At 59.2% G+C, this 44,398-nt stretch carries 42 protein-coding genes, 1 tRNA gene and 3 pseudogenes; 26 read left to right on the top strand and 20 right to left on the bottom strand.

The features are described 5' to 3' along the window. On the top strand, positions 1-154 hold a 154-nt coding region (locus ASE71_RS34910), incomplete at its 5' end, for an aldehyde dehydrogenase family protein (RefSeq protein ID WP_156411749.1). Positions 155-292: 138 nt separating this feature from the next. Here ASE71_RS34910 and iolE read toward each other — a convergent pair. Together iolE and ASE71_RS06265 are read right to left on the bottom strand one after the other, a co-directional pair. After that, positions 293-1,204 carry a myo-inosose-2 dehydratase gene (iolE, locus tag ASE71_RS06270; RefSeq protein ID WP_060520104.1) on the bottom strand — a complete coding sequence of 304 codons (912 nt, stop codon included), beginning with the start codon at positions 1,202-1,204 and terminating at the stop codon, positions 293-295. An 84-nt stretch (positions 1,205-1,288) separates the two neighbouring features. Beyond that, positions 1,289-2,284 (bottom strand): LacI family DNA-binding transcriptional regulator, encoded by a 996-nt coding sequence (locus tag ASE71_RS06265; RefSeq protein WP_060520165.1) that lies wholly within the window; start codon positions 2,282-2,284, stop codon positions 1,289-1,291. Between the two features lie 180 nt (positions 2,285-2,464). On the opposite strand from ASE71_RS06265, the gene ASE71_RS06260 reads away from it, so the two are divergent. From ASE71_RS06260 to ASE71_RS34905, 6 genes are all read left to right on the top strand, one after another. Further along, positions 2,465-3,415: a sugar ABC transporter substrate-binding protein gene (locus ASE71_RS06260; protein ID WP_060520105.1), complete on the top strand. Its 951-nt coding sequence runs from the start codon at positions 2,465-2,467 to the stop codon at positions 3,413-3,415. A gap of 119 nt (positions 3,416-3,534) precedes the next feature. Next, complete coding sequence (locus tag ASE71_RS06255; RefSeq protein ID WP_060520106.1) at positions 3,535-4,656, top strand: ABC transporter permease; 1,122 nt, start codon at positions 3,535-3,537, stop codon at positions 4,654-4,656. Continuing rightward, a complete protein-coding gene (locus ASE71_RS06250; protein WP_060520107.1) occupies positions 4,656-5,444 on the top strand; it encodes an ATP-binding cassette domain-containing protein in 789 nt (262 codons plus the stop codon). The genes ASE71_RS06255 and ASE71_RS06250 overlap by 1 nt, the downstream gene beginning before the upstream one ends. A gap of 83 nt (positions 5,445-5,527) precedes the next feature. Continuing rightward, positions 5,528-6,322, top strand: coding sequence for a TIM barrel protein (locus ASE71_RS06245; RefSeq protein ID WP_060520166.1), 795 nt, complete (start codon positions 5,528-5,530; stop codon positions 6,320-6,322). Between the two features lie 29 nt (positions 6,323-6,351). Then, positions 6,352-7,371 (top strand): Gfo/Idh/MocA family oxidoreductase, encoded by a 1,020-nt coding sequence (locus ASE71_RS06240; RefSeq protein WP_060520108.1) that lies wholly within the window; start codon positions 6,352-6,354, stop codon positions 7,369-7,371. A gap of 48 nt (positions 7,372-7,419) precedes the next feature. After that, positions 7,420-7,701 carry a MurR/RpiR family transcriptional regulator gene (locus ASE71_RS34905; protein WP_082566400.1) on the top strand — a complete coding sequence of 94 codons (282 nt, stop codon included), beginning with the start codon at positions 7,420-7,422 and terminating at the stop codon, positions 7,699-7,701. A gap of 329 nt (positions 7,702-8,030) precedes the next feature. On the opposite strand, the gene ASE71_RS06235 is transcribed toward ASE71_RS34905, so the two are convergent. From ASE71_RS06235 to ASE71_RS06215, 5 genes are all read right to left on the bottom strand, one after another. Further along, a complete protein-coding gene (locus ASE71_RS06235) occupies positions 8,031-8,645 on the bottom strand; it encodes a LysE family transporter (RefSeq protein ID WP_060520109.1) in 615 nt (204 codons plus the stop codon). A 96-nt stretch (positions 8,646-8,741) separates the two neighbouring features. Continuing rightward, entirely contained in the window at positions 8,742-9,689 is a 948-nt protein-coding gene (locus tag ASE71_RS06230; protein ID WP_244496889.1) for an NADP-dependent oxidoreductase, read from the bottom strand. A gap of 46 nt (positions 9,690-9,735) precedes the next feature. Further along, a complete protein-coding gene (locus ASE71_RS06225; RefSeq protein ID WP_060520110.1) occupies positions 9,736-10,899 on the bottom strand; it encodes an adenylate/guanylate cyclase domain-containing protein in 1,164 nt (387 codons plus the stop codon). A 47-nt stretch (positions 10,900-10,946) separates the two neighbouring features. Beyond that, the gene (locus ASE71_RS06220; RefSeq protein ID WP_210338345.1) at positions 10,947-12,551 is read right to left on the bottom strand and encodes a DHA2 family efflux MFS transporter permease subunit; all 1,605 of its coding nucleotides are present in this window, start codon (positions 12,549-12,551) and stop codon (positions 10,947-10,949) included. A 1-nt stretch (position 12,552) separates the two neighbouring features. Next, positions 12,553-13,653 carry an HlyD family secretion protein gene (locus ASE71_RS06215; RefSeq protein WP_244496890.1) on the bottom strand — a complete coding sequence of 367 codons (1,101 nt, stop codon included), beginning with the start codon at positions 13,651-13,653 and terminating at the stop codon, positions 12,553-12,555. Between the two features lie 163 nt (positions 13,654-13,816). Between ASE71_RS06215 and ASE71_RS06210 the strand changes: the two genes are divergently transcribed. Next, on the top strand, positions 13,817-14,461 hold the full coding sequence (locus ASE71_RS06210) for a TetR/AcrR family transcriptional regulator (protein WP_063891193.1): 645 nt from the start codon (positions 13,817-13,819) through the stop codon (positions 14,459-14,461). A gap of 427 nt (positions 14,462-14,888) precedes the next feature. Then, positions 14,889-15,530 (top strand): hypothetical protein, encoded by a 642-nt coding sequence (locus ASE71_RS06205; protein WP_060520113.1) that lies wholly within the window; start codon positions 14,889-14,891, stop codon positions 15,528-15,530. 329 nt (positions 15,531-15,859) lie between these two features. Here ASE71_RS06205 and ASE71_RS06200 read toward each other — a convergent pair whose 3' ends face one another. From ASE71_RS06200 to ASE71_RS06190, 3 genes are read right to left on the bottom strand one after another with little or no spacing between them, the layout of a single operon-like run. After that, positions 15,860-16,999 (bottom strand): mandelate racemase/muconate lactonizing enzyme family protein, encoded by a 1,140-nt coding sequence (locus tag ASE71_RS06200; RefSeq protein WP_060520114.1) that lies wholly within the window; start codon positions 16,997-16,999, stop codon positions 15,860-15,862. 11 nt (positions 17,000-17,010) lie between these two features. Then, entirely contained in the window at positions 17,011-17,931 is a 921-nt protein-coding gene (locus tag ASE71_RS06195) for a dihydrodipicolinate synthase family protein (RefSeq protein ID WP_244496891.1), read from the bottom strand. Position 17,932: 1 nt separating this feature from the next. Next, entirely contained in the window at positions 17,933-18,643 is a 711-nt protein-coding gene (locus ASE71_RS06190) for a GntR family transcriptional regulator (RefSeq protein WP_060520115.1), read from the bottom strand. Positions 18,644-18,717: 74 nt separating this feature from the next. Here ASE71_RS06190 and ASE71_RS06185 point away from each other — a divergent pair, with 74 nt between their 5' ends. The 5 genes from ASE71_RS06185 to ASE71_RS06165 are packed head-to-tail and all read left to right on the top strand — an operon-like array spanning position 18,718 to position 23,983. Beyond that, positions 18,718-20,367 carry an ABC transporter substrate-binding protein gene (locus ASE71_RS06185; RefSeq protein WP_244496892.1) on the top strand — a complete coding sequence of 550 codons (1,650 nt, stop codon included), beginning with the start codon at positions 18,718-18,720 and terminating at the stop codon, positions 20,365-20,367. A 25-nt stretch (positions 20,368-20,392) separates the two neighbouring features. After that, positions 20,393-21,454 (top strand): ABC transporter permease, encoded by a 1,062-nt coding sequence (locus tag ASE71_RS06180; protein WP_060520171.1) that lies wholly within the window; start codon positions 20,393-20,395, stop codon positions 21,452-21,454. Positions 21,455-21,458: 4 nt separating this feature from the next. Then, on the top strand, positions 21,459-22,370 hold the full coding sequence (locus tag ASE71_RS06175) for an ABC transporter permease (protein WP_060520117.1): 912 nt from the start codon (positions 21,459-21,461) through the stop codon (positions 22,368-22,370). Continuing rightward, positions 22,363-23,211, top strand: coding sequence for an ABC transporter ATP-binding protein (locus ASE71_RS06170; RefSeq protein WP_060520118.1), 849 nt, complete (start codon positions 22,363-22,365; stop codon positions 23,209-23,211). The genes ASE71_RS06175 and ASE71_RS06170 overlap by 8 nt, the downstream gene beginning before the upstream one ends. Position 23,212: 1 nt before the next feature. Then, entirely contained in the window at positions 23,213-23,983 is a 771-nt protein-coding gene (locus ASE71_RS06165; protein ID WP_060520119.1) for an ABC transporter ATP-binding protein, read from the top strand. A 62-nt stretch (positions 23,984-24,045) separates the two neighbouring features. On the opposite strand, the gene ASE71_RS36365 is transcribed toward ASE71_RS06165, so the two are convergent. From ASE71_RS36365 to ASE71_RS06150, 4 genes are all read right to left on the bottom strand, one after another. Further along, positions 24,046-24,198, bottom strand: coding sequence for a hypothetical protein (locus tag ASE71_RS36365; RefSeq protein WP_164475060.1), 153 nt, complete (start codon positions 24,196-24,198; stop codon positions 24,046-24,048). Positions 24,199-24,258: 60 nt separating this feature from the next. Next, positions 24,259-25,284, bottom strand: coding sequence for a cell division protein FtsZ (ftsZ, locus tag ASE71_RS06160; protein ID WP_060520172.1), 1,026 nt, complete (start codon positions 25,282-25,284; stop codon positions 24,259-24,261). 122 nt (positions 25,285-25,406) lie between these two features. Further along, entirely contained in the window at positions 25,407-26,675 is a 1,269-nt protein-coding gene (gene fabF, locus ASE71_RS06155; RefSeq protein ID WP_060520120.1) for a beta-ketoacyl-ACP synthase II, read from the bottom strand. Between the two features lie 76 nt (positions 26,676-26,751). Continuing rightward, on the bottom strand, positions 26,752-27,342 hold the full coding sequence (locus tag ASE71_RS06150) for a TetR/AcrR family transcriptional regulator (RefSeq protein WP_060520121.1): 591 nt from the start codon (positions 27,340-27,342) through the stop codon (positions 26,752-26,754). A 97-nt stretch (positions 27,343-27,439) separates the two neighbouring features. Here ASE71_RS06150 and ASE71_RS06145 point away from each other — a divergent pair, with 97 nt between their 5' ends. The 3 genes from ASE71_RS06145 to ASE71_RS06135 are packed head-to-tail and all read left to right on the top strand — an operon-like array spanning position 27,440 to position 32,411. Beyond that, entirely contained in the window at positions 27,440-28,552 is a 1,113-nt protein-coding gene (locus ASE71_RS06145; RefSeq protein ID WP_060520122.1) for an efflux RND transporter periplasmic adaptor subunit, read from the top strand. Continuing rightward, a complete protein-coding gene (locus ASE71_RS06140; RefSeq protein WP_060520123.1) occupies positions 28,552-31,665 on the top strand; it encodes an efflux RND transporter permease subunit in 3,114 nt (1,037 codons plus the stop codon). Before ASE71_RS06145 ends, ASE71_RS06140 begins: the two co-directional genes overlap by 1 nt. 5 nt (positions 31,666-31,670) lie before the next feature. Beyond that, complete coding sequence (locus ASE71_RS06135; protein ID WP_060520124.1) at positions 31,671-32,411, top strand: TetR/AcrR family transcriptional regulator; 741 nt, start codon at positions 31,671-31,673, stop codon at positions 32,409-32,411. 102 nt (positions 32,412-32,513) lie between these two features. Here ASE71_RS06135 and ASE71_RS36780 read toward each other — a convergent pair whose 3' ends face one another. Further along, positions 32,514-32,786, bottom strand: a complete 273-nt coding sequence (locus tag ASE71_RS36780; protein ID WP_244496895.1) for a PaaI family thioesterase — start codon at positions 32,784-32,786, stop codon at positions 32,514-32,516. 489 nt (positions 32,787-33,275) lie between these two features. Here ASE71_RS36780 and ASE71_RS06125 point away from each other — a divergent pair, with 489 nt between their 5' ends. Continuing rightward, positions 33,276-34,094, top strand: a complete 819-nt coding sequence (locus tag ASE71_RS06125; protein ID WP_060520125.1) for an oxidoreductase — start codon at positions 33,276-33,278, stop codon at positions 34,092-34,094. Between the two features lie 1,015 nt (positions 34,095-35,109). Here the strand turns inward: ASE71_RS06125 and ASE71_RS34895 are convergent. Then, on the bottom strand, positions 35,110-35,586 hold the full coding sequence (locus ASE71_RS34895) for a substrate-binding domain-containing protein (RefSeq protein WP_060539287.1): 477 nt from the start codon (positions 35,584-35,586) through the stop codon (positions 35,110-35,112). A gap of 122 nt (positions 35,587-35,708) precedes the next feature. After that, a pseudogene (locus ASE71_RS37330) lies at positions 35,709-35,843 on the bottom strand (LacI family transcriptional regulator); the annotation flags it as partial. A 65-nt stretch (positions 35,844-35,908) separates the two neighbouring features. On the opposite strand from ASE71_RS37330, the pseudogene ASE71_RS06110 reads away from it, so the two are divergent. Together ASE71_RS06110 and ASE71_RS37325 are read left to right on the top strand one after the other, a co-directional pair. Beyond that, positions 35,909-37,216, top strand: a pseudogene (locus tag ASE71_RS06110) (NAD-dependent succinate-semialdehyde dehydrogenase); the annotation flags it as partial. A gap of 21 nt (positions 37,217-37,237) precedes the next feature. Further along, positions 37,238-37,462 carry an FAD-dependent oxidoreductase gene (locus ASE71_RS37325; protein WP_274533441.1) on the top strand — a complete coding sequence of 75 codons (225 nt, stop codon included), beginning with the start codon at positions 37,238-37,240 and terminating at the stop codon, positions 37,460-37,462. 272 nt (positions 37,463-37,734) lie between these two features. Here ASE71_RS37325 and ASE71_RS06105 read toward each other — a convergent pair whose 3' ends face one another. Both ASE71_RS06105 and ASE71_RS06100 read right to left on the bottom strand, forming a co-directional pair. After that, positions 37,735-38,721 (bottom strand): NAD(P)H-quinone oxidoreductase, encoded by a 987-nt coding sequence (locus ASE71_RS06105; RefSeq protein WP_060520128.1) that lies wholly within the window; start codon positions 38,719-38,721, stop codon positions 37,735-37,737. Positions 38,722-38,732: 11 nt separating this feature from the next. Further along, positions 38,733-39,269, bottom strand: a complete 537-nt coding sequence (locus ASE71_RS06100) for a hypothetical protein (RefSeq protein ID WP_060520129.1) — start codon at positions 39,267-39,269, stop codon at positions 38,733-38,735. A gap of 118 nt (positions 39,270-39,387) precedes the next feature. Between ASE71_RS06100 and ASE71_RS36775 the strand changes: the two are divergent. Together ASE71_RS36775 and ASE71_RS06095 are read left to right on the top strand one after the other, a co-directional pair. After that, positions 39,388-39,573, top strand: a pseudogene (locus ASE71_RS36775) (helix-turn-helix domain-containing protein); the annotation flags it as partial. Positions 39,574-39,609: 36 nt separating this feature from the next. Continuing rightward, positions 39,610-40,302: a substrate binding domain-containing protein gene (locus ASE71_RS06095; protein ID WP_244496896.1), complete on the top strand. Its 693-nt coding sequence runs from the start codon at positions 39,610-39,612 to the stop codon at positions 40,300-40,302. 177 nt (positions 40,303-40,479) lie between these two features. Here ASE71_RS06095 and ASE71_RS06090 read toward each other — a convergent pair. Further along, positions 40,480-40,555, bottom strand: a tRNA-Ile gene (locus ASE71_RS06090). A gap of 359 nt (positions 40,556-40,914) precedes the next feature. On the opposite strand from ASE71_RS06090, the gene ASE71_RS06085 reads away from it, so the two are divergent. The 4 genes from ASE71_RS06085 to ASE71_RS36770 form a co-directional block, all read left to right on the top strand. Further along, positions 40,915-41,958 (top strand): substrate-binding domain-containing protein, encoded by a 1,044-nt coding sequence (locus ASE71_RS06085; RefSeq protein WP_060520131.1) that lies wholly within the window; start codon positions 40,915-40,917, stop codon positions 41,956-41,958. Positions 41,959-41,982: 24 nt separating this feature from the next. Next, positions 41,983-43,221 (top strand): sugar ABC transporter permease, encoded by a 1,239-nt coding sequence (locus ASE71_RS06080; protein WP_063891197.1) that lies wholly within the window; start codon positions 41,983-41,985, stop codon positions 43,219-43,221. Then, positions 43,218-43,979, top strand: a complete 762-nt coding sequence (locus ASE71_RS06075; protein ID WP_060520133.1) for an ATP-binding cassette domain-containing protein — start codon at positions 43,218-43,220, stop codon at positions 43,977-43,979. Before ASE71_RS06080 ends, ASE71_RS06075 begins: the two co-directional genes overlap by 4 nt. A gap of 32 nt (positions 43,980-44,011) precedes the next feature. After that, on the top strand, positions 44,012-44,398 hold a 387-nt coding region (locus tag ASE71_RS36770), incomplete at its 3' end, for an SDR family NAD(P)-dependent oxidoreductase (protein WP_244497355.1).

Genomic DNA, 44,398 nt, shown 5'->3' with positions numbered 1-44,398 from the left:
AGCCGGCATGGTGATGGTCAACCTGCCGACGGCGGGCGTCGATTTCCACGTGCCCTTCGGCGGCCGCAAGGGCTCGTCCCACGGCGCGCGCGAGCAGGGGCGCTACGCCGCCGAGTTCTACACCACCGTCAAGACGGCTTACGCGCTCGCCTAAGGGGTGATGTTTCGGGGAATTGAACCATTTGGACTTCCGCTTTCATTTTCCAGTCAAGGAAATGCGGGACCTACGGTTCGATTCCCTTCAAGGCGACAGAATTTATGGCGCTGTCTTGGCTGAAATCAGCCTCATGGGTTAGTCGGCAAATACTTTGCCGATGTGATCGAACGCGCGGGCGACGGTTGCACGTGGTGGTGCGTGTGCAGGATCCTGTTCGGCTTCGACGACCAGCCATCCTCGATAGCCACTGTTCCGAACGAAGCGAGCGATCGGAGTGAAGTCGACGATACCGTCGCCTGGCACCGTGAACATTCCGCTGCGCACGCCGGCATTGAAGCTCAGGTCGCCGGTCCGAACCTCCCGCATCACCGATTTGCGGACGTCCTTTAGGTGGACGTGCACGATGCGATCGGAGAAACGCTCGATGAGCTGCGTATAGTCGAAACCAGCTGCGACCGCGTGGCCCGTGTCGAGCAGCAAGCCAACTTCCGTGCCGGTCTTGTCGAAGATGTTGGAAATTTCATCGAAAGTCTCTGCGACCATCATCAGGTGGTGGTGATAGGCCAGCGCAAGCCCGTACTCGCCCGCAAGACGGCTGGAGAACTCCGTCAATCGCGCTGCATAGGCTGCCACGTCCGCCTTGGGCAATACTAACCGCTGCGCCATCGGTGCGTCCAGCGGGGATCCTGGTGTCATCATTGCAACCTCGCCGTAGACCATGACCTTGCAGTCCATGGCCCGGAGGAGGTCGGCGTGACGGGCAACAGCTCGCATCTCTTCGTCGACGCCGCGTTCGGCCAGTTCCCCTGAATGCCATCCGGACGCCAGGTCGAGACCGTGGCTTGCGAGAAGCGGGCGCAAGGCCGCTGCGTCCCTTGGGAATTTCCGGCCGAGCTCGACCCCCTGATAGCCAACCTCAGCCGCATCGGTGAGGCAAGTATCGAGTGGAATGTCTGCCCCAAGATCCTCAAGCACATCGTTCGCCCACGAAAGGGGACTTACCGCAAGGCGCACGCCGTCGGGCAAAGTAATGGCTTTCTGAGACATGATGAGTTCTCCACATTGGGATAGGTTCTCGGTTGCGAGTGTTCGACGTCCTTGAGAGGCGAAGACCTCGAGGATGAAGGTCCGTCAGGTGGAATTGCGGACCACAAGCTTGCCTGGCAGCGTCACCGTCTCCGGCTCCAGACGTCCTGCAATCATCCCAACGATGACCTGGATCATCTCCTGCCGCGGCTGCTCATATGTGGTCAGGCTGTAGGCGGGCGACCCGCAGAACTCGTAGTTGTCGAAACCGACAACGGCGATGTCTTCGGGGATCCGCAGACCGAACCGGCTGCGGATTTCATCCATCGCCCCAAGAGCCAGAATGTCATTTTCGCACATGAGAACGTCGACCCTGTCGGCGGGGGCGGTCTGTTCGAGATAGCTGCGCACCGCTTCGGCTCCCGCTCCGGCACTGTACTTTTCAGCCGAAAGCAAAGCGATCTCGTCCACACCCTTCTGCTTCCAGAAGTCGGTGAAATGATGCCGACGCCTCAGGGCGGTGGATAGCGCAGGGGCACCCGTCATGAAGCCAGGCCGGCGATATCCTCTTTCATGAAGATGATCGACGATCTCCCGTAATGCCAGTTCGGCATCACACACGACCGCCGGAACGCCTTCGATCTGGCTGTCTCTCGCAAGCACAAACATCGGTGGCGTTCCGCGACCAAGCTGCAGATCGCTCAGCGTCTCACTGCGAAACGCTGTACCGAAGAGGATAACGGCATCGACCTGGCGCTGATCTGCGTGAAGCAGCGCGTGCACGTGATCGAAGTGAGTGTTGATGTTGATCAGGACCGCGACGAGCCCCTCGGCCTGCAGTCTCTCGGTCAAGGTCTCAAGGAAGGGCAGTTTCTGAGGATTGGCGAAGTCATCGACAAACACAGCCACCTGATGGGTGGAATTCGTCGCAAGACTGCGTGCTAGCAAGTTCGGCGAGTAGTTGAGCGCTGCGGCCGCTTCCAGAACCTTGCGCTTGCTTTCCTCGGCGATCGACGCGCCCGGGGTGAACGCACGGATGACCGTCCACTTCGAAACACCTGCAGCATCCGCCACTTCTTTCGCCGTCGCTCGTTTGCGCATGAAGACTCCCTTGAAATGGAACGCATATTCCATTTTGAATTCAAGATGAAATGAATGCTTGCTTTTAATTCATTCCAGCGTAATATGCACCTGTTTGCACCCGGTAGCAACAAAATGCACCCGGTAGCAATCGTTTTTCTCGCCATCCTGTGGAGGGTGTGGCGATTGGAGGAGGAGCAGATGAAATCCATTCTGAAGAAGCTCGCATTCGGCGCGGTCGTGCTCGGCGTCGCCACCACGGCCGCCATCAGCGCGAAAGCTCAGGAGCCCACCATCATCGCGGTGACGCACGGGCAGGCGTCCGACCCGTTCTGGTCGATCGTGAAGAACGGCATCATGCAGGCCGGCCAGGACAGCAACGTCCAGGTCGATTACCGCGCGCCGGAAACCTTCGACATGGTGGCGATGGCGCAACTGATCGAAGCTGCCGTGAACCAGAATCCGGCGGGCATCGTTATTTCGAACCCTGACCCGGACGCGCTCGGCCCGGCGATCGAGAAAGCGGTTGCCGCGGGCATTCCGGTAATCTCGATGAACTCTGGCATCTCTGCAGCTGAAAAACTGGGTATCAAGCTGCATGTCGGACAAGACGAGCTTCCGGCCGGCGTCAAGGTGGGCGCTAAGCTCAAGTCGCTCGGCCTTAAGCACGTGCTCTGCGTCAATCAGGAAGTTGGCAACGCGGCTCTTGACCAGCGCTGCGCCGGCACGGAGCAGGGGTTTGAAGGCGGCAAGGTAACGATCCTGCCGACGACGGCAGACCCCGCCGAGATTGAGGCGAAAATCCAGGCGGCATTGACCTCCGACCCGTCGATCGATCTGGTGCTCGGGCTGTCCGCCCCGCTGGTCGGCGAGCGCGCCGTCGCCGTCGTTGAGAAGATGGGCGTTGGCGATAAGGTGAAGGTCGCTTCCTATGATCTCTCAGCCGGCTTCCTCCAGTCCGTCGCTGACGGCAAGGCGCTGTTTGCGGTTGATCAGCAGCCCTATCTGCAGGGTTATCTGCCGGTGACGTTCCTGGCACTCAATGCGCGCTACGGCACCATTCCTGCCGGCAACGTGGCATCCGGTCCGAGCTTCGTCGAGAAGGACGCGGCCGCATCCGTTATCGAAAAATCCTCCCAGGGCATCCGCTAGGCGGATCCGCGGCAGCTCCCGCGCCAGTGGGAGCTGCTCTCATCGCCCGACCGCTCCGCGCCACCGCGTGAACGGGACGGATGGCGCACGGATAACAATTACACTGCTGAGGTACGACCATGACCCTCGCCAACGAACAGAACGGGTCTGCTGCCAGATCCGACGAGCGGCTGAAGAAGGTATCGACGTTAACTGGCATACTACGCCGTCCTGAACTCGGCGCCGTCGCCGGTCTGGTGCTCGTGACCGTCTTCTTTCTTCTGACCGCGAACCCCGCGATGTTTACATTGGCGGGTGTCGTAAACTTCATGGCGCCGGCCGCCCAGCTCGGCATTCTCGCCGTCGGCGCGGCGCTCCTAATGATCGGCGGCGAGTTCGATCTGTCGATCGGATCGATGGTCGCTTTTGCCGGCCTCGTTTTCGGTGCGGCTCTTGTCGTCTGGCAGGTTCCGCTTAGCGTGGCGATCCTTGTCGCGATCGCATTCGCAGTCTTCATCGGAGTGACGAACGCGCAGCTCACCATGCGCACGGGTCTCCCGTCGTTCATCGTGACGCTCGCATTTCTCTTCATCCTGCGCGGTCTGACGCTCGTCGGTCTCAAATGGGCAAGCGGCGGCGCAACGCAGCTTCGCGGCATGAAGGAAGCCGTGGCCGGCAGCCCGCTCGCGCCGCTCTTCTCCGGCGATGCCTTTCCCGGACTGTTCACGTGGCTTGCGGAGGCTGGCATCATAGACACGTTCCCGAATGGCACACCGAAAGTCCCAGGCATTCCGATCGAGATCCTGTGGTTTGTCGGGATCGCACTTCTTGCTACATGGATTCTCCTGCGCACGCGCTTTGGCAACTGGATCTTTGCATCCGGTGGCGATCCGCGCGCCGCACGCAAGTCGGGCGTACCGGTCGCTCGGGTCAAGACGACGCTTTTCGTCGTCACCGCTCTTTGCGCCACGCTGGTCGCCATACTGACCGTGCTCGACGCCGGCTCGACCGACGCTCGCCGCGGTTTCCAGAAGGAGTTCGAGGCGATCATTGCGGCCGTCATCGGCGGCTGCCTGCTGACCGGTGGCTACGGCTCGGCTATAGGGGCATTCTTCGGATCGATCGTCTTCGGCATGGTGCTGATTGGCCTGACTTACACGTCGATCGACCAGGATTGGTATCTCGTCTTCCTCGGCGGCATGCTGCTGACCGCTGTCGTCTTCAACAACGTCATCCGCAAACGCGTCACGGGAGAACGCTGATGAGCACATCTCAGACGCCCCTCGTCGAGGTGAGGAACCTCGTCAAGCATTTCGGCTCGGTCATCGCGCTCAACGGCGTTTCCATGAACGTATATCCGAACGAGGTGCTCTGCCTGCTCGGCGACAATGGTGCCGGCAAATCTACCCTGATCAACACGCTTGCCGGTGTGCACAAGCCGACGTCGGGCGACTTCCTGGTCGACGGTCAGCCCCGGTTGTTTTCCGGGCCTCGCGACGCGCTCGATGCCGGCATCGCCACGGTCTACCAGGACCTTGCGATGATCCCGCTGATGTCGGTGACCCGGAACTTCTTTATGGGACGCGAACCCCTCGTCGGATTTGGTCCGTTCAAGCGCATGAACATGGACGAGGCCGACAACATCACACGCGACGAGATGCATAGGATCGGCATCGACGTTCGTGACCCGCAGCAGGCGGTGGGCACGCTTTCCGGAGGCGAGAGGCAATGCGTGGCGATCGCCCGTGCCGTGTACTTCGGCGCCAAGGTGCTGATCCTTGACGAACCGACGTCGGCACTCGGCGTGGCCCAGACCTCGATGGTGCTGAAGTACATCAACCAGGTTCGCGCCAAAGGCCTGGGCGTGATCTTCATCACCCACAACGTCCGCCACGCCTACGCGGTCGGCAACCGCTTCACCGTGCTCAATCGTGGCAAGACGCTTGGCACCTATACAAAGGACGCCATCGGCATTGATGAGCTTCAGAACCTGATGGCAGGCGGCAAGGAGTTGCAATCCCTGTCCGAAGAGCTCGGCGGAACGATCTGATCGAATTCACATCCCAGCCTGTCGGTGCGGCGCCCTTTGCGCCGCTCCACCCATCGTCATGTCCAAAAAATATGGAATCCACCATGAGTGCGTCCACGATTTCTTCTTTCCCACTTGCCGCCTGCGCAGAGATGCTCTGGCGCGACAAACCGATCGAATGGCGTGCTTCGCGCCTCAAGGAAATGGGTTTCGGCGTCGGTCTTTGGAACTGGCCGGATCACGATCTCAACAAGCTGGAAGCGACCGGCGCCGCCTTCACGATCATGAACGGCTACCTCACCGGCCGCCTGACGGACGACGAGGGTGCAACAGAACTCCTGAGGACTGCGCGCGAAACCGCTCAGATCGGAAAGCGGCTCGGAGTCCAACGGCTCAATCTGCACGGCACGGGCCTTGGAGACAGGGGCCTGCCCGTCCAGCCCATCGAAGTCGTTACAGGCGCCATGTGGCTGAAGGCGCGTGACACGCTTTGCCGCATCGTGGACATGGCCGAGGAGGAAGGCGTCACGTTTACGCTCGAAAACCTCAACCTCCCGGTCGACCACCCAGGCGTACCCTTCGGCCGCGCTGAGGACACACTGGCGCTGGTCTCCAGCGTCGATCATCCGCGTCTCCGTCTCAATCTCGATCTCTACCATGCCCAGATTGGCGAGGGGAACCTGATCGAACTCTGCCGCAAATGCTTGCCGTGGATTGGCGAAATTCAGGTGGCCGATGTGCCGGGCCGCTTTGAGCCCGGTACCGGCGAGGTCAACTGGAACGGGATTGCCAGGGCATTGAATGCCATGGGTTATTCCGGCCCGATCGGCATGGAGGCCTGGGCCGCAGGCGACCCCGAAGTGGCGCTCGAAGCCTTCCGCGCCGCATTCACCCTCTGACATTTTTCAACCTCTACAGGATCAATCCCATGCCCAAGAACAAACCCGTCAATGTCGGCCTCATCGGCGCCGGACGCATCGGTTCCTTCCACGGTGAGACCGTCGCACGCCGCCTCGTCGATGCCGAACTCGTCGGCATCGCTGACCCCGCGCCAGGGGCTGCCGCCGCGCTCGCCGGCAAGCTCGACGTTGAGAGCTCGTACACCGAAGTCGCGGACCTTCTTGCCCACCCGGATCTCGATGCCGTGATCATTGCCACACCGGCGCGGTTCCACACGAACGTCCTCGTGCAGGCTGCCGAAGCCGGCAAGGCGATCTTTTGCGAGAAGCCCATGGCGCTAACGCTTGAGGATGCCGATCGGGCGATCGCTGCGGCGCGCGCAGTCAGCGTTCCCCTCCAGGTAGGCTTCAATCGGCGTTGGGACCAGGCTTTCTCGGAAGGACGCGCGGCGATCGATGCCGGCAAGGTCGGTGCGCCGCAGCTTCTGCGCTCGCTGACTCGCGATCCCGGCCCCTTTGACGCCGATCCCGCCAAGATTCCGCAATGGACGATCTTTTACGAAACGCTGATCCACGATTTCGACACGCTGCTTTGGCTGAACCCGAATGCAAAGCCGGTCGAGGTCATGGCCGTTGCCGACGCGCTCGTGCGGCCGGATTTCCGCGACAAGGGCTTCCACGACACAGCGGTCGTCACGATCCGCTTCGACAATGGCTCGATCGCGGTCGCAGAAGCGAATTTCTGCGCAATGTATGGCTACGACATCCGCGGAGAGGTCTTCGGCTCCGGTGGCATGGTGACGATGGGGGATGTCCGGCGTTCCAGCATGACGCTGTTCGACAAGGACGGCACCACCAATGATACCTGGCGTCGTGACACCGAGCACTTCGTTCACGGCTACACCGCTCAGCTTGCTTCCTTCGTGAGAGCTGTTCGCCGCGGCGAAATGACTGAAGGGCCGGGCGGTGCTGATGCGCGCAACGCGCTTGCGATCGCCCTTGCCTGCATTGAGTCCGTTTCGAAGAAGGCACCCGTGTCGTTGCGATAGCGGCCCGACTGGGTTGGTGAAGCATCGGCGAGCAAGGGAGAAGCGGTGATGAAGGTCAGCGAGGCAACCCGGCGTCCTGGTGATGTGGCGGAGCTTAGGGGCATGTTTGCATCCAGAACCCTAAGGCTGACGAAACAACTGGAACAAGTCGCTCGAAAGGCACTGGCAAGACCGGATCTTATCGCATTCGGAAGTGCCCGCTCGGTCGCGAGCGCGTGCTCTGTTTCACCAACCACGGTCACACGGCTTGCGACAGTCCTTGGCTTTGAAAGTTTCCGGGATTTCAAGACGTTTTTCCATCAACATCTGAGGAAGATGTCTCACTCATAGATCGCGCATTATTCTAGCCAATGGCCGTGGATCTCCACGGCCATTGTCGTTGAAAGGGCCCTCGCGCAAGGTTCCCCGATGTTGCCCTGCGGCCGAAGTAGTTCCAAAACCGCCTTCCGAATTCAGTATATGTTCTCGATTTGTGCGTCCAAAGTCGCATAATGTATCGTTGGGAACATAGTGGTCGACGGTCTCGATCCCTAACCAGTCCACCGTGACCGAAGCAATTGACCATCTACTGTGTAAGCGCCGGTGCAATCGTCCGTTCCGCCGGAACTGTTCGTACAGGGGAAGCAGGGGTGCGATCGCGCAGGCTGGCTATCGTTCAGTCAACGATCCGACAACGCGAGCGTCAGCCCAAAGCCGACGAAGATTGTCCCCGCAACACTGTCGATCCTGCGGCTCGTGCGCCGATATGCGCGGCCAACTGCCGGATGGCCTAACGCCATTACGAGGCCGCCATACCAGATCGTCGATATCGCCGTCATCGCCGCGACTGCGGCGGCTCCATGCAGCCAAGGGGTGCCGGGCGTCATGGCAGACGCAAATAGGCTGGCTACGAAAAGGGCGGACTTTGGGTTGGCGAGATTAGTGAGAAAGCCACGTCGCCAAGCTGCGAATGGGGACAATTCCGACGCTGGCGCAATGTCGATTGTTTGTTCAGGTGCTCGCATCTGCCTGAATAGTTTCAGACCTAACCATACGAGATAGAGGCCCCCGGCAACTTTGAGCGTCATGTATGCGACCGGTGCGGCCGCAAACAGTGCTCCGATGCCGAGCCAACCGGCCAAGCCCCAGCATAAGGTGCCAGCGATCGTTCCCGCCGCTGCGAATGCCGCAGTGTCTCTCGGTCCGGACAGCCCGATTTTTAAGAGTAGGAAGAAATTCGGACCCGGCGTGACGACGGCAACGATCCAAATTCCTACAACAGTTAGAATGAACATTTGTGCCTCGCAACAATGAGATTTGTCAAAACTGAAGGCGGAGTGCTACGCCAACCCCTCGCTCAATGGTCACCGACGAGGCGCGGCTTGTGTGTCTCACCAAGTCAGAACGACCTTTCCAGCAGTTCTTCGTTGAGAGACGAACTCGTGCGCGATACGGAAATCAACCATGGGGAAGATTCGGTCTACATGGACGGAGACACGCCTTTGTTTCACCAGGCAAGCGAGCTGTTCAAGTCCCGCCCCGTCCGGTTCAACCAGGAACCAAGTGGCCTCAACTCCGAGCTGGGCGGCTTCCTCGCGCAGCGATGGAGCCCAAGCAGCTTGCGCGCTGATGAGGATCCCGCCTTTTCGCAAACATTTGAGTAGACGAACACAAACGTCGCCACCCACGAGTTCGATTGCGATATCCGCGCCGTGAACGTGGTTGGCGGGGTCGACCTTTGTATAGTCAATCACGTCTTCGGCACCCAGTGCACGCAGGAAGTCATGCTTTGCGCGCTGCGCAGTTGCGATGACATGAGCACCTTTCAGTCGAGCAATCTGTATTGCAAGATGCCCCACACCCCCCGCGCCCGCGTTGATGAGCACGCGATCGCCAGGCTTCACCTTCGCTACATCGTTTAACATCTGCCATGCCGTTAGCCCCGCAAGCGGCAGCGCCGCAGCCGAGACGTGGGAAACGGATGAGGGTTTTCGTGCAAAATGCCTCGCTGGCGCTGACACGTACTCAGCATACGCTCCGGCCTGCCTCGGAAACCAGGGCATGCCGAACACTTCGTCACCGACTTTGAAACGCGTTACGCCGTAGCCGACCGCTTCCACCACGCCCGAGACATCCCATCCGGGAATGTAGGGAAGTTGGAGTGCGTCCATGTACGCCTTGCCTTCTCGGGTATAGAGATCCACGGGATTTACGCCAGCGGCTTTGACCCTGACGAGGATCTCGGTCGGGAGGGGTGTCGGACGTGGCACTTCCACCATGTGCAGCTTGTCCAAACCACCCCATTGCGTCTGCTGTATGGCCAACATCATCACACTCATTTCCATTGTCATTCGGGATCATTCATGTGCATCGTTTGGGGAACCGCTATGGCCCGCATAGGCCATAAATCACCTGGGGTTCAGAGAGACCCTTCAACCTGAAAGTGCCCAACTCGAGCACCGGAAGTTCAAGTTGGCCGACAAAATCCTCGGACATTACGATCGTTTGTCGAAGCGTTCTGGTGAGAGGTTCTATCCGGCTCACAAGGTTCACCGCCGGTCCGATCGCCGTGAAATCGAGCCGGCCTGCGGACCCGACATTACCGTAGGCAACTTTGCCGATGTGAAGAGCGAGACCGAACCCGACGGTATGACCCAACTTGCTTTGCCATTTCGTATTGAGCTCGTTGACGGCCGCTGCGGCATCATGGGCGGCGTTCGTGGCGTCACGACATACCGCAGCATGATCCGACGTCAAAGTAAGATCAAAAATCGCAAGGACCGCGTCGCCCATAAACTTGAGTACCTCGCCACCGGCCGATTCGATGGGGGAAACGACGGCGTCAAAGTAGTCGTCGAGCAGTTCAATGAGGTCTTCAGAGGAAAGAGTCTCTGCCATGTGGGTAAAGTTCTCAAGATCGCAGAGCCACAAGACGGAATTGACCGTGTCGCATTCTCCGCGCTGTATCGAGCCGGCGAGGATTTTCCTGCCAGCCCGTTCGCCAACATAAGTCGCAAGGAGGCGTTGAGCGTCGTCTCGCTCGTTGAAAAGCTCGATCACGGCTGCAAGAGCAGGAACAATGCCTTCGAGAACTGCAGCCTCGTTTTGGCTGAATCCGTTTAGGGCGCTCGACGTATAGGCGATAGCCTGGTAGCTGTTCGCCTGGAAGTCCAATGGCAGTGCGATGTAGTCGGTGCCCCCCTCGCGCCTGAGCTTGTGCAACACAGGATAGTCGGTGTCGCGCAGTTCCTCGTTGAGGCGACGCCGTATCTTTGCGCCGACCGCAAAAATATCCGCAATCGGATTGTCGAGGTAGTAGGACGTGGCCTCGATGCCGTGCGGCCTCAGTTTTACCGTGGTCGAACCTCGATCTTCCCGCCACGCAAAGGCGCGCCCCCGAATGGCTGTATGCAGCCTCCTTACGCCAAGATAGATGCGCGAGACGGAAACATGATGGTCGAGCAAACACTCGGCGAATGCCGTCACAAAAGTAGCGATGTCTTTGCAGTGGCGGCCATCGTTCAGTATCCAGAGGATGATCTCGCCCACGGCGGAGGTGTCATTCGGACATGGTGGGTTGCGAAATAGTGCCATTTTCAACCCACGGATGTCTTATCGGCGTGAGGCATGAGTTTCCCCAGTCCGACCTTCACAAGGATCAGGAAAGGTGCTGCGAACACAAACAGCAAGGAGACGGAGAGGAAACACTCGTTAAAGGATAGTGTGGCCACTTGGCCCTGAAGGGCTTCCTGGATCACTGCGGTTGCTGCGACTGTTGCTTGCTCCGTCTCGTAGCCGCGATCGGTAAGAAGGGACGCGATTGCCTGCTGGCGCTCGACTAGCAGTTGGTTACCTGCAGCGATGTTTCCGGAAAGGATCGTGCGATTGAGTGCCACCTGATGATCGAGGTAGGTGGTGAGGAAGGCGATGCCGATCTGCCCCCCTAGTTGCCGACCGAAATTGAAAAGCGCAACGCCATGAGGGACCGTCGACCCGCGCAGGTCGCCAAGCGTGACAAGCGTCAGTGAAACAAACAGCAGACCAAGGCCAAAGCCCCTCAGCAGCAGAGCCGGCATCATGTCAGGCAACCCACTTGCCGAGGTCGATCCCGATAGCAACCACATCGCCGTCATGAAACATAGGATTCCAAATGGGATGGGCTTAACCGGCGCAAGGCCTTTTAGTTGGATCAAGACTCCTGCGACAAGGAGACCAATACCGACGGTCGCCCCACTCGGCATCAGCAGCATCCCGGCGTATGTGGGGGACAAGTGAAGGACGCTCATCGAAAAGGCGGGAATGATAAAGGCGCTTCCAAAAAGTGCGAATCCTGCGACGAGGCTGACCAAGAAGCCGAAGCCGAAATGCTGATCCTTGAATGTCGCCAGATCCACTAGTGCACCGTTATTCTGCCTAAAAAGTTGCCATGCGGCGAAGGCTAGGAAAGAGAGCAGACCCACTACCGTAAGCTCCAAGATTTCAAGGTCGTCGAACCAATTGTGACGGCTGCCTTCCTGCAGGACGAATACGATTGCCGTCATTGCGACTGCCAAAAAAATCACGCCGACCCAATCAAATCTCTTGGAGGGGTTGCGGGTGGCGGGAAGAGGGGGCAACGCGAGCACTGCGATGTACCCGACGAGGCACAATGGGATGTTCGACAGAAAGACCCAGCTCCACGAGTAGTTGTCGACGGCCCATCCCTGCAAGATCGGAGAGAGGGTTGTCGGCGCCATGACGGTGCTGAAGGCAAAAATGGCCTGAACAGTTCCCTGTTCAGAAGGTGGGAAGACCTCGAACAGGACGGTTTGGCCGACTACGAGCAACAATGCACCCGAAAACCCTTGGACAACGCGCCACAATATCAGTTGTCCAAGATCGTTCGTCCCGGCGCAGGCAAGCGACCCCGCCAGCAATCCGGAAACCGCAATTGGGAGGAGCGTTGCGGCTCGCAAACGCGTAGTCAGCCAGGCAGCGACGGGGAAAGCAGTAAGCTTCGCGGCGAGGTAGGACATGTTCACCCAAGCGATTTCGTCAGGCGTAGAGTGAGTTGAGCCCATTAGATGCTCTCGGGCGACTACAAGAATGGTGCTGTTGACGGCATCTGTGAGGGCCGCCACCGTAATCAGTATGACGAATAGCCATTGGCGAAAACGCGAAGCCGCGATCGCAAAGGAGGTTTCTTGAGTGAGTTGCGACAAATCAGCCCCCCCGCTTGAAGATGGGGGAGATTTGCGATGCTGACGTTGAGAAAGAAGATTTTGCGGGCCGACGTATGAGGACCTTCACTTCGGCGGAGAGCCCAGGCACGAGACGCCCGACCAGGGGATGCCCCGGCGACAAGGTAATTTTCACAGGCACACGCTGCACGATCTTGACGAAATTTCCGGTCGCGTTGTCCGGAGGCAATAGGCTGAACGATGCTCCGCTGCCCGGTGACAGGCTGTCGACACTGCCCTCCACCGTAAAGTGGGGATACCCATCGAGCTTGACTTCGACCTTCTGGCCGACGGTGATGTTTTCCAGTTGCGTTTCTTTGAAATTCGCAATCACCCAGACGTCTCTTACGGGGACGACTGACATCAGAACCGCGCCTGGCCGCACGTATTCGCCCAACCGAACGTGTCTATTCCCGACTATGCCGGAGACTGGCGCTCGAATGATGGTCTCCGAGAGGGAAATCTCCGCCAACCTAAGGTTCGCTTGCGCTTCGTGCCGCCGGGCTATGATTTGTGCCATTTCAGATTCGATGACTGCGAGCTGAAGGCGTGCCGCCATGGCATTCGCCTTTGCACTTGCCAACGCGGCGTCGGCGCGTGCAGCAGCAGCTTGCGCGCTATCTTTGCTACTTTTGGACACCCATCCGTTTGATGCTAGACGGTCGCTGCGGTCGAGATCGCGGGTGGTTAGATCAAAGTCAGCCTGAGCTGATCGTACGTTGGCGTCTGCAGTCGTGATCAGAGCAAGTTGGTGAGATTTTCGCTGAACGAGATTCTTCTCTGCCGCCGAAGTCATAGCGACCGCAGCCTTAGCTCGATCCACATGAGCGCGGAAATCGGCGTCATCTATGCGAGCGAGGATGTCTCCAACCTGCACGACCTGGTTGTCATCCACTGCCAACGTGGTGACGTATCCGGCGACCTTGGGACCTATCGAAGTAATGTCGCCGCTGACATACGCGTTGTCCGTTTCCTCGCTGCCGGCCCGGTTTGTCCACCAGTAATAGACGTAGCTCGCTGTTATAACAGTGATCGCCGAAACGACGGCGACTATTGTGGTCTTGGCGCGCGACATGCTCATCATGGGATCTCTAAACGGTACGGTACCGTACCACAATGCAGCTTTGACGGTCTTTCGTCAAGCCCGGGTTTCAGTGCGACGCGTCAGGCGCTCGCAGTCTTGCCGTCTTTTGCGAGAAACGGTAAGGTACCGTACAAAAAATGGTGAAAGGTTAGTTGAAATCTCGATGCACGCTTCCAAAAAAAATGGCCACAGGCCTGGAGGACGCCAAGAGGAAAGGCGCCAAGAATTTCTTCGCGCTGCCTCTCAAATGTTCTTCAAAGACGGGTTCGCAGGCGCGAACGTTGACGATGTGATTGCGATGGTCGGCGGCTCCAAGCGTACCCTATACAGTTACTTCGGCAACAAGGAAGAGCTGTTCACTGCCGTTATCCGCGACATTTCCATTCGGGCTATGGCGGGACTCGTTGACGAAAGCACCTGCAAGTCGACCCTGGAGGAGACTCTTTCCGAGATCGGAACACGCTATTTGACGGTGATTATGCAACCGGACACCTTGCATCTCTATCGTACCATCGTTGCGGAAGGAATTCGGTTTCCACACCTACCTCAGGTGTTTTTCGAAAACGGGCCTGGCCGCGCGAGCAGAAGTCTAGCGCGAACACTTGAGAAACACCGAGATGCTTGGGCACTGGAAGGCCTCGACTACGAACGTAGCGCGGAGCACTTTTTCGGGATGCTCCGGGGCGATGTCCATCTCAGAGTCGTTTTGGGTTTGCAGTCGCCGCTACAGCAAGACGAGATTCAATCCATGGTTGCCAGTATTGTGAAGCTTTTTGCGGATGGCTGCCGCAGCGTCCGGCATGTCTGAAAGTACTGCATCGCACCCGACGCCGCGAGATCGGACTGCCTAACGCTCACTGATTATTTCGGCCTCAAGACACCGTCAGGAGGATGGGAATTGGCAAACACTTCCCCTTCGAGTGGCGCTGGCTGGTGACGCGGAATGAAGGGCCAGTGCTGCGCAGAATCTTCCACGAGAAGGGCGCAGCGCAGCCACGCATGGGCTCGAACTGGGGGTGGTTCGGTTACACGGCCGTCAATACCAGCTTTGGCACTCTGTGTTCGGTGTGAGCAGCCCGTTCGACGCGAAGTCTGGTGAGGCAAGATATTCCGAGTTCCATCGTCGGCGGTTCGAATCCGGTCAAGGCGAAGGATAGGAGACATCCGGAGTGGGCGGCTGTTGCCGGCTTCCAGCAAATGTGTCTCTCTGTTTTTGATCAATTGGGAGGGGAGAAATGGGGAATCCAAGTCAATTCAGCCGGGAGATCCCTCGTCGAGCGCACCGGCTCTTAGACGAGCTCTACAACGATCTCCCGGAAAGCTCCCCAGACCGCGCACTGAAGCTGAAGGCCACTTTCCTCCTCGCCATTGCGACACCCATCATCTCGGTGCCAATCGAAAGGTTGGCGCGGCAGAAGGAGCATCTCGGCGAAGAAGAAGCCGCCGATGGCATCAAAGACGCGATCACTGCCAAGACACCCGTGGGAGAGGCGCCCTTCTACACCGGCTGCTGGCGGTATTATAAACAGGCAAAGGGGGAAGCGTTTCCGCGCTTGGCAATTGACGGCTTCCCGCCGGACATTATTGGTGGCTTAGCAGCGGAAGATGCGCTCACGGCGGCCAGACAACTCAGTTCCAACGAATTTTGCTCCAACCTCCGAAATGCCCTGAGTCACGGAAGCGTCTTCTATCTTGATTCAGAAGGACCCTCGAGTGAGAACATTCGAGTCAGTCGGTTCGCGTTTGTCAGCACAGATCGGCAGCGGGATCCTCGTGCACTCCACATCCAATCCGTGACCATGGCGGACTTCCGTGCGTTCTTGGGCAAATGGGTAGATTGGTTGCAAGTCCCAGCCGCCGCTAACTCGGGAAGCTGAGGGCCATGGCCGGCATAGCGGCGCAATGCTGCCGTTCACAGACTTAAGCGTGCACGTCGCCTTAGGCGTGGACGGAATCGTGCTCCCACGAGCACTGCACGCTTGTTGCTGTGATGTTCACCTTTTGGGCCAAGGAGATCGCATAATGTATCGTCGGGAATTGAAACTGGCCGCCGGTCCATGAGGACCGCTCGTTCTAGAAGACCAGACCGTTTTTTAGTTGGGGGATTGCAATCCGCGACCTTGAACAGGGCAGGGACTCGACCAGTCTGCTCAGCAGAGGGCGAGTGTGCTGCCCTCTGCGCCTTTGATGTGATCGACCGAAATCTTCAGGGATAAGCGGTTGCGCCGTCGGGTTTGCGGGTGATTTTCCGCTCCCAGTGAACGTAGTCGTCGGTTTGCAGAGCCTTCTCATCTATTTCCAGACCCCAGCCCGGCCTGTCAGGTCGCAACTCCATGTGCCCGTCCACAGGCATATAAGGATCTGCCGCCCAGGGGGCGTGAACGTGCGGTTTGAACTCCAGCACCTTGAAGTTCGGCTGAGCTGCACAGAAGTGGATATTGACTGCAGTTGCAAGCGGGCCCATCGGGTTGTGTGGGGCGACCGTCACATAGTGGGCCTCCGCGATGGCCGCTATACGACGCATCTCGGTGACGCCGCCGACCACGCAGATATCGGGCTGGATAATGTCGGCGCCGCGCGCAGACAGCAGCGAAAGGAATTCGAAGCGAGAATAGAGCGATTCGCCTGTTGCCAGCGGCACTGTCACCTTCGACTTCAATTCGGTCCAGGCCGGTATATGTTCGGGTCGGATCGGCTCCTCATAGAAGAGCGGATCATTCGGCGCAATGGCGGCGGCGAGCTGCACGGCCTGGTAAGGCTCAAAGATCTTCGCATGCGCATCGAAGGCGTATTCGAAGTGCGAAGGAGTGATCTCGCGAATCCTGCCGAACCAGTCACCGGTTTCCTTGACGAGTTCGCCCCAGCGTCCGGCATGGAGATCACGGCGATAGGGGCTGAGCTTGAACGCGGTGTAGCCGTACTTTTCGTTGAGCTCGAGAGATTGCTCCCGCGCGGCTTCCGGATCGGGTGCTGTATAAACACCGCAATAGACCTTCACGCGGTCGCGCACATTGCCACCGAGCAGCATGTAGACCGGCAATCCGGCGGCCTTCCCGGAGATGTCCCAGAGTGCGTGATCAATCGCCGAGATCGCGGCAAGACCGAGCGCGCCGGGCGGGAAGCGGCATTGCTGGTTGAGCTTGAGCACGAGGAATTCGACGCGGCGCGGGTCCTCGCCTTCGATCTGATGGAACAGGTAGTCGAAGAGTGGCGGCAGCGCCCAGTCCGGGCCGTGGTTGTAGCATTCGCCCCAACCGGAAATGCCTTCGTTGGTCTCGATCTTCAAAAGCAGGCGCGGGCGGTCGTCTACGCGCTGCATGTATGTCTTGAAGCCTGTGATATGCATGAAACTCTTCCTCAGGCCGCGCAGCTCGTTTCGGCGACATTGTCGACGATCGCGCGCAGATCAGCTCGCTCTGCTTCGGTCAGGCTTTCGACGCCGGGCACGCGCACGGGGCCGACATCGGTTCCGAGCATGCCGAGCGCTTCTTTGACCACGGTGACGTTGGCGCCGTTCAGGTACTTGGTACGCAGGGCTTCGAAACCGGCAATGTCATCGATGAGCGCGCGCGCAGCGGCGTATTCGCCTTTTTCCAACGCCTGATGTATGGCGTGCGAACGCTCAGGGAAGACGTTGACGAGGCCAGAGGTGAAGCCGCGCGCTCCCATCGCGTAGAAGGCAGGCGCCCAGCCTTCGGCGAGGCCGCAGACCCAGATCGCCGGCGCATCTTTCGTCGCGCGTATAACTTCAGCAAGAAGCATCAAATTCCCGGAGGCGAACTTGATGCCGGCGATGTTCGGATGCAGTGCAAGCTTGCGGAAATCGGCAACCGAAAAAGTGTCGCTCCGCACATAAGCGATGACCGGAACCGTACTGGCTTCCGCAAGCTCAAGGAAGTATTTGGCTTGGAAGCTTGGGCCAGCGAAAGGGTCCATGGGGTGGTGTCCCATGATGGCATCGGCACCCTCGGCGATTGCGTCGCGCGCCAGGGCCTTTGCTTCCGCGAGCGAGCGGCCGACAGCCGCACTGACGAGCGACTTGCCAGCGGCTGCTTTGATGGTTGTAGCGTGGACCGTTCGCACTTCGTCCATGGTCAGCGTGAAGAATTCTCCGGTATTGCCCGCCGCCATCAGATTGTGAACGCGCGCATTGGCGAGGCGGGTGATGAGGTCCGAAAGCTTTGCGGTATCGATGCTCCCGTCGCTATGGTAGGGGGTCACGGGCACGCCAGATATACCCGTAAGGGCCTTGCGGATCTTCTCGATTGCCTCGGTCACGTCAAATATCCTCTTTCTTCTTGAACACGATATTGAGGTAAGTTTCACCGGAACGCACGACATGGTCGCGCATCACGCGTTCCGCTTTGTCGCTGTCGTTTGATATGATGGCGGCTGCAATCGCGGTGTGCTCGGCCAGCGCCTTGCCACGTTCGAGCGGATCGGAATGGATAACGCGGCGAATGCTGCCATCGTAGAATTGCTGTCGCTCGATCATGCGCGACAGATACTGGCATCGCGAGGCAATGTGGATTTGCTCGTGGAAAGTCTCATTCAGCGAAATTAGATCGTCGGCGATGCCGTGTTCGGTGGCGTTAGCCATCATCGTGACGATCTCCTCGAGTTTCTGGATTTCGTCCTTCTCGATCCGCTTGGCGGCCAGATGCGCAATCATCGATTCGAGCGCGGCCCTTGCCAGGATCATTTCTTCGGCCCAGCTCGCATTGAAACGGATCAGTACGCCACGGCGCGGCAAGGTCTCTACTAGTCCTTCCGTTTCCAGCTGACGCAACGCTTCCTTGATGGGCGTGGTGCTGACGCCGAGCTGCTCGGCGAGCTGGCGTTCGTTGACCCGCTCGTCAGGCGCAAACCGGCCTGACAGGATCGCTGTTCTCAACGTCCGGTGCACATGATCGCGAAGCGTCGTCAGGAACCGCGGGTCGATCTTTTCGATGCGGTCTTCGCCAGGCGCTTTCGATGCCTCGTTTTGCATGTCCCGAAATTCCCCCGTTGACGACAAAATCGTTTTGTGAGATCTGATATACCAGATTTCAGATCGATGTCGATATGAAAAATTTGCGCTCGGGGAGAGGTCCGGCGCGCCAGGGAGGAGATAGGACTATGAAAAGACGCAGTTTTTTGATGGCCTCGGCTATATTGACCTCGACGTTTGTCGTCCCCGTTGCCGCGCAGGCGGCAACACCCGATGACCAGTTGGTCATCGCTACCAACATGTCCTCGATGCGCGGACTAGATCCCAACGAGCTTAACCAGTTGGAGTCGGCCGAAATCGTTGCCAATCTTTATGAGCGGCTAATTGTTCTGTCTGCTGACGACATAACCAAGCCGCAGCCAGGGATCGCCGAAAGCTGGAAGGTATCGGACGATGGCAAGACCTTCACCTTCAAGATCCGTTCAGGCGTCACCTTCCATTCAGGAAACCCACTGACAGCAAAGGATGTTGAATGGTCGTTACGCCGACTGGTCAAGCTCGGTCTGGCGCCTTCGGTTGACCTTCGCCAGTGGGGTATCACCGACAAGATTGTCGACGAACTGATCAAGGCAACGGACGACACGACGGTCGTGCTGCAGACGCCTGAAGTCTGGAACCCGAACCTGATACTGTTTTCGCTGGCGAGTTTCTCGACTTCGATCCTCGACAGCCAACTGCTCGCCGAAAACGAGAAGAACGGGGACATGGGGCGGGAATTCCTTCAGACGAACGATGCGGGCTCGGGCCCCTATACACTCAAGACCTGGCGCGTCAACGACCTGCTGATTTCCGATGCCTTCAAAGACTACTGGCAAGGTGCGCCGAAAATGCGCCGCGTCATCCTTCGTCACATGCCAGAATCGTCCGGTCAGCGACTGCAGCTTGAAGCCGGCGATGTTGACGTCGCAACCCGCCTTTCGTCAACGGACCTGGCCGCGATCGAAGCGGGTGGTAAGGCGCTAATCCAGAAGACGCCAGGCTTCGGATTCTATTATCTGGCGCTCAACCAGAAAGACGAGATTCTCTCCAATCCGAAGGTTCGCGAAGCTTTCCGCTACCTGATCGACTATGACGGTCTGGCCAACACCGTAATGAAATATTACGGCATCAAGCAGCAGATGATCGTTCCCGGCGGCCTGCCGGGTGCCTTGAACGAAACCCCCTACAAGCTGGACATCGACAAGGCCAAGCAGTTGCTTGCAGAAGCCGGTTATCCAAACGGCTTCTCGAAGGTCTATTACGCCACCCCGGTCACCCCTGAGTATGAAGTCGCGCAGTCGTTGCAGGCGAACGCAGCCAAAGCCGGGATCAAACTCGACCTTCAGGGCGGCGATCACATCGGTAAGTTTCGCAACCGTGAGTTCGAGATCTTCTCGGCGCGTACAGGCGAACGCCTGCCAGATCCTCATGCTGTGCTTGCATCCTACGCGACCAATCCGAACAATGCCGACGATGCCAAGCTTGCTGGTCTCATCGCCTGGCGCTCCGCCTGGGAAGTGCCGAAAAACATCCAGGACATGGTGACAGCGGCCGCGCACGAGACTGACCAGCAGAAGCGGGCCGACCTCTATGCGAAGATCAACAAGGCGTATCTCGAAGCGTCTCCAGCACTCGTGACTTCCTTTCAGCGCACCGACGCAAAAGCAGTGCGCAAGGAAGTTACTGGCTATGTCGGCCATTCAACCTGGCTGACGCGTTGGGACACTGTCTCGAAGGGCGATTAAGCCCTTCCTGTCGAGGAGAATGATCGTGAGTATCTCAGAGACATCTGCAATCGCTCCAAAACGCGCCAAAGCGGTGTTCGGTGCGCTGCGCAAGGTGGCGGCATCCTTTGCCGTCATCCTGACGACGCTGCTCGGCCTGCTCGTCATCACCTTTGTTGTCGGTCGCATGGTGCCGGCCGACCCGGTCATTGCCGTAATCGGAGACCAGGCCGATCACGAGACCTATGAGCGTGTCTACAAGGAGATGGGTCTGGATCAGCCGCTCTATGTGCAATTCGCGACCTACCTCGGCAATGTCGCGCATCTTGATTTCGGCCAATCGCATGTGACCAAGAATCCGGTTGCCAGCGACCTTGCTCGTGTCTTCCCGGCAACGCTAGAGCTTGCCACGCTGGCAACGATCATCGGCGCCGGCTTTGGCATTCCGCTCGGTATCATATCCGCTGTGCGAAAGGGCACCTGGGTCGATCATCTCGCTCGCATTGTCGGCCTACTTGGCCATTCAACGCCGATCTTCTGGCTCGGCACAATCGTAATCCTCGTTTTCTATGCCAAGTTCGGGCTTATTCCCGGCGGCGGCCGCCTGGATGTCTACAACGAGGGACTGGTCGAAGGGCCGACAAATTCGATACTGGTCGATGCGGTCCTTGCTGGCGAATGGGAGGTTTTCTGGGATGCTCTGCTGCATGTTGCAGCTCCCGCGCTCATCCTCGGCTATGCCGCGATGGCCTATCTCAGCCGCATGAGCCGGAGTTTCATGCTGGAGCAGTTGCGACAGGAATATGTACTGACTGCCAAGGCCAAGGGGCTCGGGCAGCGCGCAATCGTCTGGCGGCATGCCTTCCGCAACATCCGGGTGCAGCTTCTGACGATCGTGGCACTCGCCTACTGCGGACTGCTCGACGGCACTGTCCTGATCGAGACGGTTTTCGCCTGGCCGGGCCTTGGACAGTATCTCACCTCGGCGCTGTTCTTCGCCGACATGAATGCCGTTCTGGGCAGTGTCCTGCTCATCGGTATTATCTCGATTGCCATCAATCTTCTGTCGGATCTGACCTATCGGTTCCTTGATCCGCGTACTCGGTGACATCATGGCGACACGTTATTTCAATGATCTCCATAATTGGTTGATCAACGAGGAATTCTCCTCGATGCGCCAGGCGCGCCTCCACAAGGCCTATGTCCTGTGGCTGAACCTGATCGCTAATCCATTGGCATTCGCCGGCTTTGTGGTGGTGGTGGGGCTGATATTGGTGGCCAGTTTCGCGCCGCTTCTCGCCAACTACAATCCCGTTCTTCAGGATCTGACCATGGCCCTGAAGCCGCCTTCTGCAGCGAACTGGTTCGGTACCGACGAATTCGGTCGCGACGTCTATTCGCGCCTCGTCTACGGGGCCCGCACAACGCTCTACATCAGCGTGTTGGTGACGATCATAGTCGCGCCGATCGGCTTCGCCATTGGCGCAACAGCCGGCTATCTCGGTGGGTGGGTGGACGTCGTGCTGATGCGCATAACCGATATCTTCCTTTCCTTCCCGAGCCTGGTTCTGGCGCTTGCCTTCTCCGCCGCCCTCGGGCCGGGCATCGAGAATGCCGTAATTGCCATCGCGCTCACGGTATGGCCCCCGATCGCGCGTCTGGCGCGCGCCGAAACGTTGACCTTTCGCGCCGCAGACTTCGTCGTTGCCGCAGAGCTTCAGGGTGCAGGGATGGGGCGCATCCTCTTTCGCCACATCGTTCCACTCTGTGCACCATCGATTATCATCCGCCTGACGCTCAACATGTCGAGCGTGATCCTGACGGCAGCCGGCCTTGGCTTCCTCGGTCTCGGGGCGCAGCCGCCTATGCCCGAATGGGGGGCAATGGCGGCGTCCGGACGCCAATACCTTCTTGATGCCTGGTGGCTGACGACGGTCCCCGGCATAGCCATTCTTCTGGTCAGTCTCGCCTTCAATCTGCTTGGCGACGGACTGCGCGATATTATGGATCCTCGCAATGCGTGAGCAAACGAAGCCCATTCTTTCGGTCAAGAACATGTCGGTTCAGTTTCCGAGCCTGTCGGGTGTGGTCAGCGCGGTGAGAAATATCTCATTCGACGTGGCGCGCGAAAAGGTTGGCATCATTGGTGAATCCGGCTCTGGCAAAAGCACGATGGGGCGCGCGATCATGCGCCTTCAGCCGGCTACCGCCCGTGTGGTCGCCGATGAGATGCGGTTTGAGGATGTCGACCTCCTGACCGCCAGCGAGGCTGAAATGCGGTCGATCCGCGGAAGCCGGATCTCCATGATCCTGCAGGATCCAAAGTATTCGCTCAACCCCGTCATGACGGTTGGCGAGCAGATCGCCGAGACGGTCATCCTTCATGAGCGGCTTGGAAGGAAGGCGGCGCGTGACCGCACGCTTGCGATGCTGGAGCGCGTCAACATCCGTGATCCACAGCGCGTCTTCAATCTCTACCCGCACGAAGTCTCGGGCGGCATGGGTCAACGCATCATGATCTCGATGATGCTGATCTCATCGCCCTCCCTGATCATCGCCGATGAGCCGACCTCGGCGCTCGACGTCACGGTGCGCCAACAGGTGCTGTCAATCCTCGACGATCTGATTAGCGAGCGCAACATCGGGCTGATCTTCATTTCGCATGATCTCAACTTGGTGAAGAGCTTCTGCGATCGGGTCATTATCATGTATGCGGGCAGGATCGTCGAAACCATTGATGCTTCGAAACTCGACCAGGCGACGCATCCCTACACCCGCGGACTTCTGGAGGCGTTGCCAAGTCTCGATCATCCGAGAGACAGGCTGGAAGTTTTGAAACGACAGGCAAGCTGGGCGGAGGCGTGACATGTCCATTTTATCGGTCAACGATCTTGCCGTGTCCTTCGGCAGCGGTAACGATTTCAAGCAAGTGGTCAAGAACGTCGCCTTCGATGTTGAGCCTGGCGAAACCTTTGGCTTGGTTGGTGAAAGCGGCTGCGGCAAGTCGACGGTTCTCGGCGCTCTCGCCGGTCGCATCAAGGGCTGGAGCGGTTCCGTTTTGATAGACGGCGAGGGGGTGGGGCCGAAACGGTCGCGCTCGCAACTTGCCAAGCAACAGATGGTGTTTCAAGATCCATTCGGCTCGTTGCATCCCCGCCATACAATCGGCCGAACGCTCTTGGAGCCGTTGGAAATCCATGGCCTCGACCAGAGGCAGGAGCGCGTCGAGCAGGTGCTGCGTGACGTTGGTTTGCCGCCTGTCTTTCGACACCGTTTTCCGCACCAGCTTTCGGGTGGTCAGCGCCAGCGTGTTGCAATCGCCCGAGCTTTGATCCTCAAGCCGCGCATTCTGCTCCTCGATGAACCGACTTCGGCGCTCGATGTCTCGATCCAGGCCGAGATCCTGAACCTCCTCAAGGATCTGCGGGACCGGGAGAAGCTGACATATGTCCTCGTCAGTCATGACATGGCAGTCATCGCTCATCTTTGCAACCGAGTCGCGGTGATGTTGGACGGCCGGTTCGTTGAGGTGGCCAGCCGCGAGCAGCTTCTGCAAGGCAGCGCTCAGCATCCCTACACACGGACATTGCTGGACGGCAGCAGGGGATATGTTCCGACGCGGAAGTTGGCGTCATAAATGCAAAATGCAGCCGAGGGATGAGCTTGGGGGCCTTTGTGGAGGGTGCGATGCCCTCAATCTCAACGAGGCAGCATCGCGCGCAACGACGCCAGTTCGTTCTCAAGTCGAGCAACACGTCGTTCAAGGTTCAAAATGACCTCACCCTGAAGATCATCGATTCCGGCGAGAGCTTCTTCCCATTCCCGCCACTTCTTAAAAAAGCGTTTCAGCATGGTGTGTCCTTGATGTTCGTGATGCTCGCAGACCTGCCCGCGCGGCTTTCAAGCGACGCATCATTTGACAGCGTGGACGAGGATGGGCTTCTGTGCGTGTTCCGCTAGCATCACCACGTCCGCCGGCCGCCTGAGGCCGGTCGCTATGACCGAGACCTGTAATTTGTCGTCAAGCGATCCATCGAACCTGGCGCCCAGGATGATTTCGGCATCCGCGTCGACCTGGTCACGAATGCAACTCGCTGCCTCATCGACTTCGAACAAGGTCAGTTCCCGGGCGGCCGCGATCGACACGAGAATGCCCCTCGCACCCCTTAGAGTGGCTTCCCCGAAGAGCGGGTTTTCTACAGCTGCTTTCGCCGCGTCGGTCGCGCGGCCTGGTCCTGACGCCTCGCCCGTCGCCATGACGGCCGGTCCCATGTCCTTCATCACGGACCGAACATCAGCGAAGTCAAGATTGATCAAACCTTCTTTCGTGATCAGTTCAACGATCGACATGACGCCCGAGTAGAGAATCGAGTCGGCCATTGAGAACGCCGTTTCGAGCGTTGTCTGACGATCCGAAAGGCGGAACAGGCTCTGGTTTGGAACGACAATCACCGTGTCCGCCGCATCGATCAATTGCTCGATGCCTTGCCTGGCCTGGCGGGCCCGGTGCGTTCCTTCAAAGCCGAACGGCTCGGTGACGACCGCGACAGTAAGAATGCCGGACTGGCGCGCGGCATGCGCAATAACTGGCGCCGCACCGGTCCCCGTGCCGCCGCCCATGCCGGCCGTCACGAAGCACATCTGCGTATCGGCCAGATGCGCCATAATCTGATCGATCGATTCCTCGGCTGCAGCGCGGCCGAGTTCCGGCAACGAGCCTGCACCCAGCCCCTCAGTGGCCGTCACGCCAAGTTGGACAATGTGCTGGGCTTTCGACATCGCAAGTGCCTGCGCATCGGTATTTGCGGCAATGAACTCCACGCCGGACAGGTTTCGAGCGATCATGTTGTTGACGGCGTTCCCGCCGCCGCCGCCAACGCCGGTTACTGTAATCTTAGGCTTCCAGCCGGTCATCCTAAGCGAAGGCATCACAATCATCCCATTCGGTTTCAATCTTGGCGCTCGAAACGGCGGCGAGTGCCGGCTGATCAATACGGTGAAGCTTTTCACCGGGGCGTCGTGCCGCGGCTTCACTTCCAGGCGAGTGTTGTTGAGGCCGGTCATTCGTTCCAGCGCCGGAACAAAGCGCTCGCGTTCACACCCCCGAACCCAAATCCGTTGGTAATTGCATAGTCCATCTGCAAAGGCCGAGACTTGTTCGCGACAAAGTCGATTCCGTCGCCAGCGGGATCGGGCGCATTCAGGTTCAACGTTGGCGGTGCGACCTGATCCCTGAGCGCCAGGATCGTGAAGATTGCTTCCAGCCCACCTGCGGCGCCAAGGAGGTGCCCGGTCGCGGACTTCGTGCCACTGACCGCGATCCCTGCTGTCGAACCGAACACTGTCTTGATAGCCTCGATTTCCCCTCGATCACCGAGCGGGGTCGACGTGGCGTGAGCGTTGAGATGTTGGATATCATTTGGAGAAATACCGGCCTGATGGATGGCGATTTGCATGGCTCTCGCGGCGCCGGATCCGTCCTCGGGACCAGAGGTCACGTGGTAGGCATCCGCCGTTGTTCCATAGCCCACCAGTTCCGCCAGCGGCTCCGCCCCGCGAGCCAGCGCATGGCTCAGGGATTCGATCACCAGGACGCCCGCACCTTCACCCATCACGAAGCCGTCGCGCATCATGTCGAACGGCCGGGAGGCGAGGGCAGGGGTGTCGTTGAACCCGCTTGAGAGAGCCCGGGCGGCAGCGAAGCCTCCGAGGCTTACGGTGTTGATACATGCTTCCGTGCCGCCGCAGACGGCAATGTCCGCCTCGTTCGCCCGGATCATGCGGGCCGCGTCACCGATTGCCTGGACGCCGGCCGCACATGCTGTCACCGGAGCGCCGAGCGGCCCCTTGAGACCATGTCGGATGGATACCTGGCCTGCAGCGAGGTTGACCAAGAACGAAGGAATGGTGAAGGGCGAAAGGCGCCGCGGTCCTTTCTGGTCGACGGTTCGTACCGCGTCCGTGATCGCTGGAAAGCCTCCGATCCCGGAGGCTATGATCGTCGCCGTTCTGAGGCGGTCCTCTTCCGAGACAGGTTTCCACCGGGCTTGCGCAAGGGCTTCCTCTGCCGCCGCCAGTGCGAAGAGGATAAACCGATCGACCTTGCGCTGATCTTTTGGCGGCAAGACGCTGTCAGGATCGAAGCCAGCTTCGGCATCCTCTTCCAGGAAGGGGACAACACCTCCGACCTTGGCGGGCAGATCGCCGACGACCTCGTCAGGAAGACGACGGATGCCGGACTTGCCCGCCAACAGGCGAGTCCAAGAGCTGCTGACGTTGGCACCGAGCGGGCTGACCGCTCCCATTCCTGTTACGACGACACGACGCATGATGACTCCAGAAATAAAACACGCAATCTCGCGGACCATAAATGCTGAACCGGTTGAGAACTTGTCGTTCCGCTCATCACTCGACCGGCTCCGTGGCCGCGACACGCTTTGCTTCAGTCGCTGCTGCTTCAAGTAGACGGTCTGCCAACTTCTCGTCCGTCACGATGCGTGACAGAGTGACCGCGCCAACCATGAGCGCGAGCATCGCCATGGCCTTGCGGGGTGCATCGCCATCGTCGCCGCTGGCCGGCAACAGTTCTTCGATAACCTGCAGGTGACCTTTGATCCCGTCCTGAAACGGCTTGCGGACGTCGACGCTCTGGCGAGCCGCATCAGATCCAAGGGCGACCAGCGGGCAGCCGTCTCCGGTTTCCCCGCGGTGCCCTGCCGAAAGATAGAGATCGATGACGCCCTGAAGCGGATCCGCGCTCGATGCGGCGACCGAGGACCATCTGCGCGTCGCGCTTTCCAACGCTCGCCGCGACGCAAGTGCTGCCAGATCATCCTTGGATTCGAACTGCTTATAGAAGCCGCCCTGCGTAAGACCGGCACCTTTCATCAAATCCTTGAGGCCGATGCCATCGAAGCCGCGCTCGCGAAAGAGCCTGCTGGCGACGTTGATGACCGTCTCGCGATTCGCTTCGGCCTGGGCACGACTGACCCTCATGATCGTCTCCTTTTAGATTTCAGTTGACATCTATAATGCTCTTAGAGTTAGATTGCAATCTAAGAATTATGCCGCCCCCGTCAAGAAGGCCAGTGCCATGAAACGAAAAATCCTCCTCTCAACAGTGGCAGTGGTCGCCCTCGTCGGTGTCGCCGCTGCGATTTTCCTACTCCCGTCGACGAGCAAGGATGCGGAGGCCGCGGATCCACGCAGTCTGGCTCCGCTCGTCAGCGTCACAAAAGCCAAGACCCCAGACACAGCAAACCGAAGCTTCACCGGCACGGTTGCTGCCCGGGTGCAGAGCGATCTCGGCTTCCGTGTTCCGGGAAAGATCGTCGAACGGTTTGTCGGCCTTGGCGAAGAAGTCAAAGCCGGGCAGCCATTGATGCGGGTTGACGACACCGATCTGCGCCTTGCTCTATCCGCAAAGCGCAACGCCGTTGCTGCGGCCAAGGCAACATTCATTCAGGTGCAGGCCGACGAGCGGCGGTATGCTGCCCTCGTCAAGAACGGCTTGGCAGCTTCTCCGCAGAGATACGAACAGTCGAAGGCAGCGTTCGACACCGCGACTGCCCAGCTCGCAGCGGCCGAAGCAGGGGCGAAGGTCGCGGAAAATGAGGCCGCATATGCGGTTCTCGTGGCGGACGCGGACGGCACGATCGTTGAGACGCTCGGCGAGCCGGGACAGGTGGTCTCGGCAGGCCAGCCGGTCGTCCGGCTCGCCAAAGCAGGACCTCGCGAAGCACTCGTTTGGTTGCCTGAAAATCTCAGGCCCGAGATTGGTGCCGTCGCGCAGGCCACCATCTATGGCCGGAGCACGACCGAAAAGGCGGCCCTCAGGCAGATCTCCGATGCCGCCGATCCTCAAACCCGTACCTATGAAACGCGCTGGGTATTGCAGGGTTCTGCGGGGTCCGCGCCCTTGGGGGCAACGGTCACGATAAGCCTGCAGAACGAAGCGGCACAGTTACATGCCGAGGTCCCCGTTGGCGCGCTTCTCGATGACGGTGCTCGCACGGGTGTCTGGGTTTTGGATGAGCAGAGTTCCAGTGTTCATTTCCGGGAAGTGAAGGTCGAGCGGGTCGGCGAAGAGAAGGCCATAGTCTCGAACCTGAGGGCCGGGGAGGCGATCGTTGCCCTTGGAGCGCATCTGCTTCGGGACGGCGCAAGTGTGCGCACCGGCGTGGAAAAAGCAGAGGCGGCAAACTGATGAGCTTCAATCTCTCCGCGCTCGCTGTTCGTGAGCGAGCCGTCACCCTGTTCTTCATCGTCCTGCTGGCCGCCGCCGGCGCCTATGCCTTCGTCAAGCTGGGCCGAGCAGAAGACCCGTCATTCACCATCAAGACGCTGACCGTTACCTCTGTTTGGCCGGGTGCGACCGCGCGCGAAATGCAGGATCTGGTCGCCGAACCGCTCGAAAAGCGCATCCAGGAACTGACCTGGTACGATCGTGTGGAAACGACTACGCGACCCGGTTACGCCTTCCTGACAGTGACGCTAAAGGACAACACTCCAGCGTCGGCCGTCGAGGGAGAATTCTATCAAGCGCGCAAGAAACTTGGCGACGAAGCTCGTAATCTTCCTCCAGGAGTGATCGGTCCTTTCGTCAACGACGAGTACTCCGACGTCAGCTTCGCCCTCTATGCCTTGAAGGCGAAGGGCATGGCCATGCGTGATCTCGTGCGGCAGGCCGAGACGATCCGTCAGGACATGCTTCACGTCCCGGGCGTAAAAAAGATAAACATTCTCGGCGAGCAGCCGGAACAGATTTTCGTGGAGTTTTCCTATTCCAAGCTGGCAACGCTTGGGATCTCGGCGCAAGACATCGCTGCTGCCCTGCAACGACGCAATACAGTGACCCCCGCAGGATCGATCGATACGCAGGGTCCCCAGGTGTTTATCCGGTTCGACGGTGCCTATGACAGCGTCGAGTCGATTGCCGAGACGCCGATCGTCGCGGGTGGACGTGTCCTGAAGCTGTCGGATTTCGCCGAGGTGCGCCGCGGCTATCAGGATCCCGCCACCTATGTCATTCGCCATGACGGCGAGCCCGCCATCATGCTTGGGGTGGTGATGCAGCAGGCCTGGAACGGGCTGGAACTCGGCAAGGCACTGGAAGAACGATCTTCCAAAATCGCGGAAAGTCTGCCGCTAGGCATCACGCTCGCAAAGGTGAGCGACCAGGCTGTCAATATCCAGGAAGCCGTCGGCGAATTCATGCTGAAGTTCGCCATGGCACTCGGCGTCGTCCTGTTCGTGAGCCTCGTTAGCCTGGGCTGGCGCGTCGGTATCGTCGTAGCGCTTGCCGTTCCGCTGACGCTCGGCGTCGTCTTCCTGATCATGCTGGAAACCGGGCGGTTTTTCGACCGCATCACACTTGGCGCGTTGATTCTCGCACTCGGTCTGCTCGTCGACGATGCCATCATCGCCATCGAGGTGATGGTGGTGAAGATGGAAGAAGGCATGGACCGCATCAAGGCGGCCGCCTATGCCTGGAGCCACACGGCCGCCCCGATGCTGTCCGGCACCCTGGTGACGATCATCGGGTTGATGCCGGTCGGCTTTGCCAGATCAACCGCCGGCGAATATGCCGGCAATATCTTCTGGATCGTCGGTTTCGCGCTGATCGTCTCCTGGATCGTGGCGGTGATCTTCACGCCGTATCTCGGCGTCAAGATGCTGCCCGCAATCAAGCCGGTGGAGGGCGGTCATCACGCCATCTACAACACCCCGAATTACCGGCGCCTTCGCAGCCTCATCGAGTTCGCGGTCCGTCACAAGTTCCTGACCTGCGGTCTCGTCGGTGTCGTCATGGCCGTCTCGGTCGTCGGCATGGGATCCGTAAAGCAGCAGTTCTTCCCGACGTCGGATCGCCCCGAAGTTCTGGTGGAAGTGCGCATGCCGGAAGGAACCAGCATTGAGACGACCACTGCAACGGTCGAGAAACTCGAAGGCTGGCTGAAAGAGCAGCCCGAAACGAAGATTGCCACCAGCTACGTCGGCCAGGGTGCACCGCGCTTCTTTTTCGCCATGGCGCCCGAACTGCCAGACCCGGCATTCGCCAAGATCGTCGTGCTGACACCCGATGCGCATGGACGCGAAGCCTTGAAGCATCGCCTGCGCGCGGCGATCTCCAACGGCCTTGCGCCAGAAGCTTACGTGCGGGTGACACAACTCGTATTCGGCCCTTATACGCCGTTCCCGGTCGAGTTTCGCATCATGGGACCGGATCCGGATGAATTGTATAAAATCTCCGAACAAGCCCTCGCAATCATGAAGACTGTGCCCGACCTTCGCCAAGCAAACCGCGACTGGGGCAATCGCACACCTGTACTGCGCTTTATTCCCGATCAGGACCGGCTCAACCTTATCGGCCTTTCTCCTTCGGAGGCCGCCCAACAGATGCAGTTGTTGCTGAGTGGGGTGCCAATCACGCAGGTTCGCGAAAACATTCGTAACGTTCCGGTAGTCGCGCGCAGCGCCGGTGAAAACAGGCTCGATCCCTCGAGGCTGGCGGACTTTTCGCTGATGAGCAGGAATGGCCGTCCGGTTCCGCTCGATCAGATTGGCCACTCCGAGATCCGCTTCGAAGAGCCGATCATGAAGCGCCGCGACCGCACTCCGGTCATCACCATCCGCTCGGACATCAACGAGGCAACGCAGCCGCCGGAAGTTTCGCAGCAAGTCATGCAGGCACTTCAGCCGCTGATTGCTTCGCTACCCGTCGGCTACCGCATCGAAATGGGTGGCAACATCGAAGAGTCGCTGAAAGCGAACCTGGCCCTCGTCCAGATTTTCCCGGCCATGATTGCCGCCATGCTCATCGTCATCATCCTTCAGGTTCGGAGCCTGTCGACGATGACGATGGTGATGCTGACGGGGCCGCTCGGGCTCGCAGGAGTGGTTCCGGTCTTGCTCGTCTTCAACCAACCTTTCGGTTTCAACGCTATCCTCGGCTTGATTGGATTGGCCGGCATCCTGATGCGCAACACGTTGATCCTGACGGAACAGATCAAGGAAAATCAGGCGGCGGGTCTGGATGACTACCATGCGGTCATCGAAGCCACCGTGCAAAGAACGAGGCCGGTCATCCTGACGGCGTTGGCTGCCGTGCTCGCATTCATTCCGTTGACGCACTCGGTCTTCTGGGGATCGATGGCCTATACGCTGATCGGCGGCACGGCCGTCGGAACAGTGATGATCCTGCTGTTCCTGCCGGCGCTTTACGCGACCTGGTTCCGGATCAAGCCGCCTAAGAGGGAGCCGCATCCGCAGTCGGAGGAGGGGGCTCCCAACCTTAAACTGGCGATTGCGGCGGAGTGACCCTCATGTCCAGTCTATGCACTCGCCTGGCCGACCCTGAGAAGGAAAAAGACAGCGGCTCAGCATCGATGGTCCGGAAAGCCCATTGGGCGTCCCGTGGACCTAAACCGAACAGTCAAGAGTTCGAGGTATATTCCACAGATTCGGACGGTGTTGTTTTGGCGCGGTGGCGCAAACTTATTCTGGATGTCGCGGAAGAGCACATTCGCCGTATCGGTCATCGCAAGACAACAGTTGCTGACATAGCGTTCAACCTGGGTGCAAGCCGAGCGAGCGTGTATCGTTTTTTTCCCACGAGAGCGGCAATAAATCAGAGTGTCTGTGCCCGGATTGCGAACAGGACCCTCGACGACGCGCGCGAAATCTCGCAAGGGAGCGCTCCGGCAAGCATCAGGCTTGCTGAGATGTTCGCCGCTCTTCATCAACATACTCAGTTGCAACTGGTGGAAGAACGGCACAGTCACGAGCTTTTCGTCGCCGCCACAGACGGCAAGTGGGAGGTCGCGAAGTGGTACTTCGATGAAATGACGAGGATATTTGAAGCGACTATTCGTGAGGGCTTGGAGGCCGGGGAACTCAAGGGCGGGGATGCAGGCAACGCTGCTCGCTGCGTTATGGTGGCGCTAATTCCGTTCGTTCACCCGCGCCTCATAGAGGAGCGGATTGCGAAGGGCGGCGATTTGAAATCTGAACTCGAAGCCCAGACCCACTTCGTACGGCGGGCTCTAGCGAAGGTGCCGCGATGACCAGGTGCTCAGTTCCCAGAGACTGATGGTCATCCCCTGAAATTTGTCGTTTCGGTTCAATCAGCGTCAGTTGTCGCCCCTACAGATCGGGCTGACGGAGGCCTAGCCGCCTTTCGGCACGATCATGCAAGTCGAAGTGCCGTGCGCGTGAACTTTACCCTGCAACGTCTCTATTCTTCCCTCCAGGATTATGATGGTCCGGCTACGCGAAAGGACATGGCCTACAATTCGCAATTCTCCGCTATCGGCGAGGATCGGATGAACGAACTTCACTGACGTTTCCAGGGTGGGACATAGTTCACCGGGCTTGAGCGTCGTATGCGCGGCGAGCGCCATGGACGTGTCCAGCATCGTCATGCTCCAGCCGCCGTGCACGGTGTTCAACGTGTTGACAAAACGTGGTTCGGGAGAAGCCCTCAGTTCAACGGCGCCTCGTTCGGTGACAGGAGGAGGAACGGCAGCAACTCTGCCATCGGTGGGCGTGGCCGGCTTCCTTTTGCAAGGCTTTGTACGAACGCAAGGCCAGTGAGTGTTGCCGAATTCGACGACGGGTTGGTGGATGTCAGGGGTTCGCTTCCGTGTGTCATTGCTGGGTCAGCCTCTTTGGTTCCATGTGGGAAGTTCCGCAACTGGCGCGGGGCCGATTGCCTGCTCACCATCAAACTCGTGCTTCTCTCCGGATGCGCCGTTCACGGAGATTTTTAACCCTCCTCGTCTGAGGCCACTTGATTTTTTATATTATGAATGACATCTAAAAGCAAGATAGATTGCAATCAAAATCTATCAAAATTATGCTGCCGCGCGTCAGCCTGCCTGATGAGCCACAGGTCAGAACCGAAAACAAATTGGATAGAGGAGGCCACTGTGCCCGAACAGAAAGTTGTAGTGATCACGGGGGCGTCCTCAGGGATTGGCGAGGCAACCGCCGGTCTTCTCGCGCAGAACGGCTACCGTGTATTCGGCGGCGCGCGCGATCTGAAGCGGGCCAGATCGATTTCCGGCGTGACGTTCGGGACCCTGGATGTGACTGATGACGCATCCGTTGCGAGCTTTGTCGATTGGATTCTGTCCGAGGCCGGAAAGATCGACATCCTGATCAATAATGCCGGTGTTTCTTTGGCGGGCCCGGTCGAACACACTTCGATTGCGGAAGCAACGAAGGTCTTTGATGTCAACGTCTTCGGCCCGCTTCGCATGATCCGCGCCGTCCTGCCGTCAATGCGAAGCGAACGCAGCGGGCTAATAATTAATATCAGCTCAGTTCTGGGCTTCCTGCCGGCGCCGTTCATGGGAATCTACGCCAGCACCAAACACGCTCTCGAGGGCATGTCCGAATCTCTCGACCACGAGATCCGCGACTTCAACGTGCGCGTTATCCTGATGGAACCAACGTTCACGAACACCAATCTCGACGTGAATGCCGCGAATACGGAGGCGCCCTTGGGCGTTTATGCCAGCCAGGCCGAAGCGACGATGAAGACTGTTCTGGCTAAGATCAAATCTGCGCCAGCTCCGATCTTGGTTGCAGAAAAAATCCTGGTCGCCCTCAAGAGCCCGTACAAAATGCGTCAGCCTGTCGGGGGGCAAGCGACTCTTCTAAGCCGCCTGCGCAGGTTCATGCCAGCAAAGGCGGTCGATGGGAGTCTGCGAAAGACGTTCGGATTTGGTAAGGCGCGATCCTGATAGGCCCGGTTGAATTGTCCGGAGCTTAAGGGCGTGTACACGTCGAGGTCCCTCAGGCTTCCCAAACAACTCGAGCAGTTCGCTCGCCTGGCGCTTGCAGGGCCAGATGTCGTCGCCTTCGGCAGCGCTCGTTCGATCGCTGCCGTTTGCTCCGTCTCCCCCACCTCGGCCACATGCCTTGCTACCGCCCTTGGCTTCGACAGTTTTCGGGATTTCAAGTTATTCTTTCAACGGCACCTAAGGAGAACTGCGAACTCCTAGACCCGCTGGTGTGTTTATTGGGCTTCGGTCGGCCGAGGCCTCTGCGGCGGCCACCTTTATCTCGTCGAGGCGAGTAACGGTCAGCGACCGCTCTGGGGTCAGCACCGGAAATTGCGGGCGCTATAGGCGAATGACAGCGTTGGGTCGAGACGGGACGATCGCAGCTTCCGAGGTTAACGTCTGGAAGTGGCGAACCGCGACCTCCAGGGTCGTCGCCGCCAACGTCTGCTTTTCGGACGTGGCAAAGCTGGTCTCTACGGCCGAGATGGGGCGCAATGCTGTCGTTTGCAGACCTAAGCGTGGACGCGCCTTACGCGCCGGACAGAACGTGCTTCCAAGAGCCCTGCAAGTCGTGTTGCTGTGATGTTCACCCTTTGGGCCACGAAGATCGCATAATGTATTATCTGTATCGTTGGATCGGTTTAGCTGCTTAGCCGCCTGCTCCGCTACCGAATGTTTGAGCATACCAGATACCTGTGCTGCACGAAGGACGCCCCTGCAACCTTCTACTGGCATACAAAGTTCCAATGAGAGGCGATTCTGGCCAACGGCCATGTCGAGGTGGAGTGCGGGAGGGTTAATCGGGACCTGTCCGCCAAGGAGCGGCGCGTCGTCACGGTCGATGGCTGACTTTGAGCTGACGGGCATAGTATGCGCAAGGAAATTTGGCCCGGCGAACGTGCGGGTCCGGTGATCCGTGACTGCCTCCGGGGGCGGAGCGGGGTGGTTTTCTAATCTAGCTACTGCGGCGATGTTACAACGTGAACCGGGTATCGATCATGCGCGACTCGGTAGGCTTCTCGCCGTTGAGGTGGTCTTCGATCAACCGCGCGGCTTCACGGCCGATTAGATCGCCGGAGGGGCGAATCGTGGTGAGGGGCGGATTGCATGCAGCGCTGAAGCTGAGATCGCCGAAGCCGACCACGGCCAGCCGGTCCGGCACGGCGATTTTCCGCCGTTCGCACGCGAACAGTGCGCCGAGCGCGATGTGATCGTTCGAACAAGCGATACCGTCGGTGTCGGGATGGAGCCGCAAGGCTTCCGCCAAAAGCATTGAGCCGATTTCAGCAGAGGCCGTATCTGGATGTTCGGCGACCTTGGCGACCGCGCCGGCGGCGTGCGCAGCTTGCAGGAAGCCGTCACAGCGTTGTTTGGCGCGTCGGTCCTGATGCATGCGGGCGCCGAGGAAGACAAGATTGCGGCGACCCTGTTGGATAAGGTGTTCTGGCACCGCAACGCCGACCTGATCGTGATGAAACCCGATGGCTGCGTCGATCTGCGGACGCCGAGCTCCCAGATTTCGATAACGGGAATGGTGACGTTGGCGAGCAGGCGGCGCGTTGCGGCACTATGCGACAGTCCGGTTAGGACAATGGCTGCCGTTGCCCATGACAACGCCATGCGCACCAGTTCCTCTTCTTCTTGCTCGTCATATTCGGTGTGGCCGAGGATGAGTTGCAGGCGCTGCTTCTTGAGTGCTGTCTGCATGGACGCGACCGTCTCGGCAAAGAACGCGTTGCGCACTGAAGGGACAAGGATGCTAACAGCGCGAGGAAGTCGCCACCGCCATCGACGCCGGCGAGACCGCGCATAAACTCTGGGCCAAGCGCACCGCCAAAGAACGCGCCAAGGTGCTGAACACCTGGTTCCAACTCATCCTCGAGAATGCCGATGATCTGGCGCTAATCCTAACTTCGGAACAGGGCAAACCGCTTGCAGAGGCCAGGGGCGAGGTGATCTCCAACGCTGCCTGCCTCGAATGGTTCGCCGAAGAGGCCAAACGCATCGACGGCGATATCATCCCCGGCGCCAATGCGGGCCAGCGCATCATGGTGCTGAAGCAGCCCGTCGGCGTCTGCGCCGCCATCACGCCATGGAATTTCCCGAACGGCATGATCACCCGCAAAGCCGGGCCGGCACTGGCTGCCGGCTGCTCCATGCTCCTAAAGCCCGCCTCGCAGACGCCGCTCTCGGCGTTGGCGCTCGCCGTGCTCGCCGAGCGGGCGGGCGTACCAGCGGGCGTGTTTTCCGTCGTCACCGGCGAGGCGCGGCCGATCGGCACGGAGTTCTGCCAGAATCCGAAGATCGCCAAAATCACCTTCACCGGCTCGACCGGCGTTGGCCGCTGGCTGATGAAGGAAGCCGCGGACGGCATCAAGCGCCTTTCCCTGGAGCTTGGCGGCAACGCGCCGTTCATCATCTTCGACGACGCCGATCTCGATGCGGCCGTGGAAGGCGCCATGATCTCGAAGTTCCGCAATGCAGGGCAAACCTGTGTCTGCGCCAACCGCATCTATGCGCAGGAAAGCGTTGTCGAAGCTTTCACGGAAAAGCTGCTGGCCAAGGTCGCGACACTGACGCTGGGCCGAGGCACGGAGGCCGGCGTTAGCCTGGGCCCGCTGATCGACGATAAGGCCGTCGCAAAGATGGAGGAGCATGTGGCCGACGCGCTCGAAAAGGGCGGGCGGCTGCTCGCAGGCGGCAAGCGCAGCGCACTCGGCGGTAGCTTCTACGAGCCAACCGTCATTGCTGGCGTCACCCAGTCGATGAAAGTTGCCAAAGAAGAAACCTTCGCTCCGCTCGCGCCCATCATCGCCTTCAAGGATGAAGCCGATGTGACCTCCATGGCGAACGACAGCGAGTTTGGCCTCGCCTCCTATTTCTACGCCAAGGACATAGCGCGTGTCTTCCGTGTCGCCGAGGCGCTGGAGGCCGGAATGGTCGGCGTCAACACGGGCATGATCGCAAACGAGATGGCGCCGTTCGGCGGCATCAAACAGTCAGGTCTCGGGCGCGAGGGTTCGAGGTACGGCATCGAGGGCTTCCTCGAGTTGAAGTATGTCTGTGTTGCCGGACTGTGAAGGTGGGCCTTCGACTACGACATTCTCGTCATCGGCGGCGGCATCAATGGCTGCGGCGTCGCGCGTGACGCGGCCGGCCGCGGCTACAAGGTACCGCTAACCGAAATGAACGACCTCGCCAGCGGCACGTCTTCGGCCTCCACCAAATCCTGCAGAGCGCGCTCGTTTGATTTTTCAGACTATGTTGGACTAAATGTCCTCGGTCTGCCAAAAGTCCTTGAGGACGCGATTGCCGTTATCTTATAGAACGGGGTCGGGCGACCGATTGACGTCACGTTGCTGCCGCGAGATCACGCTGGCCGTCCTACTATTTTTTGCCTTCTGACTCCGGTCGGCAACGGTAGCGGGTACGTTTTTCCCGTCGGATCGATCTGCTGGACCCTTGCAGCAACCCGGGTCGCTTTGGCGGTCAGTATCGTGGTATCGCCGGTTCGATTCCCATCAAGGCGGCCCGCCTAAACAATGACGGAGCTGCAGTTCCGATCCCTTCGAGGCGTGGTGGGCCACACCTGCCTGCGTCATTCATGAAAACCAGTCAGAATGACCTTCCCAAATAGCCCGCCGGCCTCCATTCGTCGATGGGCGTCCGATGTAGCCGTGATTGGATATACCGCGCCAATGACCGGCCGTAGCTCCTTTCCCATCATCGGCAGCATCTCGTCCCGGAACCGGCGGATCATCGCTCTCTTCTCCAACCGCGACCTGGATTTCATGACCGTGCCCATCAATTGTATGTGGTTGTGAAGCAAGATATCGAGAGGAATAATGGCATTGTCATCGCGCCCCAGCAGGCCGACCTGAACGAGGCGACCGCCCGGCGCGAGGCTTCTGATGTTGCGCGCCAGATAGGACCCGCCGACGAAGTCGATGATCAGATCCACACCGCGAGAAGCTGTCGCGTCAATGCTCTCTGCCTCGAAGTCGGCCTGCTTGTAGTCGAACACAGCATCTGCACCGAGCGATAGCACATTTTCGATGTTGCTTGTGGACGCCGTGGCCAACACCGTAGCTCCGACAGCCTTTGCGAGTTGAACGGCAGCCGATCCGACTCCGCCCGCGGCAGCATGAACGAGAACTGTCTCACCTTCCGCAGCTTTGCCGAGGTGCGAAAGCGCCTCCCAAGCAGTCACGAAACTTTCCATGACCGCGGCTGCGTCGATGAAGGACAGGCCGGCCGGAATGACCGCGGCCATGCCGCTGTCGAGACGCGCATACTGGGCATAGGCGCCACCACCGACAATGCCCATGACAGGGTCGCCAACGGCAAAGCCGCTGGCTGCCTTTCCGACGGCTATCACTTCTCCTGCGACCTCAAGGCCCAGAATGTTGCTATCGCCGTAAGTCTGAGAACCGTAGACACCTTCACGTTGAAGAAGGTCAGCGCGGTTTACACCTGCCGCCATGACCTTAACCAGGAGGTCGTCGGGACGCACCTCAGGCATTGGAGCTTCGCCAAGCCGCATGATATCTGCGCCTCCGAAGTCATCGAAGATGATCGCTTTCATCGCAAGGGTCCTTACTTCGAAAGCGCGCGCCGGGCGATGCTGGCGGCAAATAGCGGAGTTTCGCGCCGGTTATGGTCTCCGCCTGCAGCCTGGCGGGCTGCTGCAGCGTCTTCATAGGTGACGCCACGGTCTTGGATAAAGGTCATGAACGCATCCGTCGGATGGGCGGTGACCTTGTTGGTGTAGCGCGTCCTGCGGTCGTCGATCTTCTCGGCAATGAGCTCCCAGACGACATTGACCTGGGTGCGTCCGTTGGCGGTGAAGACATCCGAAATCGAGTTCATGCGGCAATAGGCTGGTTCAGCAACCTCGGCGACATAGTGCTGCACGACGAGGCCCGAGCCGATCTGCTCGACATTGATCGACATGCGACGGCCGTCGTCGGTCCAGGTGACGCCGGCTGCGATGTGGTCGGGCGGGCAGCAGCCGAGATATTCGGCTTCGGGCAGGTTGAAGAGCCAATCGGCGATGTCGATCTTTTCGAGCGGAACGTCAATCTGTGCGGAATAGGCGGATTGTGAGAGAATTGTATCGAGGACCTTGACCATGGGAGTGTTCCTTCTGTTTGGTGAGCAAAACTGCCCGTTGACGAGAAGGAATGTGCTCCTGATGCCCTCGAATGATAACCAACTGAATGGTCGGAACGGTTTTGCGTCGTAGGCAAAGATGAGGGACCCACGCTTCGCCGAACATCTGGCGGTTTATGTCGACGTCGTCCGCGCGGGCAGCTTTTCGGCCGCGTCCCGGCGTCGGGCTGTCACTCCCTCGGCTATCGTCCGTCAGGTCGATGCGCTTGAGCAGGACCTGGGAGTCCCGCTCCTTGTGCGCTCTACACGGGCGCTATCTTTGACGGACGCGGGACGTCACCTTTTTGAACGGGCGCAGCGCTTGCTTGACGATCTCGCCGATACCCATGCCGAGGTTGCAGCGTTTGACAGTGCGGTCAGCGGCACGCTGCGGATCGCTTGCTTCCCGACCTTCGGAAAACGCTATGTCATTCCTGTTCTGGCGTCGCTTGCGCAGCAACACCCGAGCTTGCATGTCGAGCTGGATCTGACCGAGCGGCTGGCCGACCCGGTTGCAGAGCGGCTCGATTTGGTGGTGAGAATGGGAGAGCTATCGGACAGCACGCTGATCGCGACCAAACTGGCACCTCACGATCGCATCGTCGTGGCGAGCCCTACTTATCTTGAGCACTATGGCGTGCCGGACAGTGAAGACGCGCTCCGCCAACATCGTGTCCTCGACAAGCTCCATGGCAATGATCTTCTTGGCTGGTCGCATATTGTCGGGGCGCCGACTGCAGAAACTTGTGAGCACGTCGTCTTCCGGTCCGACGATTTTGAAGCGTTGAACGGGGCCGCGATCGAGGGAATGGGTGTGGCATTCCTGCCGAGCTGGGTCTCAGGACCTTCAGTCCAGGTGGGTGACCTTGTGCGCCTTTCGCTATCGGGCGAAGGGTGGAATGAGAGGCCTTCGGGGATCTACCTCCTGCGCGCGCTCCAAGTGCCATCTGCCAAAGTCAGGGCATTCACAGAGGCGCTGAAAAGTCATATCGGGGCTCCACCACGCTGGAACTGAAGGGGCGGTGACCGCAAGCTGGCTTCCCTAAAAGCCGACGCGATAGCCGCCAGTCATAGTTGCAGTGGTGCGGCAGAGTCCGTTCAAGACTCCCACGAGGATTTACCAGCAGCAGCAAGCGGCGCGATCTGCTGGCTGTTCAGACGATTGGTAAATTACCAGGAGCAGAACGCTTATTGGTGGGCCCGGCAGGACTCGAACCTGCAACCAATCGGTTATGAGCCGATGGCTCTAACCATTGAGCTACAGCCCCCACAAAAGTTCCGAAAGGCAGCAACCCGTTTGCTCAGGCTCGGGTTGCGATGGTGCTTAGCAAACTCTGGCTCTACGTGGGAAGCAGGCCCGAGCCGCCGCTAGCGAAGATTGACCTCTGACGGGCAGTGGCACTGACCGTTGGGAGATTTCCCACCGGGCGCCCGCGTGTTGCGGGCGGTAGGGAGCCACAGCTCGGAGCCGAAGACGGCTTTCAGTGTTCGTAAGTTGGCTCTAAAAAGCCTTATTGACTCCAATATGTATCTGCTTTAAACAAATACAAATGGCGCGACGGGAGGTCGTGCTGATGCGTGCGCAGGGAGATACCGCACGCAAATCTCATTCGAAGGGAGGAGCCTAATGTCGAAATTTTCGAAAATCCTTGCTGCTAGCGTTGCCACGTTGGCACTCATCACTGGCGCATCCTCGGCCTTCGCCCAGGATGCAGTTGGTGTCAGTTGGCGCTATTTTCAGGACGAACGCTGGAAGATCGACGAAGCTGCGATGAAGTCGGTCTTCGACGGAGCGGGCGTAGAATACGTCGGGATCGACGCGCAGGGTGATCCGCAGAAGCAGGCTGCCGACATAGAAAGCCTCATCGCTCGCGGCGTGAAGGTGCTGATTATCGTCGCCCAGGATGCCAAGGCAATCATCCCCGTCATTGAGTCGGCGAAGCGTGAAAACATCACCGTCATAGCGTATGATGCCCCAATCGACACGGGCGACGTGCTCTACACCAGTTTCGACAACGTAGCCGTCGGCCGGGTGATGGGCGAAGCTCTCCTCAAGGCAGTGCCTAAGGGAAACTGGGTGGCCATGGATGGCGATCCGGCGCAGACGATCATGCAGGTCTTCAAGAGTGGCCAGATGCAGGCTGTGCAAGGCGCAGTCGACAAGGGTGATATCAAGTTCGTCGCACAGCAGAACGTGGAGCAGTGGAAGCCTGACGTCGCGCAGGCTCTCATGGAGCAAGTGCTGACTGCAAACGACAACAAGGTCGACGCCGTCCTCGCCATGAACGACAGCATCGCCAATGGCGTCGCCGCAGCGCTAGCAAGCCAAAATCTCCTCGGAAGAGTTGCCATCTCCGGTCAGGACGGCGACAAGAACGTGCTGAACCGCATCGCCAAGGGGCAGCAAACCATGACCGTCTGGAAAGACGCCAATGCGCTGGGAACTGTGGCAGCGAAGGCGGCTGTCGAGATTATCAAGGGCGCCAAGATCGACTCGGTCACCGGCGTGTCGCCGGGCACTACCGACTCCGGAGCATCGCAACCCGCCATTATCCTCGATCCGATCGCCATCACGCGAGACAACCTCGACCTCGTTGTACAGTCCGGCTGGATTTCGAAGGATGCGCTGTGCAACGGCGTGACCGAAAATCCGCCGAAGGCGTGCGAATAGCCCGCGACATCCAGGAGTTTTGCAATGACAACGGTGTCCCAGCCCGTGTCCAGTTCAAGTAAGGTCCTCCCCCGCTTGCTACGCGCGATCGGGGGAGGGCACGCCGATACGCGCCTGATGGCGATGGTCGGCGTGCTCGCCTTGATCTGGCTCTGCGCCAACATTCTCACCGGCGGAGTTTTTCTGTCGCCGCGCAACCTGTTCAATCTGTCGCTTCAGGTGTCGGTCGTCGCAATTATGGCGTCCGGCATGATCCTGGTGATCGTGACCCGCCATATCGATCTGTCGGTCGGTTCTCAAGTTGGCTTTCTTGGCGTTCTCGGCGGCCTCGTTCAAAGCGTATGGTTCCCCGACAGCATCCATGCTTGGTGGCTCGCCTGTCTGGTCATGCTGGGCGGCGGCGTGCTCATTGGCCTCATCCAAGGCGCCCTGGTGGCTTACGCGCGCATACCCTCCTTTGTCGTGACCCTCGGAGGGCTGCTCTTCCTCCGAAACGCGGCCTATGAACTGAACGATGGAACGACCATCGCCCCCCTCAGCGAGACTTTTCAAATTCTGGGTGGCGGTCAGAACGGCGTTCTCGGCGGGCCGATGAGCTGGATCTTCGCGTTCTTGGTCGCAGCAATTGTCATGGGCAGCCTAGTGCGCAAGCACCGTCGTAAGCGTCTGCTAGGCATCCAGAAGCCGCTTCAGATAGCCGACTACTTCTCTGCGGCAGCCTGGTGCGCGTGCGCCTTCGGTTTCGTCGCGATTATGAACAGCTACAACAAGCCGGGGACGGACGAACCGATGGGGCTCGCGTTCCCCGTCCTGATCCTGATCGGTGTGACGGCGGCGATGACCCTCATAGCCAAACGACACAGGTTCGGAAGACACGTGTTCGCCGTCGGCGGCGATCCGCAGAGCGCGCGTCTGACCGGCATCAACACGCAGCGCGTCGTCCTAAAGGTTTTCGCTCTTATGGGGCTGCTTTCGGGCCTCGCATCCATAGTTCTGACCGCGAGGCTAAATGCGGCGGCGAGCGGCGCTGGCACGATGATGGAACTTTACGTCATCGCTGCGGCCGTCATTGGCGGAACTTCGCTTGCCGGCGGCGCCGGGACTATCCTGGGAGGATGCGTCGGCGCTCTCATCATGCAGAGCCTGCAGAGTGCCATGGTGCTTCTCGGAATCCCGAGCCCCACGCAAAGCATGGTTCTTGCAGGAGTTCTCGTCCTGGCCGTCTGGATCGATACGATGTGGCGCGAAAGGAGGCCATCATGACGACCCCTTTGCTCGAGGCTCGCAACGTCAACAAGGCGTTTGGAGGCGTTCACGCGGTAGAGAATGTCAGCGTTTCGCTCATGCCTGGCGAAGTCGTGGCTCTGCTCGGCCACAACGGCGCGGGGAAGTCCACCTTCATCAAGATGCTCTCGGGCGTCTTTCCGGCAGACAGCGGGGAAATCCTGATCGACGGAAAACCGGTCGACATCCGCTCACCGCACGACGCCCAGGAACTGGGGATCGAAACAATCCATCAGACGCTCGCGCTCGCCGACAATCTCGATGCCGTTTCCAACCTCTTCCTCGGGCGCGAGCAGACCGATCGCTTCGGGTTTCTCGACACGGAAGCGATGGAACACGGCGCGCGGCAGACGATCGAGCGGATGCGCTTGAGGATCCCATCGCTCAATGCGTCGGTCCGCTCGATGTCGGGCGGACAGAGACAAGCAGTCGCGATCGCGCGGGCGTTGCATTTCAACGCTCGCATCCTGATCATGGATGAACCCACTGCAGCCCTAGGCCCCGAGGAAACCAAGAATGTGGGCCTGCTCATTCAGGAACTGAAGCGGCAGGGGCTGGGGATCTTTTTGATCAGTCATGACATGCACGACGTCTTCCAGCTCTCCGATCGGATCACGGTCATGAAGTCAGGGAGGGTTGTTGGGTCCTACCCAACTAAGGAACTGACGCAGGACGACGCGCTCGAAATGATTATCCTAGGCCGCAAGCCAGCCAGGTTCGCCGCCGCGACCGCATAATCAGCGACAACAGAAGCGAGTGGAATTTCGAAATGACAGTTAAAGCACCAAATTTCAGTCTCGATGGCAAGGTGGCGTTGGTAACCGGCGCTGCGCGTGGCATCGGTCGGGCGTGTGCGCTAGCCTGTGCAGCTGCCGGGGCCGATGTGATCATTGGCGTGCGTAACGTCGAGGCAGTCGGGGATCTCGTGGCGGAACTGGAAAGCACGGGCCGCCGTGTCCTCGCGGTCCCGATGGATATCTCCGACAGCCGCCAGATCACACAAGCGGTCGACACCGCGTTGGCGACCTTCGAGACGATTGATATCCTAGTGAACAACGTTGGCGTGGCGCCTGGCAACCTTGCGGAACTTGTTGAAGAGAAGGATGTCGACCAGATCCTGAACGTCAACATCAAGGGCACCTTCTTGGTCACCCAA

The sequence above is a fragment of the Ensifer sp. Root954 genome (assembly GCF_001429005.1).
Classification (GTDB): Bacteria; Pseudomonadota; Alphaproteobacteria; order Rhizobiales; family Rhizobiaceae; genus Ensifer; species Ensifer adhaerens.
Note: the sequence above shows the minus strand (reverse complement) of the source record. Positions and strands in the feature narration are given on the sequence as shown.

Bases quoted from the DNA above. Each gene is read 5' to 3' on its own strand.
- iolE (WP_060520104.1), bottom strand. From the start codon at position 1,204: ATGTCTCAGAAAGCCATTACTTTGCCCGACGGCGTGCGCCTTGCGGTA.
- ASE71_RS06265 (WP_060520165.1), bottom strand. From the start codon at position 2,284: ATGCGCAAACGAGCGACGGCGAAAGAAGTGGCGGATGCTGCAGGTGTT.
- ASE71_RS06260 (WP_060520105.1), top strand. From the start codon at position 2,465: ATGAAATCCATTCTGAAGAAGCTCGCATTCGGCGCGGTCGTGCTCGGC.
- ASE71_RS06255 (WP_060520106.1), top strand. From the start codon at position 3,535: ATGACCCTCGCCAACGAACAGAACGGGTCTGCTGCCAGATCCGACGAG.
- ASE71_RS06250 (WP_060520107.1), top strand. From the start codon at position 4,656: ATGAGCACATCTCAGACGCCCCTCGTCGAGGTGAGGAACCTCGTCAAG.
- ASE71_RS06245 (WP_060520166.1), top strand. From the start codon at position 5,528: ATGAGTGCGTCCACGATTTCTTCTTTCCCACTTGCCGCCTGCGCAGAG.
- ASE71_RS06240 (WP_060520108.1), top strand. From the start codon at position 6,352: ATGCCCAAGAACAAACCCGTCAATGTCGGCCTCATCGGCGCCGGACGC.
- ASE71_RS34905 (WP_082566400.1), top strand. From the start codon at position 7,420: ATGAAGGTCAGCGAGGCAACCCGGCGTCCTGGTGATGTGGCGGAGCTT.
- ASE71_RS06235 (WP_060520109.1), bottom strand. From the start codon at position 8,645: ATGTTCATTCTAACTGTTGTAGGAATTTGGATCGTTGCCGTCGTCACG.
- ASE71_RS06230 (WP_244496889.1), bottom strand. From the start codon at position 9,689: ATGAGTGTGATGATGTTGGCCATACAGCAGACGCAATGGGGTGGTTTG.
- ASE71_RS06215 (WP_244496890.1), bottom strand. From the start codon at position 13,653: ATGATGAGCATGTCGCGCGCCAAGACCACAATAGTCGCCGTCGTTTCG.
- ASE71_RS06210 (WP_063891193.1), top strand. From the start codon at position 13,817: ATGCACGCTTCCAAAAAAAATGGCCACAGGCCTGGAGGACGCCAAGAG.
- ASE71_RS06205 (WP_060520113.1), top strand. From the start codon at position 14,889: ATGGGGAATCCAAGTCAATTCAGCCGGGAGATCCCTCGTCGAGCGCAC.
- ASE71_RS06200 (WP_060520114.1), bottom strand. From the start codon at position 16,999: ATGCATATCACAGGCTTCAAGACATACATGCAGCGCGTAGACGACCGC.
- ASE71_RS06190 (WP_060520115.1), bottom strand. From the start codon at position 18,643: ATGCAAAACGAGGCATCGAAAGCGCCTGGCGAAGACCGCATCGAAAAG.
- ASE71_RS06185 (WP_244496892.1), top strand. From the start codon at position 18,718: ATGAAAAATTTGCGCTCGGGGAGAGGTCCGGCGCGCCAGGGAGGAGAT.
- ASE71_RS06175 (WP_060520117.1), top strand. From the start codon at position 21,459: ATGGCGACACGTTATTTCAATGATCTCCATAATTGGTTGATCAACGAG.
- ASE71_RS06170 (WP_060520118.1), top strand. From the start codon at position 22,363: ATGCGTGAGCAAACGAAGCCCATTCTTTCGGTCAAGAACATGTCGGTT.
- ASE71_RS06165 (WP_060520119.1), top strand. From the start codon at position 23,213: ATGTCCATTTTATCGGTCAACGATCTTGCCGTGTCCTTCGGCAGCGGT.
- ASE71_RS36365 (WP_164475060.1), bottom strand. From the start codon at position 24,198: ATGCTGAAACGCTTTTTTAAGAAGTGGCGGGAATGGGAAGAAGCTCTC.
- ftsZ (WP_060520172.1), bottom strand. From the start codon at position 25,284: ATGATTGTGATGCCTTCGCTTAGGATGACCGGCTGGAAGCCTAAGATT.
- fabF (WP_060520120.1), bottom strand. From the start codon at position 26,675: ATGCGTCGTGTCGTCGTAACAGGAATGGGAGCGGTCAGCCCGCTCGGT.
- ASE71_RS06150 (WP_060520121.1), bottom strand. From the start codon at position 27,342: ATGAGGGTCAGTCGTGCCCAGGCCGAAGCGAATCGCGAGACGGTCATC.
- ASE71_RS06145 (WP_060520122.1), top strand. From the start codon at position 27,440: ATGAAACGAAAAATCCTCCTCTCAACAGTGGCAGTGGTCGCCCTCGTC.
- ASE71_RS06140 (WP_060520123.1), top strand. From the start codon at position 28,552: ATGAGCTTCAATCTCTCCGCGCTCGCTGTTCGTGAGCGAGCCGTCACC.
- ASE71_RS06135 (WP_060520124.1), top strand. From the start codon at position 31,671: ATGTCCAGTCTATGCACTCGCCTGGCCGACCCTGAGAAGGAAAAAGAC.
- ASE71_RS06105 (WP_060520128.1), bottom strand. From the start codon at position 38,721: ATGAAAGCGATCATCTTCGATGACTTCGGAGGCGCAGATATCATGCGG.
- ASE71_RS06100 (WP_060520129.1), bottom strand. From the start codon at position 39,269: ATGGTCAAGGTCCTCGATACAATTCTCTCACAATCCGCCTATTCCGCA.
- ASE71_RS06085 (WP_060520131.1), top strand. From the start codon at position 40,915: ATGTCGAAATTTTCGAAAATCCTTGCTGCTAGCGTTGCCACGTTGGCA.
- ASE71_RS06080 (WP_063891197.1), top strand. From the start codon at position 41,983: ATGACAACGGTGTCCCAGCCCGTGTCCAGTTCAAGTAAGGTCCTCCCC.
- ASE71_RS06075 (WP_060520133.1), top strand. From the start codon at position 43,218: ATGACGACCCCTTTGCTCGAGGCTCGCAACGTCAACAAGGCGTTTGGA.